48 protein-coding genes (2 of these 48 only partly in view) are annotated in these 57671 nt (G+C 71.6%); 17 read left to right on the top strand and 31 right to left on the bottom strand.

Annotated elements, in window-relative coordinates; all coding sequences use genetic code 11:
- Window positions 1-440, top strand: the 3' portion of a protein-coding gene (locus ACLJQE_RS15740) for a potassium channel family protein (RefSeq protein WP_364716723.1). It extends 217 nt beyond the left edge of the window; the window shows 440 of its 657 coding nt (coding positions 218-657); its start codon lies off the left edge, out of view; the stop codon is at window positions 438-440.
- Between the two features lie 155 nt (window positions 441-595).
- On the opposite strand, the gene ACLJQE_RS15735 is transcribed toward ACLJQE_RS15740, so the two are convergent.
- Window positions 596-1315: a DUF3159 domain-containing protein gene (locus ACLJQE_RS15735; protein WP_410639954.1), complete on the bottom strand. Its 720-nt coding sequence runs from the start codon at window positions 1313-1315 to the stop codon at window positions 596-598.
- A gap of 9 nt (window positions 1316-1324) precedes the next feature.
- On the bottom strand, window positions 1325-1705 hold the full coding sequence (locus ACLJQE_RS15730) for an OB-fold nucleic acid binding domain-containing protein (protein ID WP_410639953.1): 381 nt from the start codon (window positions 1703-1705) through the stop codon (window positions 1325-1327).
- A 106-nt stretch (window positions 1706-1811) separates the two neighbouring features.
- Between ACLJQE_RS15730 and ACLJQE_RS15725 the strand changes: the two genes are divergently transcribed.
- A complete protein-coding gene (locus tag ACLJQE_RS15725; protein WP_410639952.1) occupies window positions 1812-2522 on the top strand; it encodes an alpha/beta fold hydrolase in 711 nt (236 codons plus the stop codon).
- Window positions 2523-2576: 54 nt separating this feature from the next.
- Here ACLJQE_RS15725 and ACLJQE_RS15720 read toward each other — a convergent pair whose 3' ends face one another.
- Window positions 2577-3242: a DUF3710 domain-containing protein gene (locus ACLJQE_RS15720; protein WP_410639951.1), complete on the bottom strand. Its 666-nt coding sequence runs from the start codon at window positions 3240-3242 to the stop codon at window positions 2577-2579.
- Entirely contained in the window at window positions 3242-3745 is a 504-nt protein-coding gene (dut, locus tag ACLJQE_RS15715; RefSeq protein WP_410639950.1) for a dUTP diphosphatase, read from the bottom strand. The genes ACLJQE_RS15720 and dut overlap by 1 nt, the downstream gene beginning before the upstream one ends.
- Window positions 3746-3769: 24 nt before the next feature.
- On the opposite strand from dut, the gene ACLJQE_RS15710 reads away from it, so the two are divergent.
- Window positions 3770-4252 carry a DUF3093 domain-containing protein gene (locus ACLJQE_RS15710; RefSeq protein WP_410639949.1) on the top strand — a complete coding sequence of 161 codons (483 nt, stop codon included), beginning with the start codon at window positions 3770-3772 and terminating at the stop codon, window positions 4250-4252.
- A gap of 164 nt (window positions 4253-4416) precedes the next feature.
- On the opposite strand, the gene ACLJQE_RS15705 is transcribed toward ACLJQE_RS15710, so the two are convergent.
- Window positions 4417-4725 (bottom strand): DUF4193 domain-containing protein, encoded by a 309-nt coding sequence (locus ACLJQE_RS15705; RefSeq protein WP_013224476.1) that lies wholly within the window; start codon window positions 4723-4725, stop codon window positions 4417-4419.
- A gap of 547 nt (window positions 4726-5272) precedes the next feature.
- Between ACLJQE_RS15705 and cei the strand changes: the two genes are divergently transcribed.
- Window positions 5273-5956, top strand: coding sequence for an envelope integrity protein Cei (gene cei / locus ACLJQE_RS15700; protein ID WP_410639948.1), 684 nt, complete (start codon window positions 5273-5275; stop codon window positions 5954-5956).
- A gap of 412 nt (window positions 5957-6368) precedes the next feature.
- Here cei and ACLJQE_RS15695 read toward each other — a convergent pair whose 3' ends face one another.
- Complete coding sequence (locus ACLJQE_RS15695; RefSeq protein WP_410639946.1) at window positions 6369-7187, bottom strand: inositol monophosphatase family protein; 819 nt, start codon at window positions 7185-7187, stop codon at window positions 6369-6371.
- A gap of 64 nt (window positions 7188-7251) precedes the next feature.
- Here ACLJQE_RS15695 and ppgK point away from each other — a divergent pair, with 64 nt between their 5' ends.
- On the top strand, window positions 7252-8019 hold the full coding sequence (gene ppgK, locus ACLJQE_RS15690; RefSeq protein WP_410640307.1) for a polyphosphate--glucose phosphotransferase: 768 nt from the start codon (window positions 7252-7254) through the stop codon (window positions 8017-8019).
- A 172-nt stretch (window positions 8020-8191) separates the two neighbouring features.
- The gene (locus tag ACLJQE_RS15685) at window positions 8192-9592 is read left to right on the top strand and encodes an RNA polymerase sigma factor (RefSeq protein WP_410639944.1); all 1401 of its coding nucleotides are present in this window, start codon (window positions 8192-8194) and stop codon (window positions 9590-9592) included.
- A gap of 55 nt (window positions 9593-9647) precedes the next feature.
- Here the strand turns inward: ACLJQE_RS15685 and ACLJQE_RS15680 are convergent, their stop codons facing one another.
- From ACLJQE_RS15680 to ACLJQE_RS15620, 13 genes are all read right to left on the bottom strand, one after another.
- Window positions 9648-10841 (bottom strand): hypothetical protein, encoded by a 1194-nt coding sequence (locus tag ACLJQE_RS15680; RefSeq protein WP_410639943.1) that lies wholly within the window; start codon window positions 10839-10841, stop codon window positions 9648-9650.
- A 40-nt stretch (window positions 10842-10881) separates the two neighbouring features.
- Window positions 10882-11274, bottom strand: coding sequence for a hypothetical protein (locus ACLJQE_RS15675; RefSeq protein WP_410639942.1), 393 nt, complete (start codon window positions 11272-11274; stop codon window positions 10882-10884).
- Between the two features lie 136 nt (window positions 11275-11410).
- Entirely contained in the window at window positions 11411-13618 is a 2208-nt protein-coding gene (gene glgB, locus ACLJQE_RS15670) for a 1,4-alpha-glucan branching protein GlgB (protein ID WP_410639941.1), read from the bottom strand.
- A complete protein-coding gene (locus ACLJQE_RS15665) occupies window positions 13615-14994 on the bottom strand; it encodes a maltokinase N-terminal cap-like domain-containing protein (RefSeq protein ID WP_410639940.1) in 1380 nt (459 codons plus the stop codon). Before ACLJQE_RS15665 ends, glgB begins: the two co-directional genes overlap by 4 nt.
- Before the next feature lie 5 nt (window positions 14995-14999).
- Window positions 15000-16808, bottom strand: coding sequence for a maltose alpha-D-glucosyltransferase (gene treS / locus ACLJQE_RS15660; protein ID WP_410639939.1), 1809 nt, complete (start codon window positions 16806-16808; stop codon window positions 15000-15002).
- A gap of 41 nt (window positions 16809-16849) precedes the next feature.
- On the bottom strand, window positions 16850-18832 hold the full coding sequence (locus ACLJQE_RS15655) for a maltotransferase domain-containing protein (protein ID WP_410639938.1): 1983 nt from the start codon (window positions 18830-18832) through the stop codon (window positions 16850-16852).
- A 351-nt stretch (window positions 18833-19183) separates the two neighbouring features.
- The gene (gene glgX, locus ACLJQE_RS15650; RefSeq protein ID WP_410639937.1) at window positions 19184-21331 is read right to left on the bottom strand and encodes a glycogen debranching protein GlgX; all 2148 of its coding nucleotides are present in this window, start codon (window positions 21329-21331) and stop codon (window positions 19184-19186) included.
- 71 nt (window positions 21332-21402) lie between these two features.
- Entirely contained in the window at window positions 21403-23115 is a 1713-nt protein-coding gene (treZ, locus tag ACLJQE_RS15645; protein ID WP_410639936.1) for a malto-oligosyltrehalose trehalohydrolase, read from the bottom strand.
- Window positions 23112-25388 (bottom strand): malto-oligosyltrehalose synthase, encoded by a 2277-nt coding sequence (gene treY, locus ACLJQE_RS15640; protein WP_410639935.1) that lies wholly within the window; start codon window positions 25386-25388, stop codon window positions 23112-23114. The genes treZ and treY overlap by 4 nt, the downstream gene beginning before the upstream one ends.
- Complete coding sequence (glgX, locus tag ACLJQE_RS15635; protein ID WP_410639934.1) at window positions 25385-27511, bottom strand: glycogen debranching protein GlgX; 2127 nt, start codon at window positions 27509-27511, stop codon at window positions 25385-25387. The genes treY and glgX (ACLJQE_RS15635) overlap by 4 nt, the downstream gene beginning before the upstream one ends.
- A gap of 80 nt (window positions 27512-27591) precedes the next feature.
- On the bottom strand, window positions 27592-29550 hold the full coding sequence (gene malQ / locus ACLJQE_RS15630) for a 4-alpha-glucanotransferase (RefSeq protein WP_410639933.1): 1959 nt from the start codon (window positions 29548-29550) through the stop codon (window positions 27592-27594).
- A gap of 93 nt (window positions 29551-29643) precedes the next feature.
- On the bottom strand, window positions 29644-29838 hold the full coding sequence (locus ACLJQE_RS15625; protein ID WP_410639932.1) for a hypothetical protein: 195 nt from the start codon (window positions 29836-29838) through the stop codon (window positions 29644-29646).
- Entirely contained in the window at window positions 29835-30374 is a 540-nt protein-coding gene (locus ACLJQE_RS15620; RefSeq protein WP_410639931.1) for a hypothetical protein, read from the bottom strand. Before ACLJQE_RS15620 ends, ACLJQE_RS15625 begins: the two co-directional genes overlap by 4 nt.
- Window positions 30375-30519: 145 nt before the next feature.
- Between ACLJQE_RS15620 and ACLJQE_RS15615 the strand changes: the two genes are divergently transcribed.
- From ACLJQE_RS15615 to ACLJQE_RS15605, 3 genes are all read left to right on the top strand, one after another.
- Complete coding sequence (locus ACLJQE_RS15615) at window positions 30520-31689, top strand: sensor histidine kinase (RefSeq protein WP_410639930.1); 1170 nt, start codon at window positions 30520-30522, stop codon at window positions 31687-31689.
- 64 nt (window positions 31690-31753) lie between these two features.
- A complete protein-coding gene (locus ACLJQE_RS15610) occupies window positions 31754-32422 on the top strand; it encodes a response regulator (protein WP_410639929.1) in 669 nt (222 codons plus the stop codon).
- Between the two features lie 17 nt (window positions 32423-32439).
- Window positions 32440-33903, top strand: a complete 1464-nt coding sequence (locus ACLJQE_RS15605) for an amino acid permease (protein WP_410639928.1) — start codon at window positions 32440-32442, stop codon at window positions 33901-33903.
- Here the strand turns inward: ACLJQE_RS15605 and ACLJQE_RS15600 are convergent.
- From ACLJQE_RS15600 to ACLJQE_RS15590, 3 genes are all read right to left on the bottom strand, one after another.
- Window positions 33881-34663 (bottom strand): DUF6885 family protein, encoded by a 783-nt coding sequence (locus tag ACLJQE_RS15600; RefSeq protein WP_410639927.1) that lies wholly within the window; start codon window positions 34661-34663, stop codon window positions 33881-33883. The genes ACLJQE_RS15605 and ACLJQE_RS15600 overlap by 23 nt on opposite strands.
- A gap of 99 nt (window positions 34664-34762) precedes the next feature.
- The gene (locus ACLJQE_RS15595; protein ID WP_410639926.1) at window positions 34763-36115 is read right to left on the bottom strand and encodes a glutamine synthetase; all 1353 of its coding nucleotides are present in this window, start codon (window positions 36113-36115) and stop codon (window positions 34763-34765) included.
- 729 nt (window positions 36116-36844) lie between these two features.
- Entirely contained in the window at window positions 36845-37636 is a 792-nt protein-coding gene (locus tag ACLJQE_RS15590; RefSeq protein WP_410640306.1) for an EamA family transporter, read from the bottom strand.
- Between the two features lie 341 nt (window positions 37637-37977).
- Between ACLJQE_RS15590 and ACLJQE_RS15585 the strand changes: the two genes are divergently transcribed.
- Window positions 37978-38157 (top strand): hypothetical protein, encoded by a 180-nt coding sequence (locus ACLJQE_RS15585; protein ID WP_086674396.1) that lies wholly within the window; start codon window positions 37978-37980, stop codon window positions 38155-38157.
- A gap of 170 nt (window positions 38158-38327) precedes the next feature.
- Here the strand turns inward: ACLJQE_RS15585 and ACLJQE_RS15580 are convergent, their stop codons facing one another.
- From ACLJQE_RS15580 to ACLJQE_RS15560, 5 genes are all read right to left on the bottom strand, one after another.
- Window positions 38328-39509, bottom strand: a complete 1182-nt coding sequence (locus ACLJQE_RS15580; protein ID WP_410639925.1) for an ROK family protein — start codon at window positions 39507-39509, stop codon at window positions 38328-38330.
- 11 nt (window positions 39510-39520) lie between these two features.
- A complete protein-coding gene (locus ACLJQE_RS15575; RefSeq protein WP_410639924.1) occupies window positions 39521-40987 on the bottom strand; it encodes a sugar ABC transporter permease in 1467 nt (488 codons plus the stop codon).
- Between the two features lie 20 nt (window positions 40988-41007).
- The gene (locus ACLJQE_RS15570) at window positions 41008-41781 is read right to left on the bottom strand and encodes an ATP-binding cassette domain-containing protein (RefSeq protein WP_285989855.1); all 774 of its coding nucleotides are present in this window, start codon (window positions 41779-41781) and stop codon (window positions 41008-41010) included.
- A gap of 88 nt (window positions 41782-41869) precedes the next feature.
- Entirely contained in the window at window positions 41870-43006 is a 1137-nt protein-coding gene (locus ACLJQE_RS15565) for a sugar ABC transporter substrate-binding protein (protein WP_410639923.1), read from the bottom strand.
- Window positions 43007-43547: 541 nt separating this feature from the next.
- Window positions 43548-45284, bottom strand: a complete 1737-nt coding sequence (locus ACLJQE_RS15560; RefSeq protein WP_410639922.1) for a DEAD/DEAH box helicase — start codon at window positions 45282-45284, stop codon at window positions 43548-43550.
- Window positions 45285-45518: 234 nt separating this feature from the next.
- Between ACLJQE_RS15560 and ACLJQE_RS15555 the strand changes: the two genes are divergently transcribed.
- Entirely contained in the window at window positions 45519-46676 is a 1158-nt protein-coding gene (locus tag ACLJQE_RS15555) for a YihY/virulence factor BrkB family protein (RefSeq protein WP_410639921.1), read from the top strand.
- Between the two features lie 88 nt (window positions 46677-46764).
- A complete protein-coding gene (locus tag ACLJQE_RS15550) occupies window positions 46765-49890 on the top strand; it encodes an efflux RND transporter permease subunit (protein WP_410639920.1) in 3126 nt (1041 codons plus the stop codon).
- A 90-nt stretch (window positions 49891-49980) separates the two neighbouring features.
- Here the strand turns inward: ACLJQE_RS15550 and ACLJQE_RS15545 are convergent, their stop codons facing one another.
- Window positions 49981-50817, bottom strand: a complete 837-nt coding sequence (locus ACLJQE_RS15545) for a hypothetical protein (protein WP_410639919.1) — start codon at window positions 50815-50817, stop codon at window positions 49981-49983.
- Window positions 50818-50980: 163 nt separating this feature from the next.
- Complete coding sequence (locus ACLJQE_RS15540; RefSeq protein ID WP_034284335.1) at window positions 50981-51223, bottom strand: DUF3039 domain-containing protein; 243 nt, start codon at window positions 51221-51223, stop codon at window positions 50981-50983.
- A 68-nt stretch (window positions 51224-51291) separates the two neighbouring features.
- Between ACLJQE_RS15540 and ACLJQE_RS15535 the strand changes: the two genes are divergently transcribed.
- From ACLJQE_RS15535 to ACLJQE_RS15520, 4 genes are read left to right on the top strand one after another with little or no spacing between them, the layout of a single operon-like run.
- A complete protein-coding gene (locus tag ACLJQE_RS15535; RefSeq protein ID WP_410639918.1) occupies window positions 51292-52074 on the top strand; it encodes a sporulation protein in 783 nt (260 codons plus the stop codon).
- Window positions 52074-52691, top strand: coding sequence for a hypothetical protein (locus ACLJQE_RS15530; RefSeq protein ID WP_410639917.1), 618 nt, complete (start codon window positions 52074-52076; stop codon window positions 52689-52691). The genes ACLJQE_RS15535 and ACLJQE_RS15530 overlap by 1 nt, the downstream gene beginning before the upstream one ends.
- A 9-nt stretch (window positions 52692-52700) precedes the next feature.
- A complete protein-coding gene (locus ACLJQE_RS15525; RefSeq protein WP_410639916.1) occupies window positions 52701-53606 on the top strand; it encodes a pseudouridine-5'-phosphate glycosidase in 906 nt (301 codons plus the stop codon).
- A complete protein-coding gene (locus ACLJQE_RS15520) occupies window positions 53603-54475 on the top strand; it encodes a carbohydrate kinase family protein (protein ID WP_410639915.1) in 873 nt (290 codons plus the stop codon). The genes ACLJQE_RS15525 and ACLJQE_RS15520 overlap by 4 nt, the downstream gene beginning before the upstream one ends.
- A 75-nt stretch (window positions 54476-54550) precedes the next feature.
- Here ACLJQE_RS15520 and ACLJQE_RS15515 read toward each other — a convergent pair whose 3' ends face one another.
- Window positions 54551-54886, bottom strand: coding sequence for a DUF3099 domain-containing protein (locus tag ACLJQE_RS15515; protein WP_410639914.1), 336 nt, complete (start codon window positions 54884-54886; stop codon window positions 54551-54553).
- A gap of 17 nt (window positions 54887-54903) precedes the next feature.
- Complete coding sequence (locus tag ACLJQE_RS15510) at window positions 54904-56169, bottom strand: amidohydrolase (RefSeq protein ID WP_410639912.1); 1266 nt, start codon at window positions 56167-56169, stop codon at window positions 54904-54906.
- Window positions 56170-56197: 28 nt separating this feature from the next.
- Here ACLJQE_RS15510 and ACLJQE_RS15505 point away from each other — a divergent pair, with 28 nt between their 5' ends.
- Window positions 56198-57671, top strand: partial view of a methyltransferase gene (locus ACLJQE_RS15505; protein ID WP_410639911.1) — the 5' portion only. 29 nt of this gene lie beyond the right edge of the window; only the first 1474 of its 1503 coding nucleotides appear in the window; the start codon lies at window positions 56198-56200; its stop codon lies beyond the right edge, outside the window.

Raw genomic sequence — 57671 nt, 5'->3', positions numbered from 1 at the left:
GCGACGACAAGGCCAACCTGGTGGTGTCCCTGCTGGCCAAGACGGAGTTCGCGGTGCGGCGCGTGGTGGCCAGGGTGAACAACCCGGCCAACGAGTGGCTGTTCACCGACGCCTGGGGCGTCGACGTCGCGGTCTCGACCCCGCGGATGCTGGCGGCGATGGTCGAGGAGGCGGTGAGCGTCGGCGACCTGGTGCGGCTGATGACGTTCCGCCAGAGCAACGCGAACCTGGTCGAGCTGACGCTGCCGGCGGAGACCCCGCTGGCCGGGAAGCCGGTGAGCGAACTGTCCCTGCCGCGCGACGCGGCGCTGGTCACGATCCTGCGGGGTGACCGGGTGATCGTGCCGCAGCCGGAGGACCCGCTGGAGCCGGGGGACGAACTGCTGTTCGTGGCGACCGCGGACGTCGAGCCGGAGATCCGGACGGCGCTCGGGTACTGAGACCGGCGAGAAGGCCCCCGGCGGGTTCGCCGGGGGCTTTTCGTGGCTTTGACCCGGCGGCGGCGCGGCGGGTGACGCGGCAGTGACGCGGCGGCGCGGCAAAAACTGTCGGTGCCTGCCGGTAGAGTGGATAACGGGGGGCGCCCCCGCGCGGGTCAGGCTTCCGGAGCTGCGTACTTCTGGCGCAGCCGGGCTTCGACTTCCGCGTCGGTCTCCGGGGTGGGTTCTTCCTCGGCCATGGCCTTCAGGCGCTTGTCCGACCGCCGGACCGCCCACACGACCACCAGCAGGCCCAGCGCGTACAGCGGGTACCCCATCGCGATCTTCGCGAAGGCCAGCCAGCCGGTGTAGTCCTCCTGGTAGAGCCACCGCTGCACGATGAACCGCGCGGCGAAGATCGCCGCCATGGCCAGCGTCGCGATGTCGTAGCCGTAGCGGGACGGCTTGTCCTTGCGCCACGCCTGGCCGGTGCCGTTGAGCAGGTTCCAGACCACGCCCGCGATCGGACGGCGCACCACCACCGACAGCACGAAGATGCCGCAGTAGATCAAGCTGGCGTAGATCCCGAACAGGAAGAACCCCTTCGCCGACCCCGTCCGGTAGGCGATGAACGCCGCGATCGCGACGCCGAAGAACCCCGAGATCGCCGGCTGCAGGGGCTCCTTGCGGACCAGCCGCAGCACCGTGATGGCCACCGCGCTGCCGATCGACGTCCAGATGGCCGCGGTCAGCCCGAAGAACGAGTTGGCCAGCACGAAGACGATCACCGGCACCGAGGAGTAGATCAGGCCGGACACGCCGCCCATCTGCTCCAGCAGGGTTGGCTGCGGCTCTTCCGAACCGGTCTTCTTCTCGCTCGAGGCGGGTTCAGTCACGATGGGTGATCAACTCACTGGGCTCTGGAGCTCGTAATAGGGGTTGTACAGCACCTTCTGGCCGGCACGCTCGGCCATCCGGCCGCGCACCTTGATCGTCCGGCCCGGCTCGATGCCCGCGATCCGGCGGCGGCCGAGCCAGATTAGCGTCACGCCCTGTGTCCCGTCGAACAGCTCGGCCTCCAGCGTGGCGGCTTCGTTCGTCGGGCAGAGCTCGACACTGCGGAGCCGCCCCATCACGGTGACCTCTTCGCCGGAGCGGCAGTCACAGGCCCGCTGCGCCCCTTCGGCGCCCGACCTCATCGACATTTCGTCGGCGTCGAGATCCTCGACGTCGCTGGTCAGCTTGCGAACCAACCGGCTGAAGTAGCCGCCGTCTTTGGCGGACATAGGTGCTCCTGTGCTCCGGGGCCCCGACGTGGTGGATGCGGCCCGTGCGATTTCCAGCGTAGCTGCGGTCCCCGCCAGGGAAACGCCTTTGCGCAAGGATTGCAACGTGACGTCCGCAATCAGAGTTCCCGTCGCGGTGCTGCTGCCCGGTACCGGCTCGGACGAGGTGTTCGTCCGATCCGTCTTCGCGGGGCCGCTGCGTGCCCTCGGTGTCCCGCTCATCGCGCCACCGCCACCCGCGGGCGCGGCACTCGCCGAGGGCTACCTGGCGACGCTGGACGCGCTGGCCGACGAGCACGGCGAACTCCTCGTGGGCGGCATCTCCTTCGGTGCTCACCTCGCCACCGAGTGGGCGGTGCGCCACCCGGCCCGTTGCGGGGGCCTGCTGGCCGCCCTCCCGGCCTGGAACGGCGTCCCGGGCCCGGCACCCGCCGCGCTGGCCGCGACGCTGACGGCGGATCTGGTGGCCGCTTCCGGCGTCGACGCGGCACTGGCGCAGACCGCGGGCAGCCCGGACTGGCTGCGGGCGGAACTGGACCGGGCGTGGCGCCGTCACGGCGACGGCCTCGCCGCCGGTCTGCGTGCCGCGGCGAGCCGCCCCTCCCCCACCCTCGGCGAGCTCGCGGACCTGGCCGTCCCGGCCGGCATCGGCACCTGCACGGACGACCCGATCCACCCGACGAAAGTCGCATCGGAGTGGGCGGGCGCACTCCCCCGCGCCGTCCTCGGCGAGACGACGCTCACGGCACTGGGCGCGGACCGCGAGTCCCTCGGCCGGGCGACCGTCCTCGCGTTCCTGAAGGCGCTGCGGTCCTGAACGCGCCGAAGGCCGCCACCGGGAGTCCGGTGGCGGCCTTCGGCAGGGAGAACGTCAGCCCTGCTCCTGCTGGGCCGCGATGTGCTCGGCGACCGCCTCGGGCAGCGTGATGGTCAGCGGGGTCCGGACCGGCATCGGTGCGTCGCCGCGGTCGACGATGGTCCGCCGGACGATCTCGCGCAGCACCTCGACGGCGGCCGCGGCCTCCGACTGGGGTCCGGCGATGACGCCGCGCAGCATCCAGCGCGGCCGGTCGACGCCGACGAAGCGCAGGGCGACGTCGCCGATGATGGCCGAGATCTCCAGGCCCCACACGCCGCGGCCGAGGGTGACCTTGGCGCCGTCGGCCCGCAGCTGGTCGGCCAGCTCGGAGCTGACCTCCCGCCACAGCCCGCCCGAGCGCGGCGCGGCGTACGCGCTGACCGTGATCTGGCCCTGCTCGGTGACGACGTGCACGGCCCGCACGCCACCGGCCTCCGGGTCCATTTCGACCTGGACCTGGGAACCGTCGGGCACCGGCACCTTCACCGAGCCGAGGTCGATCCGCGGGATGCCGTCGTCGGAGAAGTCCGCGACGTCGTACGGGCCGTCGGAGACGTCCGACAGCTCCGAGCCGTCCTCGCCGTACCCCTCGTCCTCGAAAGTGTCGTCGGCCTCGGGCGCGGCGTGCCGTCCGGCGGACCCGCCCTCGGTCCGCCGCTTGCGTCCGAAAATCCCCACTACTTCTCCGTTCCTTCCCCCGTGGCGGCGCTCGCGGCGAGCGCCGGTGTTCCCAGTGTGGCGTGTCCACCCGTGGAGCCGTAGCCTCCGTCGCCCCGCTCGGTCGCGTCGAGCCGGTCGACCTCGACGAACTCCGCGTGCTCGACCCGCTGCACGACCAGCTGGGCGATGCGGTCGCCGCGCGTCAGCTCCAGCGGGTGCACCGGGTCGTGGTTGATCAGGCACACCTTGATCTCGCCGCGGTAGCCCGAGTCGATCGTGCCCGGGGTGTTCACCACCGAAAGGCCGGCCCGGGCGGCCAGGCCGGACCGCGGGTGGACGAACCCCGCGTACCCGGGCGGGAGCGCGATCGCGACGCCGGTGCCGACGACGCCGCGTTCCCCGGGTCGCAGCACGATATCCGAGGTGGTGACGAGATCGGCGCCCGCGTCGCCCGGTCGGGCGTAGGCGGGCAGCGGGACATCCGGATCGAGCCGGGAGAGGAGTACCTGAACGCTGGACACGGGCGGCGAGATTACTCTCTACCCGTGGGTGAATCAGCGAAGACGGCCGCGAACGCCACGGTCCGGCACTCGGAGCGGCTCTACGTCCCGTGGTGGGGCTGGCCGCTGCCGGTGCTGGGGGCCGTCCTGCTCGCGGCGGAGATCGACCTCGGGTACCCGGGGATCCGGGCGTGGCTGCCGTACGTGATCGCGCTGCCGGTCGTCGTGGCGCTGCTGCTGTCCCTGGGCCGGTCGAAGGTCCGGATCACCGGCGGTGACGAGCCGGAACTGTGGGTCGGCGACGCGCACCTGCCGCTGCGGTACGCCGGGGAGGTGGAGATCTTCGACAAGGAAGCCAAGCGCAAGGCACTGGGGCGCGACGGCGACCCGGCGGCCTACGTGCTGCACCGCGGCTGGGTCGGCCCGGTCGTGAAGGTCCACCTCACCGACGAGAACGACCCGACGCCGTACTGGCTGTTCAGCACCCGGCACCCCGAGCGCGTCGCCGAGCTGCTCAAGAGCTCCTGACCAGGCGCCGGCCCCCTCAGGACAGGGAAGGGGGCCGGCCTGCCGGCCGGCCCCCTTGTCCCCAGCGCGCTTCGAGCCTCCCCCTCACCGCTTCTCGAGCACTGTCCTCGAGGCTCTCCGTCGCGTCTGTTCGTTCCCCGTGTCCGAGAACCCCTCTGCGTTTCTCAGGCGCAGTCGCGGCAGATCAAGCGTCCGCCGTTGTCCTCGGCCAGCCGGCTGCGGTGGTGCACCAGGAAGCACACGGAGCAGGTGAACTCGTCCGCCTGCTTCGGCACCACCTTCACGGTCATGTCCTCACCGGAAAGCCCGGAGAGGTCGGCACCCGGCAGCTCGAAGTTCTCGGCGGTCGCGTCCTCGTCGACGTCGACGACGCCGGACTGGTTCTCGTTCCGCCGGGCCTTGAGCTCCTCCAACGAGTCTTCGGCCAGCTCGTCGGCTTCGCTGCGGCGCGGAGCGTCGTAGTCGGTAGCCATGTGTCCCTCACCCCTGCGATCAGCTTGTGTAGTCGTTTTCCCGGACTCCCGGATGCGCCCGCGAGTCCGCCGTGCCGCTGGTCAACGTTCCAGGGCCTCTGTTTGTGCCCGACGGCCGAAGTGACCGAGGTCTCTTCTTTTCGCGCCTCTTCCTGCGGCCGGAGCCCGGGAAGGGTAGCTCACCGCTGTCCGGGTTCTGCAACGAGTCAGACATTGCCGGGGATTCGTCACCCGACAGGGGGAACCCGCAGGTAAGACGCGTTGTCGTCTGTTCGGGTTGCGCGCAGGTGGAGAACTTCACGCACGACCCGCGTGTGCTTGCCCCCGTCGGCCCCGGCGTGGTGCGATCGCTGTCACGGGAATCGGCCCGGCAGGGGTGTTCCGGGGGTCCGGGTGGCTCTGGGTAGCGGAGTCCCGGCCGGGGCGAGGCCCCGGGTGTTCCAGGGTGACCCTGGACGCCGCGCGCCGGCCGCAACGCCTAGGCTGATCGGCCTCGACGGTGCCCGGTTCGCACGGTCGGTTTCGGTGTTCGGGAAGGGACGGGCAGGTGGCGTCGGGGAACGGCATCGGGGACCGTGGGACGCGGCCGTATCGCAAGCACAAGCCGCTGCCGGCGCTGATCGTCATCGGCGTGCTCGCCGTCGGCGCGATCGTCGTCTGGGTGAACGCCGCGATCGGCAAGGGCGACATCGACGAGGCCGTCAAGTGCGACCCGCCCGCGAGCCCGCCGCCGGGCGTCACGTTCAGCACCCTGCCCCACAACGCGCTCGACGACCGCGTGCCCATCCCGCCGGACAAAGTCGCCTACCGCGTCCTCAACGCCTCGGGCAGCCGCGGCCAGGGCGGCATCACGACGACGGCACTGCGCGAGCTCGGCTTCAGCGGCGCCGCCGAACCGGCCAACGACCCGGCGTACGAGAACCGCGAGGCCAAGTGCCGCGGCCAGATCCGCTTCGGCGAGAACGGCGTCACCGCGGCCCGGACGCTCAGCCTGGTGGTGCCGTGCGCCGAACTGGTCCAGGACAACCGCAAGGACGCGAGCGTCGACGTGGTGACGGGCACCCTCTTCGGCGACCTGCGGCCCCGCGCCGAAGCCCGCCAGGTCATCACCCAGCTCGCCGACTGGTCCAAGGCCCACCAGGGCGGCGGCGGCAACGAGCAGTCCGCGGGCGCGAAGGCCCCGGTCGTCGACCAGACCCTGCTGGCCTCGGCCCGCGACGCCGCCTGCTGACCCGGCACCGGACACCGCCGACCCCGACGCTGCCCACCGCGCCGCGGGGGCGCCCCCCGTTTTCCACGCTACCGGAGGGCACCGACATTTCCGGCCGCTCCGCCTGAAGAGCCTGCACCGCAAGGGCCTGCTCGCGACCACGAGCGGCGGATTGCGAACCGGAACAGTCGGCTGACGTACCCGGACGGTCGGACCGCGTACCTGAACGGTCGGCTTGCGTACCGGAAGGGTCGGCTGGCGAGTCGGCTCTCCCATCACGCGAGCCGACGCCGCAGTCACGCGAGTCGACCCGCGAATCACGCGAGTCGACCCTCCAGTCACGCGAACCGACGCGTCAAGGACGCGAACCGACGCTCCGGGTACGCCGGCCGACGCTCCGGGTACGTGACTCGTCCCGGTCGCCGGGACCCGCTCACACCTCCGCTGCGCCGCAGTCGGCCAGGACCTTCCGCAGCGGGTCCGCGATCGACGGTGCCGCCGCGTACGTCGCGTCCGCACCCAGCTCCGGGGCCGCGCCGGGGACGAACACCTCCGCGCCCGCCTCGGCCGCGATCAACGCCCCCGCGGCCCAGTCCCAGCGGCTGAGCCCGTGCTCCACGTACGCGTCCAGCCAGCCCGCCGCCACCGCGCACAGGTCCAGCGACGCCGCCCCGTTGCGGCGGATGTCCCGCACCCGGCCCAGCAGCGACGCCGCGAACCGCGACTGCCGCGTCCGCCGCTCCGGCGCGTACGCGAAACCGGTTCCGACCAACGTCACCTCCAACGCGGACGGCGCCGACACCGCCAGCCGCCGTCCGTCCAGGAACGCGCCCTGGCCGCGGGCCGCCGACCAGACGCGGCCGCTCGCCGGCTCCACCACCGCTCCGGCCACCGACACGCCGCCGACCTGGGCGGCCACCGAGACCGCGAACCACGGCAGCCCGTAGAGGAAGTTGACCGTCCCGTCGATCGGGTCGACCACCCACGTGACGCCGTCGCCCGCGGCGCCGCCGCCCTCCTCGCCCAGCACCGGCTCCCCCGGCCGCAGCGAGGCCAGCCGATCCCGCACCAGGCGTTCGGATTCGTGGTCCACCGCGGTCACCACGTCGGTGGCCCCGGACTTGGTGCCCACGGCCACCGCACGGCCCGCCGCCATGCCTTCCCAGGCCTCGCGGACCAGCTCGGCGGCTTCCGTCGCGACCTGCACCGCGACGCTTTTCAGCAACGACTCGTCAGCTCCCACGTCCGACATGTCACCACATCCGGTTAAAGTCTCCGAGGCAGGCTTCTGAATCGTGCGAGAAGGGACCACGTCCGTGGTGGAGGCGACCCGCCGAGGTTTCGGCATCGACATCGGCGGCAGCGGGATCAAGGGCGCCTTGGTCGACCTGGACTCCGGCCAGCTCATCGGCGACCGCATCCGGATCGAGACGCCGAAGCCGTCCACGCCCTCGGCGGTGGCGGACGTCGTACACGACATCGTCACGCAGGCGGGCTGGGACGGCCCGGTCGGCGTGACCCTGCCTGCGGTCGTCAAGAAGGGCGTCGCGCACACCGCGGCCAACATCGACAAGCAGTGGATCGGCACCGACGCCGACGCGCTGTTCGCCAAGCGGCTCGGCCGGAGCGTCGACCAGATCGCGATGCTCAACGACGCCGACGCGGCGGGCATGGCGGAGATCCGCTTCGGCGACCCGGTCGCGCGCAAGGGCGTCACCGCGCTGCTCACCTTCGGCACCGGCATCGGCAGCGCGGTGTTCCAGGACGGCAAGCTCGTCCCCAACACCGAGTTCGGCCACCTCGAGATCGACGGCCACGACGCCGAGAAGCGCGCGGCCGCTTCGGTGAAGGACAACGAGGGGCTCTCCTACCCCGAATGGGCCAAGCGCGTGCACCGTTACCTGACCGTGCTGGAGAACCTCATCTGGCCCGATCTGTTCATCGTCGGCGGCGGGGTCAGCAAGAAGTCCGAGAAATGGGTGCCGCTGCTGGACATCCGCACTCCGGTGCTGGTGGCGAGCCTGCAGAACAACGCCGGCATCGTGGGCGCGGCGGCCGCCGCGGCGGAGGGCATCGAGCACTGAAACGACCCTGAGGGTGATCGCTTCGCACCGCATGCGCGTACCGTCGTTACAATGGAACACGGCCCACGGCTGCGGAGGGCAAAACCGCAGGCCGAGGCGTGATCCCCGAATGTGAGGCAGCAGTGGCCCCAGGCCGTTGCTCGTCGTGATCGACCGCTGCGAAAGGGCGTAAGTGGCAGCCGCAAGAACCGCAACCCGAGGCGGGACGAAGACAGCGACCGCAGCCGGCGAGCCGGCCGAAGAGGCAGCCACCGGGACGGCGAAGCCAGCGGCGCGCAAGACCACCACCGCCAAGAAGGCGCCGGCCAAGAAAGCGCCGGCGAAGAAGGCCGTGACCAAGGGCGCGAAGACCGAAGACGGCGAACCGGACGGCCCCGCCGACCTCGAGGACGTCGAACTCGACACGCCGGACCTGTCGGACCTGGAAGAGGTCGAGGTCGACGTCGTGGACGAAACGGTCACCGACGAGCCGGACGCCGACTCGGCCGACGACGACGATGACGACGAGGAGTCGGACGAGGAGACCCCGGCGCAGCGGCGTCGCGGGGTGGCGGCCGACAAGGCCGCGGCCAAGAGCGACAACCCGGACTTCGTCTGGGACGAGGAGGAGTCCGAAGCGCTGCGCCAGGCGCGCAAGGACGCCGAGCTCACCGCGTCCGCCGACTCCGTGCGCGCCTACCTCAAGCAGATCGGCAAGGTCGCGCTGCTGAACGCCGAGGAGGAGGTGGAGCTGGCCAAGCGGATCGAGGCCGGCCTCTACGCCGCCGAGCGCGTGCGCACCGCCGAGGAGGAGGGCGAGAAGCTCGTCACGCAGATGCGCCGCGATCTCAAGTGGATCGTGCGTGACGGCGAGCGCGCCAAGAACCACCTGCTCGAGGCGAACCTCCGGCTCGTGGTCTCGCTGGCCAAGCGCTACACCGGCCGCGGCATGGCGTTCCTGGACCTGATCCAGGAGGGCAACCTCGGCCTGATCCGCGCGGTGGAGAAGTTCGACTACACCAAGGGCTACAAGTTCTCGACGTACGCCACGTGGTGGATCCGCCAGGCGATCACCCGCGCGATGGCTGACCAGGCGCGCACCATCCGCATCCCGGTGCACATGGTCGAGGTCATCAACAAGCTGGGCCGCATCCAGCGCGAGCTGCTCCAGGACCTCGGCCGCGAGCCGACCCCGGAAGAGCTCGCGAAGGAAATGGACATCTCCCCGGAGAAGGTCCTGGAGATCCAGCAGTACGCGCGGGAGCCGATCTCGCTCGACCAGACGATCGGCGACGAGGGCGACAGCCAGCTCGGCGACTTCATCGAGGACTCCGAAGCGGTCGTCGCGGTCGACGCGGTGTCGTTCACGCTGCTGCAGGACCAGCTCCAGTCGGTGCTGCAGACGCTGTCCGAGCGCGAGGCGGGCGTGGTCCGGCTGCGCTTCGGCCTCACGGACGGCCAGCCGCGCACGCTCGACGAGATCGGCCAGGTGTACGGGGTGACCCGCGAACGCATCCGGCAGATCGAGTCGAAGACGATGTCGAAGCTGCGCCACCCGTCGCGGTCCCAGGTCCTGCGGGACTACCTGGACTGAGTTCGTTCCACGGAAAACCCCGCCACCGGCTGCCGGTGGCGGGGTTTTCCGTTGTTCAGGGCCGTCCGGTGAGCGTGGTCCACGGGACGTGGACGACCACGCGTTCCCGCAGCTGCTCGTTGAGCAGCCACAGCTCGCCCGTGGCCGGCCAGTACGACAGGTTCTGGCTGTTCACCGGGGCCTGCCCGGCCAGCCTCGACGTCGAGGCGCCGCCGACACCGCCGTGCAGGCACGACGGGTGGTCGCCCGCCACTCCCGCGTACTCGGGGCAAACGCCGGTCAGCACGAAGTAGCCGTTCCGCGACACTGCGCCCTGCATCCCCCACACCGGGGACGAGAAGCCCGCCACCGCGTGCACCAGCCCGTCGGCCGACGTCTTGAGCCCGCCGGAGGCCGCGTCGAACGGCCACCGCAGGATCCGGCCGCCCGCCGCCGACGGGACGTGCTCCGCCGTCACGAACGTCGAATCGGTGTGGTCGAACGACAACGTCGACAAGCAGGGGCGCACGTCGGTCGCCGTCGTGCACGCGCCGCCGCCCGGGTACCAGTACGCGCCGATCTGCGGCATCGCGTAGTCGTAGAACGCCGCGTGGTACTTGCCGTCGGGGCCCAGGCCGACCGTTCCCGCGCCGGCGTCGACCTTCCAGAAGTGCGTTGTGTCGAAGACGCGGATCAGGCCGCCGGTGGTCGCCACGAACAGCCGGTTGCCGGCCCACGTCATGCCGTGCCCGTGGCCGGCGACGACCCGGAAATCCGTGCCGGAGGTCGGTTCCACCAGCAGGACGTGCCGGTAGCCGAGGCCGGTTGCGTCCACAAAGGACAAGCGGACCATCGTGTCGCCCGGGGTGTGCCACGACGCCGCGACGACGCGCTTGCCGCCCACCGTTCCGGTCGTCGGGTCCGCGTCGCCGGAGCCGGTGACGCCCTGCGGGATCCAGTCGTTGGTCTTGTCGTCGTTGGCGTCTTCCCAGCAGAAGCCGGCCGGTTTCAGCGCGGTGGCCAGGGAGGTGCCGTGGCAGAGCGGGCGGGTCTTCCGGTTGGTGTCGGCGAGCAGCGAGCCGAGCCCGCGCGGCGGGAGTTTCGCGTCCAGCGCGGCGACCCGGGCACCGTAGGTGGCGAACGTGTCCCCGGCGGTGAGCCGGAAGCCGTCGACGGTCGCCGCGGCCAGCCGGGGGAAGTTCGCCGCCGCCTGGGCCGTCGGGGTGAGGCCGAGCAGGAGCAGCGCCACGAAGCCGATCAGGAGTCGCATGCCGGCAGCGTGCCCGCCGCGCGTACACGGCCGGTACAACTCAGGGCACGGCCAGCCCGTGCTCCCGCAGCGACTGCTCGACGCGCAGGCGTTCGATCTCGCGGTCCATCCCCTCGGGCAGCTCCCCGAGCCGGTGCGGGACGCCGACCTGGCGGCAGGCCACGGCGAGCAGTTCGTCGTACGCCTGCCGGGTGCCGAGCCGACGTGCGGCCGGCGTTCCGGACGGGTAGCCGGCGAGCAGCCGGTGCAGCCGCCGCAGGTCCGCGGCGACGCGTTCGATCGGCGGTCCGTCCGGTTGCGGCTTCGCGCGCTTCTCCCGGATCCAGCCGACCAGCTTGGGGATGCGCAGCGCGCACCAGAACAACGCCGCGGGCGCGAGACACACCACGGCGAAGAGGATCAGGTTCGCCAGGACGCCACCGTCGCCGTCCACCCCCCGATGGTAAGCCCGCACCACCCACCCGGCGGAGACAATTTTCGGCGTATCTCGCGTGACTGGAGCCGGAACTCGCGTGATCAGAGCCGGAACTCGCGAGTTCCGGCTTCAATCACGCGAGTTCCGGCTGTGATCACGGGAGTTCGGGGGTCTCCGGGGTTTCTTCGATCAGCCAGAGGACTCCGGCCGGGGGGAGCTGGAGGACGGCGGAGGCCGGCTGGCCGTGCCACGGCTCCTCCGTCGCCTCCACCAGGCCCAGGTTGCCGACCCCGGACCCGCCGTACGCCTCGGCGTCGGTGTTGACGACTTCCCGCCAGCGGCCCGCCGAAGGCAGGCCGACCCGGTAGTCGTGGTGCGGGACGCCGGCGAAGTTCGCGACGCAGGCCAGCCGCGAGCCGTCGGCGCCGATGCGCAGGAAGCTCAGCACGTTGCCGCTCGAGTCGTTCGCGTCGATCCAGCGGAAGCCGTCCGGTGAGGTGTCCTGGCTGTAGAGCGCCGGGCACGTCCGGTAGACCGTGTTCAGCGACCGCAGCAGCTCCCACACCCCGAGGTGCAGCGGCTCGTCCAGCAGGTGCCAGTCCAGCGACTTCGACTCCGACCACTCCCCCGGCTGGCCGAACTCGCCGCCCATGAACAGCAGCTGCTTGCCCGGGTGCGCCCACATGAACGCCAGCAGCGAACGCAACCCGGCCGCCTTGTTCCAGGCGTCGCCCGGCATCCGGCCCCACAGGGATCCCTTGCCGTGCACCACTTCGTCGTGCGACAGCGGCAGCACGAAGTTCTCGCTCCACGCGTACACGAGCGAGAACGTCATCTCGTTGTGGTGGTAGGCCCGGTGGATCGGCTCGTGGGAGAGGTACCGGAGCGTGTCGTGCATCCAGCCCATGTTCCACTTGAAGCCGAACCCGAGCCCGCCGAGGTGCGTCGGGCGCGTGACGCCCGGCCACGCCGTCGATTCCTCCGCCACCATCACGACACCGGGGTGTCGCTTGTAGACGGTCGCGTTCAGCTCCTGCAGGAACCGCACGGCGTCGAGGTTTTCCCGCCCGCCGTACTGGTTGGGCAGCCACTCCCCTTCCTTGCGGGAGTAGTCCAGGTACAGCATCGACGCGACGGCGTCCACGCGCAGGCCGTCGAGGTGGAACTCGTCGAGCCAGAACAGCGCGTTGGCGACCAGGAAGTTGCGGACCTCGTTGCGGCCGAAGTCGAACACGAGCGTGCCCCAGTCGGGCTGCTCGCCGCGGCGCGGGTCCGCGTGCTCGTACAGCGGCGTCCCGTCGAAGCGGGCCAGCGCCCAGCTGTCCCGCGGGAAGTGCGCGGGCACCCAGTCCACGAGCACGCCGATCCCCCGCTGGTGCAGGCGGTCGACGAAGTAGCGGAAGTCGTCGGGCGAGCCGAAGCGGGACGTCGGCGCGTAGTACGACGTCACCTGGTAGCCCCACGAGCCGCCGAACGGGTGCTCCGACACCGGCAGCAGCTCGACGTGCGTGAACCCGGTTTCGACGAGGTAGTCGCCGAGCTGGTCGGCCAGTTCCCGGTAGTCGAGGCCGGGCCGCCACGAGGCGAGGTGCACCTCGTAGACGCTCATCGGCGCCGCGGCCCACTCGGTCGCCTCGCGCTGGGCGACCCAGTCGTCGTCCTCCCACAGGTACGCCGAGCGGGTGACGACCGACGCGGTCGCGGGCGGCTGCTCGGTGGCGAACGCCATCGGGTCGGCCTTCTCGTACCAGTTGCCGTCGGCGCCGAGGATCCGGAACTTGTAGCAGGTGCCCGCGCCGACCCCGGGCACGAACAGCTCCCAGACCCCGGACGAGCCGAGCGAGCGCATCGAGTGCCCGCGCCCGTCCCAGCCGTTGAAGTCGCCGATCACGCGGATGCCGCGGGCGTTCGGTGCCCAGACCGCGAACGACGTCCCCTCGACGACCCCGTTCGGCGTCTCGTACGACCGGACGTGCGCGCCGAGCGCCTCCCAGAGCCGCTCGTGCCTGCCCTCGCCGATCAGGTGCAGGTCCAGCTCGCCCACCGTGGGCAGCCAGCGGTACGGGTCGTCGGCGGTGGTGGTGTGCCCGTCGTACTCGATCTCCAGCCGGTAGTCGCCGGGGTGCTCGGGCACGGCGACGGCGAACAGCGCGTCGATCACCGGTTCCATCGGGTGCTTCCGCCCGCCCGCGCAGAGCGTGACGCCTTTCGCGCCGGGCAGCAGCGCCCGGGCCGCGAAGCCCTTGCCCACCGCGTGCACGCCCAGCACCGAGTGCGGGTCGTGGTGGGACCCGGCGAGCAGCCGGTCGATGTCCGCGGCCGGCGGGGCCGCGGCCGGGAGGCCTTCGGGAGCCGCGTTCACGGTGTCGTCCCTCCGTTGGTGATCCGGGCGATCGAGGCGAGCGGCACGCCCAGCCAGTCCGGCCGGTTCGCGTGCTCGTAGCCCACCTCGTAGACCGCCTTGTCCAGTTCGAAGGCGCGCAGCAGTTCACCCTGCTCGCGCGGGTCGGCCGCGATCGCGGCGTAGCCCTCGCAGAACGCCGCCCGGTTGCGCTCCGACCATTCGTGGGCGCGCTCGGCCAGCGCCGGCTCGTCCGGCTGCCCGACCAGCATCTGCTGGGCCGCGTAGTCGAACGACCTCAGCATGCCCGCGACGTCGCGCAACGGCGACCTGAGCGCGTGGCGTTCTTCGACCGGGGCCGCGGGCTCGCCCTCGAAGTCGATCAGCAGCCAGCCGCCGACCGTCCGCAGCACCTGGCCGAGGTGCAGGTCGCCGTGGATGTACTGCATGGTCACCGAGCCGGTGGGCTGCGTGCGCAGCGTTTCGAACGCCGCCCGCAGCTTCGGGGCGTACGCGGCCAGCTCCGGCACCCGCCCGGCGATCGTGTCGAGCCGGTCGAGCATCGCCTTCGCCGAGCGCTCGAGCTCGTCGGCGTCGACCGGCTCGGTGCCGAGCGCCTCGGCGAGGTCGGCGTGCACCTCGGCGACGGCCCGCCCGAGCCGCTCGGCCTCGCCGGCGAAGTCGCCGCCGACCTCTTCGGGGTGCAGTTCGGGCGCGGCCATCAGGTCGCGGACGCTGGTGGTGGCCATCGCCCAGCCGTCGACCGCGTCCGGCAGGAACTGCTGGAGCATGCCGACCGTGGTCGGCTCGCCGTCCAGGTCGCCGGTGATCGACCCGAGCACCGGCGCGATGTGCTTGCTGCCGACGCCCTGCAGCGCGCGGTGCAGCAGCAGGTCCTTGTTCTTGCCCGGGCTCAGCTTCCGGAACAGCTTGAGGATGTACTGCCCGCCGTAGACCAGGGACGTGTTGCTCTGCTCCGACGTGATCGGCCGGGCCCGCAGGCCGGTCTCCAGCTCCACACCGGGCTCGTGCTCGAAGACCAGCGACCCGACCTGCTCCTCGCGGGCCATCAGGTCCAGCAGCACGCCGGTGACGTCCAGGTCGCCGGACGCCTCGTAGGCGTTGAGGTCGCCGACGGCGCCGATCCAGCTGGTCGACGCGATCTCCGGCGGGTGCGTCCGCCGGCCCACCAGCAGCTGGTAGGGCTCGCGCCGATCGTCTTGGGCGACCTCGATGACGACGTGCAGCAGCTGCGGATCACCGGAAACCAGTTCGGTCACGCCGAGTGGCCGGACGCCGGTCACCGTCCGGTCCTTGCCGGCGAACCAGCGCTGCTCGGGCAGCCAGCGCTTCAGGTCCTCGGTCAGGTCGACGACCAGCTCACGCGGGTCGGACAAGGAACTCACCTCGCTTCGCCTTCGTCTCCCGGGCTCGTCAGCTGGAACCAGTAGAAGCCGTGGCCCGGCAGCGTCAGCAGGTACGACAGGTCCCCGATGCTGGGGAACCGCACGCCGCCGGTGAGCTCCACCGGCGTGCACCCGCGGTGCGCGGACAGATCCAGCTCCACCGGCTGCGGGAACCGGGAGAGGTTGTTCACGCACAGCACGACGTCTTCGCCACCGTCCGGGCGCCGCCACTGGCGCTTGTAGGCCAGCACGCTCGGGTTGGACCCGCCGAGGTCGATGAACTCGCCTTCGGCGAAGGCGTGGTGCTGCTTGCGCACCTCGATCATCCGCCGGGTCCAGTTGAGCAGGGACGACGCGTTGTTCGACTGCGCCTCGACGTTCAGGCCCTGGTAGCCGTACACCGGGTCCATGATCACCGGCAGGTAGATCCGGCCCGGGTCGCAGGAGGAGAACCCGGCGTTGCGGTCCGGGGTCCACTGCATGGGGGTGCGCACCGCGTCGCGGTCGCCGAGCCAGATGTTGTCTCCCATACCGATCTCGTCACCGTAGTACAGAACGGGCGAACCGGGGAGGGACAGCAGCATCGCCGTGAACAATTCCTGCTGGTTGCGGTCGTTGTCCAGCAGCGGGGCCAGCCGGCGGCGGATGCCGATGTTGGCCTTCATGCGCGGGTCCTTGGCGTACTCCGCGTACATGTAGTCGCGCTCGTCGTCGGTGACCATCTCGAGGGTCAGCTCGTCGTGGTTGCGCAGGAAGATGCCCCACTGGGCCCCGCTGGGGATGGTCGGGGTCTGGGTGAGGATCTCCGAGATCGGGAACCGCGACTCGCGCCGCACGGCCATGAAGATCCGCGGCATCAGCGGGAAGTGGAACGCCATGTGGCACTCGTCGCCGCCGACCGCCGGGTCGCCGAAGTACTCGACGACGTCCGAGGGCCACTGGTTGGCCTCGGCCAGCAGGATCCGGCCCGGGTACTCGTCGTCGACGACCTTGCGGCAGCGCTTGAGGAACTCGTGCGTGCGCGGCAGGTTCTCGCAGTTGGTGCCCTCCTGCTCGAACAGGTACGGCACGGCGTCCAGGCGGAAGCCGTCGATGCCCAGGTCCAGCCAGAACCGCAGGGTGTCGATCATCGCGTTCTGGACGTCGACGTTCTCGAAGTTCAGGTCGGGCTGGTGGGAGAAGAACCGGTGCCAGTAGAACTGGCCGCGCACCGGGTCGTAGGTCCAGTTCGACGTCTCGGTGTCGACGAAGATGATCCGGGCGTCGGCGTAGCGGGAGTCGTCGTCGCTCCACACGTAGTAGTCGCCGTACGGGCCGTCGGGGTCGCTGCGGGACTGCTGGAACCACGGGTGCGCGTCCGAGGTGTGGTTGAGCACCAGGTCGGTGATCACGCGGATGCCGCGCCGGTGCGCCTCGTTGAGCAGGAAGACGAAGTCCTCGACGCTGCCGAACTCCGGTAGCACCGCGCGGAAGTCGCTGATGTCGTACCCGCCGTCGCGCAGCGGCGAGGCGTAGAACGGCGGCAGCCACAGGCAGTCGATGCCCAGCCAGGCCAGGTAGTCGAGCCGGCCCGCCAGGCCGCGCAGGTCCCCGGTGCCGTCGCCGTTCGAGTCGGCGAACGCACGCACCAGGACCTCGTAGAACACCGCGCCCTTGAACCACTCGGGGTTGCTCGGCGCCTGCTGCGCCGACCGGAAGTCCCCGGCCTGCGGTTCCACGAGCATGCCGTCGGCGGTCATCGCCTCGCCGGTGTGCGGCACACCGTCCAGCCCCAACGCCGCGTCGGGCCGGGCCTCATCCGCCATCTGTTCCACCTCGGTTTCTCGGATTCCCTGTCCTTCCGTCCTCAGCCGGCCAGCCGTCGTCTCACCGACACGACGTGCGCCACCGCCCGCCAGGGTTCGAGCCGGACGAAGTTCGCCGGGCCCCAGTCCCACGTGTCGCCGGTGACCTCGTCGTGGGCGATGAGCCGTTCGTGCGCCTCGAAACCGAGCGCGCCGGTGTCGAGCCAGAGCGTGCCCTCCTGGGGCCCGTACGGGTCGAGGGTGACGACCGTGACCACGGTGTCGCCGGTGGCCGGGTCCTGTTTGGAGTAGGCCAGCAGCGCGTCGTTGTCGACGTGGTGGAAGTGCAGGGTGCGCATCTGCTGCAGCGCCGGGTGCGCGCGGCGGACGGCGTTCAGCTTGGCCAGCCACGGCTCCAGCGAGCGCCCTTCGGCGAGCGCGCGCTCGAAGTCGCGCGGGCGCAGCTGGTACTTCTCGGAGTCGAGGTACTCCTCGCTGCCCTCGCGGACCGGGAGGTGCTCGAACAGCTCGTAGCCCGAGTAGACGCCCCACGTCGGCGAGATCGTCGCCGCCAGTGCGGCGCGCAGGGCGAACATGCCCGGACCGCCGCGCTGCAGCGACTCGTGGAGGATGTCCGGGGTGTTGACGAACAGGTTCGGCCGGCCTTCGTTCCAGTGTTCGCGCAGGTCGATGGCGAAGTCGATCAGTTCCTGCTTGCCGGTGCGCCAGGTGAAGTACGTGTAGCTCTGGGTGAAGCCGAGCCGGGCCAGGCCCCACAGGCGGGCCGGGCGGGTGAACGCCTCGGCGAGGAACAGGACGTCCGGGTGGGCGTCCTTGACCGACTGGATCAGCCAGGCCCAGAAGTCCGGCGGCTTGGTGTGCGGGTTGTCGACCCGGAAGATCTTCACCCCGTGGTCGATCCAGACGGTGATGACCCGCAGCATCTCTTCGTAGACGGCCTTGGGGTCGTTGTCGAAGTTGATCGGGTAGATGTCCTGGTACTTCTTCGGCGGGTTCTCCGCGTACGCGATCGAGCCGTCCGGGCGCGTGGTGAAGAACTCGGGGTGCTTGAGCACCCACGGGTGGTCGGGCGCGGCCTGGAGCGCGAAGTCGAGCGCCACCTCCATGCCGAGTTCCTCCGCCCGTGCGACGAAGTTGTCGAAGTCGTCGAAGGTGCCGAGGTCGGGGTGGATGGCGTCGTGGCCGCCTTCGTCGGCGCCGATGGCCCACGGCGAACCGACGTCTTCCGGCTTGGCGTCGAGGGTGTTGTTGGGTCCCTTGCGGTTCACCCGACCGATCGGGTGAACCGGCGGGAGGTAGACGACGTCGAAGCCCATCTTCGCGACGCGGTCGAGCGCGGTCGCGGCGGTGGCGAAGGTGCCGTGCACCGGCTTGCCCTCGGCGTCGAGCCCGCCGGTGGAGCGGGGGAACAGCTCGTACCAGGAGCCGTACGCGGCGCGGCGGCGGTCGACCCACACCTTGCGCGGCTTGCCCTTGGTGACCAGCTCCCGCACCGGGAACTCGTGCATGAGCTGGCGGACCTCGGGCGAGAGGGCGGGCCCGATGCGCTCGGCGAGGCTGCGCTCCTCGTCGCGCAGGGCCTTCACCGCGCCGGTCAGCAGCGCCTTTTCCGCCCGGCGGTCGGGACGGCGGGAGACGCGCTCGATCAGCCGGGCGCCGTTCTCGAGGTCGTTGGCGAGGTCCCCGGGGCCCTGCCCGGCGGCGACCTTCACCTCGACGGCGTGCTCCCACGTCGCCCAGGGATCGCCCCACGCGTCGATCCGGAACGTCCACAGGCCGGTGGTGTCGGGCGCGATCACCGCGGCGAACTCGTCCGGGTGGTCGGGGCCGCGCGGCACCATCCGCGTCTGGCGGGTCAGCCGGTCTTCCGGTCCTCGCCACGCGACGGTCGCCGCGACGGCGTCGTGGCCCTCGCGCCAGACGGTCGCGAAGACCGGGATGTGTTCCCCCACAACGGCTTTGGCCGGATACCGGCCGCAGCTCACGCTGGGGGAGACGTCGTCGATGCCGAGCCGGCCGGTCATGGGCAACGCCCTTCGCTATATCAGTTGGACGCAGACGGCGACAGTCTGCCTGACTCGATCAAGCGCCCACGAGGCAGGGTTCTTTATCCCTGTACCCAAACTGGATCAAATGAAACGCTTCCGGCGCAACGAGTTCCGGGCGCGTGTCCGGCAGGTTACGACCGGGCGAGCACCCGCCGCGCGTCCCGCCCCGGCCAACACGCGAACCCGAACGGCCAAAACCCGTACCCCAACGGACGGTTCGCGTACCGGGGGAGTCGGCCGGCGTACCTGGAGGGTCGGTTCACCGTCCGACCCTCCAGGTACGCGAACCGACTCCCCCGGTACGCGAGCCGACCCGCCGGGTACGCGTCAGTAGGGTTCGGGCTGGGGTTCGGCGGCCAGGCGGGGGGCGCGCAGCAGGAGCAGGGAGCGGGACTGCAGCGTCACGCGGCTCTTGGCTTCGAGGGTGCCCGGGTTGGCCGGGCTGCCGTCCGCGGTGCTCGTGTCGAGGGTCGGCTTGAACGTCTCGCCGTACTCGCGTCCCGGCAGGACGACTTCGGCCGGGCCGTCGCCGGCGTGCAGCCACAGCAGCCACGAGTGGTCGGACACCAGCTCGCCTTCGCGGTTGCGCGCCTGGCTGTTCGAGCCGTCGATCCACATCCCGAGCGTGTGGCGGTCCTCGAACCAGTCGCTTTCGCCGAACTCCTCCCCGTCCGGGCGGAACCAGACCAGGTCCGGCTTGCCGGTCGGCGTCGTCCGGCCTTCGAAGAACTCCGGCTGCCGCAGCGCCGGGCTGCTCGCGCGCAGCCGCACGACCCGGCGGGCGAAGGCCAGCATGGTCTCGGCCTCGGGGTCCTCCGGTGTCCAGTCGAACCACGACGTCTCGTCGTCGAGGCAGTACGCGTTGTTGTTGCCGTGCTGGGTCCGCCAGAACTCGTCGCCCATGGTGAGCATCGGCGTGCCGGTGGACAGCAGCAGCGTCGCGAACATGTTCCGGACCTGCCGGGCCCGCAGCTCCCGGATCCCCGGATCGGCCGCGTCGCCCTCGGCGCCGTGGTTCCACGAGCGGTTGTCGTTGCCGCCGTCGCGGTTGTCCTCGCCGTTGGCCTCGTTGTGCTTTTCGTTGTAGGACACCAGGTCCCGCAGCGTGAAGCCGTCGTGCGCGGTGACGAAGTTGATCGACTGCCACGGCCGCCGCAGGTTGTGGTCGTACAGGTCCGACGAACCGGACAGCCGGTAGGCGAGGTCGCGGACGCCGGTCGCGCCGCGCCAGAAGTCGCGCACGGTGTCGCGGTAGCGGCCGTTCCACTCCGCCCACTGGGCGCCGAAGCCGCCGACGCGGTAGCCCTCGCCGGTGGCGTCCCAGGGCTCGGCGATCAGCTTGCAGCGCGAGAGGACCGGATCGGTGGTGATCGCGGTGAGCAGCGTCGACGCCGGGTCGAACGCGCCGCCGCGCGGCCGCCCGAGGGTGCTGGCGAGGTCGAACCGGAAGCCGTCGACGCCCATCTCCTGCGTCCAGTACCGCAGCGAGTCGGTCACCAGCCGCACCACCGTCGGCGAGCCGGCTTCCAGGGTGTTGCCGCAGCCGGTGATGTCGGCCATGTGGCCGCGGTCGGTGTGCAGGTAGTACACCGGCGCGTTCAGCCCGCGGAAGCTCAGCGTCGGCCCGTCCGGCCCGCCCTCGCAGGTGTGGTTGAACACGACGTCGAGGATCACCTCGATGCCGGCCGCGTGCAGGGCGGCCACCATGAGCCGGAACTCCTCGACCTCGTGACCCGGTTCGCTGGCGTAGGCGGCGTGCGGGGCGAAGAAGCCGAGCGGCGAGTAACCCCAGTAGTTGTGCCGTCCGGCCCTGATCAGCGACGGCTCGTCGAGGAAGGAGTGCACCGGCAGCAGCTCGACCGAGGTGACGCCGAGGCGGGTCAGGTACTCGATCGACACCGGGTGGGCCAGGCCGAGGTAGGTGCCCCGCAGCGCCTCCGGGATGAACGGGTGCCGCTGGGTGAAGCCCTTGACGTGCAGTTCGTAGACCACCGCCTCCTCGAACGGCACCTCCGGCTTGATCCCGGTGTCCGGCCCGCCCGGCGAGGTGACCACCGACAGCGGCACGCTGCCCAGGGAGTCCACAGTGGACATGGGGCCGCGTTCCGGGTCGCCGGTGAAGCCCTGGGCGGCCCGCAGGTCGGTGAGCCCGCCGGTGATCTGCCGGGCGTAGGGGTCGAGCAGCAGCTTGTGCGGGTTGCACCGGAGGCCGCGGGCCGGGTCGTACGGGCCGTGGATCCGGTAGCCGTACCGCTGCCCCGGCGTCACGCCGGGGACCAGGCCGTGCCAGACGCCGAAGGTGCGCTCGGTCAGCGCGATCCGGCGTTCCGATCCGTCGGCGTCGACCAGGCACAGGTCGACGGCGTCCGCGACGGCGGACGTGATCGCGAACCGCACCCCGCCGGCCTCCGGGTGGGCTCCGAGCGGAAAGGGGCGGCCGGCGAGGACGTGATCGGCGGAGGGTCGTGTGGCCATTCCTGAATCGTCCCAGACAAGCGGTGGTCCGTGCGCGCCATGACAGAGGAGTTACCCGGAGGCAACCGCCGTCAGGGTGTTGTCTCGGCCAGGACGAACGTGTCCGGCGGCAGGTGGGCGGCCCCACCGTCCACGGTGGCCTCTCCCCAGGTGAGCAGCGACACGGTCGCCCCGAGCGGCAGCGTCACCGGGCCGACACCGAAGTTGACGGCCAGCCGCAGCCCGCCGCGGTGCAGCACGAGCCACGACCCGTCCGGCGCGGAGTCGACGCGCAGGTCCGCGACCCACGGGCCGGCCAGCTCGGGCCGCTGCCGGCGCAGCCGGATCAACGCACGGTAGAGCTCCAGCACCTCCCGGTGACCGGGCCGTTCCGGCTCGGCCCAATCGAGCCGTGAACGCTCGACCGTGGCCGGGTCCATCGGGTCGGGCACGTCCGATTCGCCCCAGCCGTGCCGGGAGAACTCGCGACGGCGGCCCGTGCGGACGGCCTCGGCCAGCTCCGGGTCCGGGAACGACGCGAAGAACTGCCACGGCGTGCTCGCCGCCCACTCCTCCCCCATGAACACCATCGGCGTGTACGGCGAGCAGAACAGGATCGCCGCGCCGCACGCCAGCCGGCCCGGGGAGACCGTCGCGGACAGCCGGTCGCCGGTCGCGCGGTTGCCGATCTGGTCGTGGTTCTGCAGGTAGCCGAGGAAGCGGTGGCCGGGCACGGTCCGCGTGTCGACCGGGCGGCCGTGGGTCCGCTCCCGGAACGACGACCAGGTGCCCGCGTGGAAGAACACCTCGCGCAGCACCCGCTCGAGCGCGTCCGGCGCCGCGAAGTCGGTGTAGTACCCCGTCGTCTCGCCGGTGAGCTTGACGTGCAGGGCGTGGTGCAGGTCGTCCGACCACTGGGCGTGCAGGCCGTAGCCGCCCCGCTCACGGGGCGTGACCAGCCGCGGGTCGTTGAGGTCGGATTCGGCGATCAGGCTCAGCGGCCGGTTGAGGGCCGCCGACAGCGCGTCGACCTCGGTGGCGAGCTGTTCGAGCAGGTGGACGGCCCGCCGGTCGAGCAGCGCGTGCACCGCGTCCAGGCGCAGCCCGTCGAGGTGGAAGTCGCGCAGCCAGCTCAGCGCGTTGTCGATCACGTACCGGCGGACCTCGTCGGAGCCGGGTCCGTCGAGGTTGAGGCCCGGCCCCCAGTCGTTCTGGCCGGCGAAGTACGGCCCGAACTTGTCCAGGTAGGCGCCCGACGGGCCGAGGTGGTTGTAGACGACGTCGAGCACGACGGCCAGGCCGCGGGCGTGGGCGGCGTCGACGAACCGCTTGAGCCCGTCCGGCCCGCCGTAGGGCTCGTGGACCGCGCCCCAGAGGACGCCGTCGTAGCCCCAGCCCGCGGTCCCGTCGAAGGCGTTGACCGGCAGCAGCTCGACGTGCGTGATGCCGAGGTCGACGAGGTGGCCGAGCCGCTCGATCGCCGCGTCGAAGGTGCCGCCCTCGGTGAAGGTGCCGACGTGGAGTTCGTAGAGGACGGCGCCGGGCAGCTGGCGCCCGGTCCAGGCGTCGTCGGTCCAGGCGAACTCGCCGTGGTCGTAGACGCGCGACTCCGCGTGGACGCCGTGCGGCTGCCACCGGGACCGCGGGTCGGGCAGCGGCTTCTCGTCGTCCAGGAGGAAGGCGTAGTTGATGCCGTCGGCGTCGGCGTGCCACCAGCCGCCGTCGCCCTCGGTCATTTCGTGCACGCCTTCGTCGACGCTCACCCGGACCCGGCGGGCCGCCGGGGCCCACACGCTGAACTTCATGCGTCTCCTCGCACCAGCAACGCGACGGGGTAACGGTCGAACAGGGTGGCCAGGCCCGAACTCGCGTCCCGGCCGGTCAGGACGTCGGTCCAGACGCCGCCGGGCAGCGGGAGGACCGTGTCGCGCCAGCCGCCGCCGGCTTCGAGACCGAGGGGCAGCCGGGTCACCGCCACGGCGAGGTCCGGGCTCCGGGTGTAGGCCAGGACGTGCTCGGCGGCCGGGCCCTCGGCCCGCAGCGGCCGGTAGCCGCGGAACAGCGCCGGGTGCTCCCGCCGCAGCCGCAGGGCCTTGTGCACGACCAGCAGCTTCGCCGCACCCGACGCGTCGATCCCCGGCTGCTCGCCTTCGGTGATCCGGGCCAGGATTTCGCGCCGGACGGCGTAGTCGACCGGGCGGCGGTTGTCCGGGTCGACCAGCGAGAAGTCCCACAGCTCGGTGCCCTGGTAGACGTCCGGGACGCCGGGCGCGGTCAGCTGGACGAGCTTCTGGCCGAGCGAGTTCGCGTAGCCGGGCCCCTCGATGCGCCGGACGAACGCCTCGACGTCCGCGGCCAGCTCGGTGTCGTTCAGGACGTCCTCGGGCCAGGCGGCGACGTCGGCTTCGAAGGCCTCGTCGTGGTCGGTCCAGCTGGTCCGGAGCTTGGCTTCCTTGGCCGCCTTGTCGAGGTAGTCCCGCAGCCGCGACGGCTCGATCGGCCAGGTCGCCACCAGCGTCTGCCAGGCCAGCAGGTTCAGCGACGGCTCGTCGATCCCGCGCCGGGCGGTCCACCGCCGGACGGCACCGGCGAACTCGCCGGGCACCTCGGCCAGCACCGCCATCCGGGCGCGGGTGTCCTCCGAACGCTTGGTGTCGTGCGTGGTCAGCGTCGTCATCGCCGCGGGGTGGCCGGCCTCGCGCGCGGCGGCCAGGCGGTGGAACTCCTCGACGTCCAGGCCGAACCGGTCCGGGTTGCCGCCGACCTCGTTGAGCGCGGCGAAGCGGGTGTAGCGGTAGAACGTCGTGTCCTCGGTACCCTTCGCGACGACCATGCCGGACGTCTGCTGGAGCCGGGTGGCCGGCTCGCTCTCGGGGTTCTTGCGCACGGAGGCGTCGAGGACGATCAACGCGTCGGCGAGGTCGGGCCGCGCTCGGCGGGCCCCGTCGATCGCCGCCGCCCAGTGCGCGCCGCCCTCGGGAAGGTAGGAGCGGTACACCGGGAAGGCGATCATGGTCTCGGCCACCGCCTGCCGGGCCTGGTCGGGGTCGATGCCGGGCAGCAGCGCGGCGATCCGCCGCACCTCGGCGACCAGGATGCGGTCGGTGACCAGGCGCCGGGCCTCGGCCTCGACGCGGTGGTAGCCGGTCTTCACGCCCAGCTCGTTCGCCAGCGCGGTGAAGCCGGGTTCGCCCGCCGGGTCGACGAAGACGCCGGCGATCTCGCGCAGGGCGTCGTAGCCGGTGGTGCCGTCGACCGGCCAGCTCTGCGGCAGCGGCTCGCCCGGGTGCAGGATCTTCTCGGCCACGATCCACGCGTCCGGCGCGTTCTCCCGCAGCCGCCGGAAGTAGCCGCCCGGGTCGGCCAGGCCGTCCGGGTGGTCGACGCGCAGGCCGGTGACGTCGCCGTCGGCGACCCAGCGCAGCACCTCGCCGTGCGTCGCGGCGAACACCGTGGGGTCTTCGACGCGGACCGCGGCCAGGTTCGTGATGTCGAAGAAGCGGCGGTAGTTCAGTTCGGCGTTGCCGCGGCGCCAGTCGGCCAGGCGGTAGTGCTGGCGCTCGTGGACCTCTTGCGCCGTCCCGGTTTCCGTGCCGGGCGCGAGCGGGAAGCGGTGGTCGTGGTAGACGAGCTCGTCCCCCTCGACCGACAGCTCGGCGACGGCTTCATCGTCGCCGAGGACCGGCAGCAGGAGCGGGCCGCGGTCCCAGTCGACGTCGAAGAAGGACGCGTACTCGGAGTCGCGGCCGTGCTTCAGCACGTCCCACCACCAGGGGTTCGCCTTCGGCACCTCGACCGACATGTGGTTCGGCACGATGTCGACCACCAGGCCCAGCCCGAGCTCCTTGAGCAGCGCGGAGAGCTCCTGGCGCGCCGCCTCCCCGCCGAGCGCGGGCCGCGCGCGCGTCGGGTCGACGACGTCGTAGCCGTGGGTCGAGCCGGGTGTCGCGTCCAGCACCGGCGACGCGTACAGCGCGCCGATGCCGAGGTCGCGCAGGTAGCCGGCGATGCCGGCCGCGTCGGCGAAGGTGAACTCCGGGCGCAGCTGCACCCGGTAGGTCGACTCCGGGACCGTCATGCGGATTCCGTCTCCGTCCGTTGCAGCACGATCAGGGACCGGGCGGGAAGGGTGAGCCGGCCCCCGCCTTCGACCGGCTTCGCGTCGGCGGGTTCCACCTCCCCGGTCGCGGTGTCGACCACGACGGTCCAGCTCTCCCCGTAGCCGTTGCCCGGGAGCGTGGCGTCGATGTCCTCGTAGTGGGCGTTGAAGGCGAGCAGGAACGAGTCGTCCTCGACCTTCATGCCGCGCTGGTCGAGGTCGGGGATCGCCTTGCCGTTGAGGAAGACGACGACCGCCTTGCCGAAGCCGTCGTCCCAGTTCTGCTCGGTCATCTCCTCGCCGGCCGGGGTGAACCAGGCGATGTCGCCGAGCTTGTCGCCCTTGCCGACCGGACCGCCCTGGAAGAAGCGGCGGCGGCGGAACACCGGGTGCCGGTGCCGGAGCGCGCCCAGGCCGCCGGTGAACTTGACCAGGTCGGCGTTCTCCTTGGCGAGTTCCCAGTCCATCCAGGACAGTTCCGAGTCCTGGCAGTAGACGTTGTTGTTGCCCTGCTGGGTGCGGCCGAACTCGTCGCCGTGCAGGATCATCGGGACGCCCTGGGACAGCATCAGCGTGGCCAGCATGTTGCGCTGCTGCCGGACGCGCAGTTCGAGGACCTCGGGGTCGTCGGTCTCGCCTTCGACGCCGCAGTTCCACGACCGGTTGTCGTCGGCGCCGTCGCGGCCGTCCTCGCCGTTGGCTTCGTTGTGCTTTTCGTTGTAGGACACCAGGTCCCGCAGCGTGAAGCCGTCGTGCGCGGTGACGAAGTTGATCGACGCGAACGGGCGGCGGCCGTCGTCCTGGTAGAGGTCCGACGAACCGGTGATCCGCGAGGCGAACTCCCCGAGCGTCGAGGGCTCGCCGCGCCAGAAGTCCCGGACGGTGTCGCGGTACTGCCCGTTCCACTCCGTCCACAGCGGCGGGAAGTTGCCGACCTGGTAGCCACCGGGGCCGACGTCCCACGGCTCGGCGATCAGCTTCACCTGGCTGACGATCGGGTCCTGCTGCACCAGGTCGAAGAACGTCGACAGCCGGTCGACGTCGTAGAACTCCCGGGCCAGCGCCGAAGCGAGGTCGAACCGGAAGCCGTCGACGTGCATCTCCGTCACCCAGTACCGCAGCGAATCCATGATCAGCTGCAGGGTGTGCGGGTTGCGCACGTTCAGCGAGTTCCCGGTGCCGGTGTAGTCCATGTAGTACTCGGGCTCCCCCTCGACCAGGCGGTAGTAGGCCTCGTTGTCGATGCCGCGCATCGACAGGGTCGGCCCGAGGTGGTTGCCCTCGGCGGTGTGGTTGTAAACCACGTCGAGGATGACTTCGATCCCGGCCTCGTGGAAGGCCTTGACCATGCCCTTGAACTCCTGGACCTGCCCGCCCTCGCCGGGCATCGCCGAGTAGGAGTCGTGGGGCGCGAAGTACCCGATCGTGTTGTAGCCCCAGTAGTTCGTCAGGCCTTTCCCGTCCAGGCCGTGGTCGGTGACGAACTGGTGCACCGGCAGCAGCTCCACCGCGGTCACGCCGAGCTTCTGCAGGTGCTCGACGACGGCGGGGTGCGCGAGCCCGGCGTACGTGCCCCGCAGTGCTTCAGGCACGAACGGGTGATGCACGGTCATGCCCTTGACGTGGGCCTCGTAGATGACCGTCTCGCTGTACGGCCGCTTCGGCTGCCGGTCGTTGCCCCAGTCGAAGAACGGGTTCGCCACCAGCGAATACGGCACGCGGCCGGCGGAATCGTCGTCGTTGCGCTCGTCCGGGTTGCCGAACTGGTAGCCGAACAGGGATTCGTCCCACTTCACGCCGTGTGAGACGGCCTTCGCGTACGGGTCGATGAGCAGCTTGTTCGGGTTGCAGCGCAGGCCGCGCTTCGGGTCGTACGGGCCGTGCACGCGGTACCCGTAGCGCTGCCCGGGCCCGACGTTGAGCAGGTAGCCGTGGTGGACGAAGCCGTCGACCTCTTCGAGCGCGTAGCGCGTCTCCTTGCCCTCGGCGTCGAACAGGCACAGTTCGACGCGCTCGGCCACCTCGGAGAACAGGGCGAAGTTCGTCCCGACTCCGTCGTAGGTGGCGCCGAGCGGGTAGGGCGTTCCGGGCCAGGGCCGCACTGGGTTTCTCCTCGAGCTTGGGTCGTGCCGGTGGCGTCCGCGGACGCGTACCACCGGGGTCGTGCTCCGCGAAGTGGTCGTTACCGGGGCAGCGGCCGGGCCGCCGCCAGCGGTGCGACCGCGGCGCGGACCCCCTTCGCGGTGAAGAAGCCGTCTACGCTGACGGGAAGGCGAATCCGCCAGTTAGGGTACTGGTCGACGGTTCCGGGCAGATTCGGCTGCCGCACCTGGCCCGCGACGTCGGCCGGCGAGGTCAGCACCAGCCGCGAGGCGGCCGACGCCAGCAGCGTGTGCAGCGCGACGACCGGGTCGTCGTCCGGGATCCCTTCGCGCGCAACGAGTTCCAGCAGCGCCTTGCGCTCCTCGGCGGCCGCTTCTTCCTCCGCCTCGACCCCGCGGTCCAGCAGGCCGAGCTCGGCCCGGACCCGGACGTGCTCGCTCTTCAGCCAGCCTGCGACCGTCGGCAGGTCGTGCGTGGAGATGCTGGCCATCGCGTCGGGATCCCAGCTGCCCGGCCGCGTGAACGGCTGGCCGGGCGCGTCCCAGTCGCGTTCGAACCACAGCACGGCCGAGCTGAGCATCCCCCGTTCGTGCATGGTGTCGGTGACGACCTCCTCGACGGTGCCGAGGTCCTCCCCCACCACGACGGCGCCGGCGCGGTGCGCTTCGAGCGCGAGCACGCCGACCATCGCCTCGGCGTCGTAGTGGACGTACGTCCCGCGGTGCGCGGGCTCGCCCGGCGGGATCCACCACAGCCGCCACAGGCCGGCGATGTGGTCGACGCGGATGCCGTCGGCGTAGCGGAGGACACCCCGGATGACGTCCCGGAACGGCGCGTACCCGGCCTCGGCCAGCTTGTCCGGCCGCCACGGCGGCAGGTTCCAGTCCTGCCCTTGCTGGTTGAACGCGTCCGGCGGCGCACCGACCCGCACGTCGGCGGCGAAGACGTCACGGACGGCCCAGGTGTCGGCCCCGCCCGGGTGCACGCCGACCGGCAGGTCGTGCACGATCCCGACGGTCATCCCGGCCTCGCGCGCGGCTTGCCGCGCCGCTTCCAGCTGGACCCGGCAGAGGTGCTGGAGCCACGCGTGGAACGCGACGCGCTCCTGGAGCTCGTCGCGTGCCTTCGCGGTGGCCGGCCCGGCCGGGTCGCGCAGGGGCTCCGGCCAGTCCCGCCAGTCCCCGCCGTGCTTCTCGGCGAGTGCGCAGAACAGCGCGAAGGCCGGCAGATCGCCGTCCTCGGGCACCGGTTCGACCCGGTGCGGCCACAGCAGCTCGAGGGCGGCGCGCTTGGCCGTCCAGACGGCGTCGTAGTCGATCAGCTCCCCTTCGCGGTCCGGGGCCAGTGACTCGACGGCCGCCCGGGTGGCGGCGTCGGCCCGCTCGAACGTCTCGGTGGCGGTGACGCGCAGGTAGCCGGGGTTGGCGAACCGGCGGCTGGCGGGCGAGTACGGCGACCGTTCGATCGGGTGGGCGGGGCTGATCGCCTGCACCGGGTTCACCAGCAGGACACCGGCGTCCAGTTCGGCGGCCGACCGGGCGGCGAAGGTGGCGAGGTCGGCGTAGTCGCCGATGCCCCACGAGCCGGCCGAGTGCAGGGAGTAGAGCTGCAGCATCCACCCCCAGGCGGGCCGGACCTGCGGCAGTTTCGCCGGTACCACGGCCAGCACGGCCTCCTGGTCGCCCGCGACCACCCGGTGCCACCCGAGCGGCAGGTCCGCGGGCAGGTCGCCCCCGACCTGCCGCCGCGTCCCGTCCTCGAGGACGACTTCGGCATCGACCCCCAGTGCCCGCCGGGTGCCTTCCCGCACGACGATGGTCGGCGGCAGCGCGGCAGGAGCTTCTTGCGCCGCGCGCAGAGCGGCGGCGATGGCCTGGTCACTGGTGGCATCGACCCCGAACTGCCCGAGAACGGCGACGACGACCTCGTCGTCCACGTCGACCCAGACCCGATCGGCGTTCTGGTAGCGGGTGGCCACACCGTGCAGGTCGGCAAGCTCGTGCAGGGCGGCGGCGCGGGCGGGGATCTCATCGGGCACGGCACCAGCATTCCGGTGCCCGGCCGTTCCCGCCATCTGCGCGGCCGACGTCACCCCGGCGGCGGGAGCGACCCCCAGCCGCTCCCGCCGCCCTCACCCCCGGCGCTTCCGGGTCCCGGCCAGCACCGCCGCCCCGGCGAGCACCATCACCACGCTGGCCACGACGTGCAGCGAAGGCGGCAGCACGTGCAGCTGGACGAACCAGCTCGGCGAGTGCGCCCCGAGCAGGCGGTTGAGCAACCCGCCCCCGCCCTGCACCACCAGCAGGATCCCGAGCAGCTCGATCACGGCCGCACCTCCTCCTTCGTGCCGAACAGCTCCTGCCACACCGGCCCGGTGAACAGCCAGATCGTCGAGACCGTGCCCAGCCGCGAGAACCACTCCCACAGCGGCGCGACCCGCTCCGGCTCGCCGATCGCGAAGATCGCCGCCAGCAGGGCCACCGCCGCGAGCCCGCAGGCCAGCAGGCACTTGCCCCACTCCCGCCACTCGTACCGCGCCCTCTCCCGCCCCTGCCGCTTCGGCGGTGGCGGCGGCCCGCCGGCGAACCGGTGCGCAAACCGCTCGTCGGCCCACCGGACCATGCTCGGCCCGAACACCACGCTGAAGCCGAGGTAGACGGCGGCGAGGCCGTGCGTGAACCCCGGCTTGCCCCCGGCGGACAGGTCGAGCACGGTCGCCACCAGCACCACGACGTCGACCAGCGGCACCATGGCCAGCAGCACCGCCGACGCCCGCCGGGCACGCAGCACGTACCGCACCGCGAGCCCGGCCGCGATGAACACCCAGAACCCGATCTCGCCCGCTGCGATGACGGCGGCCATCGGGTTCTCCGCGAGAAACTTCCCGATCTCTTCCACCCCGCCACGCTCGCGTGCCGGCGCGCCCGGCCGCGTCGGCGAAGGGGCGGACCCGGCGTCATCACTTCGTCGGACGCGGGCCCGGCGCGCGGTGTGCTGGGATGACCGGGTGCCCCTGCCCCGCCTGCGCTCGCTCCCGGTGTGGCAGCAGGACGGCCTGATCGCGCTGGCCACCTGGCTGCTCGGGTTCCTCGTCTACACGACCGGCGCCCACCGGCTCGTGACCGGTTACGACCACGCGCCGCTGGGGGTCCGGCTGCTGGAGCTGGCCGCGTTGTGCGGGCTCGAACTGCTCCGCCGCCGGGTGCCGGTCGCGCTCGTCCTGGCCACGGCGGTGCTCGCGGTGGACGTCTGGCTCAGCCCGTCACTGCCGGTCATGATCATCTACACCGACTTCCTGTACGCGGCGACGCTCTACGGCTCCCGCCGCTCCAGCCGGGTGATGATCGGGCTCGCCGCGTTCTCGGCGGTGGGCGTGCTCGCCGCGGTGCTGGTCGTCGCGCAGGAGTGGCGGACGGCGGTGCTGGCCGCGGTGGGCGTGCTGCCGTTCGTCATCACGCCGGTGTGGTGGGCGGCGAACGTCCGCCAGCAACGCGACGTCGCCGAGGCCGAGCGCGCCAACGCCGGGCAGCTGGCGAAGATCGCGGAACTGGACCGGCGGGCGGCGATCGCCGCCGAACGCGGGCGGATGGCCCGCGACCTGCACGACGTGATCGCCGGGCACCTTTCGGCCATCGCCATCCAGTCGGAGGCGGCGCTGTCGCTGGCGGACCCGAAACTGGCGAAGGCGGTGCTGGAGTCGGTGCGCGAGAACAGTGTCGGTGCCCTGGAGGAGATGCGCGCGATGATCGGGCTGCTCAAGGCCGACGGCGGGGACGCGGAGACGACCGCGCCCGCCCGGCTCGCGGACCTGGCCAAGCTGGTGGAGTCGGCCAGGGCCGGCGGGCTGGAGGTGCACGTCGATTCCACAGTGGACTTCCGGGTGCCGCTGCCGGCGGCGATCGACCTGACCGCGTACCGGATCGCGCAGGAGGCCCTGACCAACGCCGTCAAGCACGCCCCGGGCGGGCGGGTGGACATCGCCGTCCACTGCCTCGGCGGCGTCCTCGCGGTGGAGGTCCGCAACGACACCCGCGGCCCGCATCCCGCGACCGGCGGCGGAACGGGCCTGCTGAACATGCGCGAACGCGCCGGCGCGGTGGGCGGCGAGCTCACCGCGGGCCCGGCCGGCGACGGCTGGCTGGTCCGCGCGGAACTCCCGATCGGCGGGCCGCTGTGACTGTGACAACCGGGCCTTCGCCCCGGGCCGGGGGCTCCGCCACCCGGAACCCCCGGAGGCCGCTGTGACGGTCCGCGTCCTGGTCGCCGACGACCACAGCGCCATCCGGTTCGGCCTCACGACCATCCTCGGGCACGCCGACGGCATCGAAGTCGTCGGCGAGGCCGCCGACGGTGCCGCCGCCGTCCGGCAGGCGCGAGCGCTGCGGCCGGACGTCACCCTGATGGACGTCCGGATGCCGGGCACCGACGGCATCGCCGCCACCCGGGAACTGGTGGCCGCGGGGCTCACGCAGGTGCTCGTGCTGACCACGTTCGACCTCGACGAGTACGTGCACGGCGCGCTGCGGGCCGGAGCCGCCGGATTCCTGCTCAAATCGGTCGAAGCGCCCCGGCTGATCGAAGCCGTGAAACTCGTCGCGGCCGGTGACGGCGTGCTCGCCCCGCAGGTCACGCGGCGGCTGATCACCGCGTTCGCCGCGGCCGCACCGGAGCAGGCCCCCCTCCCGCACGGCCTCGGCGACCTCACCGACCGCGAACGCGAGGTGCTCGGCTGCCTCGGCGCCGGCCTGTCCAACGCCCAGATCGGTGCCCGGCTGTACATCGGCGAGGCGACGGTGAAGACCCACGTCTCGCGCGTGCTGGCCAAGCTCGGCCTGCGCTCCCGCGTGCAGGCCGCGATCCTCGCCCAGGAGAACGGCCTGACCGCGGCCGATCTGCGCGAGGGGCCGTGACCTTTTAACTTCTCCTCATGGGTGAGCGGCGAACGCTGAACGTGGACGAGGTCCTGGACCGCCAGGACTCCGGGGAGCTCAAACGGCGGCTGCGCGGGCGCGACCTGGTCGGGTTCGGCGTGGGGATCATCATCGGCACCGGCATCTTCACCTTGGCGGGTGTCGAGGCGAAGACGCACGCGGGGCCCGCCGTGACGCTGTCGTTCGTGCTCGGCGCGGTCGTCGCCGGGCTCGCGGCGCTGTGTTACGCCGAACTCGCCTCCAGCATCCCGACGGCGGGAAGCGCTTACACCTACGCCTTCGCGACCCTCGGCGAGGTGTTCGCCTGGATCATCGGCTGGGACCTGCTGCTGGAGTTCGCGCTCGGCGCCGCCGTGGTGTCGCGCGGCTGGTCGGGGTACCTGGCGAACCTGCTCGGGCTGTCACCTGATTGGTTCGGCGAAGACGCGAAGGTCAACATCGGCGCGGTGCTCGTCATCGCCGTGCTGACCGTCGTCGCCGTGCTGGGCATCAAGGAATCCGCCCGGCTGACCAACCTGCTGGTGTGCGTGAAGGTCGCGGTGTGCGTACTGGTGCTCGCGGTCGGGCTGTTCTTCGTCAAGGGCGCGAACCTGACGCCGTTCATCCCGCCGGCGCGGGCGCCCGAAGCCGGCGCGACGGTGCTGGAGCAACCGGTGGTCCAGGCGGCGCTGGGGCTGGAACAGTCCGTCTACGGCCTCGCCGGGATGATCACCGCGGCCGCCGTGGTGTTCTTCGCCTACACCGGCTTCGAAGCGCTCGCGAACCTCGGCGAGGAGACGCTGAACCCGCGCAAGGACCTGCGTGTCGGCATCCTCGGCGCGCTGGGTGTGTGCGCGCTGCTCTACATCGGCGTCTCGATCGTGCTGACCGGCATGGTCCCGTTCACCGACATCGACACGGGCGCCCCGCTGGCCGACGCGTTCGACCGGGTCGGCCAGCACTGGGTGGGCGCGCTGATCTCCCTCGGCGCGGTCACCGGGCTGACGTCGGTGATGATGGTCGAGCTGGTCACGATCGGGCGGATCGGGTTCGCGATGGGCCGCGACGGGCTGCTGCCGAAGGCGCTCGGGACCGCGCACCCGCGCTGGGGCACCCCGCACCGGATGACCATCGGCGGCGCCGCCCTGATCGCCGTGCTGGCCGCGTTCGTCCCGATTTCGGAGCTGGCCGACATGGTGAGCATCGGCGCGCTGTCGGCGATGATCATCGTGGCCGTGGCGGTCCCGGTGCTGCGCCGCCGCCGTCCCGGCCTCGACCGGCCGTTCAAGGTGCCGTTCTCCCCGGCGGTCCCGGTCGTGGCCGCGCTGGCGTGCCTGTACCTGATGCTGAACCTGAACGTGCTGACGTGGATCCGGTTCGCCGCGTGGCTGGCGATCGGCCTGGTGATCTACTTCGCCTACGGCCGCCGTCACTCCCGCTTCGCGGCCAGGACGCCGGTCAGTCCCAAAAGGACGGAGTGAGACCGGCGGTGTGGGCCGCCCCGCGCACCACGCCGGCTTGGCCGGCGTCGACGACCACGAGAACACCGAGCCCGGCCAGCGCCGCCGTCACCCATTCGACCGGCTGGTCGTGGCGGCCGTTGTCGCCGAGGGACGGATAAGTGTCCACAACGGACAACAGGGTGCCCTCGGCGCCGATGCGGATGCCCGCCACGAGCACGAAGTGGCCGCCGGGCGGGCGCCAGCGGGACGTCCACAGTGGTGGGATGCCGGTGTCGAGGTAGTCGAGCAGCGCGCGTTCCGGGGTGTCGTGCGCGCCGAGCTCGGCACCGTCGATCCGGGCGAGCACCGCGACGCGCGGGACGTCCCACAGCCCGACGAGCAGGTCGAACAGCGGCCCGGTGGTCCACTCCCCCGTCACCGGCACCGCCGCGAGGGCACCCCGCGACAGCGATCCGACGGCCGCCGCCAGCCCGGAAACCCGCGTGCCGGCCGCGGCCGGGTCGTCGACGACCGGCAGCGGCAGCCGGAAGCCGCGGCGGCCCGGCTCCCCCGGCGGCCGCACGACCGGCCCCCGTACCGTGCCCGCGGCCGCCGCGACGGCGTCCTGATCGGCCACGTCGAGCCCGGCTGCCCGCAGCGCGGCGAGCCCGCAGAACGCCGCGGCCAGGCCGTCCTTCTGGGGCAGCTCCGCCTGGGCCACCGCGGCCAGCCGGGCGCCGCCCGGCAGCCACCGCACCCCGGACAGGTCGAGCTGTCCGCCGTCGATCCCGGAAGTCATCGGTCCCCTCAGAACCTTGTTCGGCCGTCGGCCGGCGCGAGTGTCACCGCAGGCGGGCGGCCTGCGGTCCGTAGCGCCGTCCTGACCAGAATAAGGCGCTCAGTAGCGCCAAAGGTGGGCGGCGACGATCTCGTCGGCCGTGCGGTCGGCCGCCCACGCCGCGTCGGCGGCCCGCACGGCACGGAAGGCGCCCAGCAGCTCATCACCGAGCACACCGGCGATCCGCGGCGACGCCACGAGCGCGGCGTCCTGTTCGGCGGGGCTCGCCGGCAGCCGGCGTACCTCGCGGGTCTCGCGTTCTTCGTCCGTCCAGCCGCCCGGGTCTTCGCCGATCGGCTCGGGCAGCGCGGGCGCGTCCTCGATACCGGCCATCCCGGCGGCGAGCACCGCGGCCAGCGCGAGGTACGGGTTGGCCGAGGCGTCGGACGTCTTGAGCTCGACGTTCGCGTGGTCGGCGCCCAGCAGCGCCGAACCGGGGACGTACCGCAGCGGCGCCTCCCGGTTCTCGACGCCCCAGAACGCGTACGCGCCGGCGAAGTAGCCGGGCCGCAGCCGCAGCGTCGAGGGGACGCTCGGCGCGGTGATCGCGGTCAGGGCCGGCAGGTCGCGCAGCAGCCCGGCGAGGTAGCCGGCCCCGTCGCCGTCCGGCCGGCCGGTCCCGTCGAGCAGGTTGCGCCCCCTGCGGCGGACCGAGGTGTGCAGGTGCCACCCGTTGCCGGCGGCGCCGAGGCCGACGAGCGGGGCGAAGCTGACGGCGAGACCGTGCACGCGCGCGGCGGCGTGGATGGTCTGCCGGGCGAGCAGCTGGTCGTCGGCGGCGGAGACCGGATCGGTCGCGGCCAGCGACAGTTCGAGCTGCGCGACGCCGTACTCGGCGTGGAGCTGGCCGATCTGCAGGCCGTTGGCCGCGAAGTCGTGCAGGAGGGCGGCGATGAAGCCGTCGAGCCCGACGAGGGCGTGCGGGCTGTAGGCGGGCCCGGGGTGCCCGGGAGCGGTCAGGACGTCGACGCTGCCGGCGGGAGCGACGGCGAACTCCAGCTCGTAGCCGGCCCGGAAGTCGAGCCCGCGCCGAGCCCCTTCGGCAACCTGCGCTTCGAGGACGGCGCGCTGGCAGTAGGGCCAGGGATCGCCGTCCCGGGTGAGCTGCCGCACGGGCGCCCAGGCCAGCGCGGGCTGCCCGGCAAGCCGCCGCAGCCGCTCGACGACGGGCACGAGCCGGACGTCACCGGAGGGCGTGCCGAGGCCGGGGTGCGCGAAGGTGATGCCATCGTGGGTGTCGAAGACGGCGAAGAGCGAGGTCGCCCCGACCCCACGCACGGCGGCATCGGCAAGCCCGGCCACGGGCACGATCCGCGAGCGCGGAATGCCGTTGTTGTCCGCCCAGGCAAGGTGAACCCCACCCACTCCGGCCGCGGCGAAGTCCTTCGCCGCAGCCGACGCCGCCTTGGTCATGGCCACCCGCTTCCTGCCGCCCGGGGTAAGTATCCCGGGCAGGCGCGGCGCAGGCCACCACGATCCGACCCTGACACCCGGCCAGGGGGCCGGTCGGGTGTGGCTGGCTTGGCGTGGATGGTCGGGGCGGCCCGGCACGGCCTGGGCAGCTCGGCTCAGACGGGTTGGCGAGGTCGAGCCGGCCCGGCACAGCTCAGCCCCGGATGGGTCGGACTGGGCGGCCAGCCGGCACAGCGCGTCCCACGTGGGTCGGCGAAGTCGGCTCGGCACCGCACGGCTTGGCCCCGGAGGGTCGGCTTGAGCGGGTCGGCGAGGTCGAGGCGACCCAGACCGGTCGGCTCGAGCGGGTCGGCGAGATCGGGAACATCGGCGAAAGGGGCCGGTACGAGGCTGCCTGAGGCCGACCTCACCCGGCTGGGGCGGCCGCCGACCTGCTCGCCACTCGCCCAGCGCAGGGGCCCACCCTCCCGGGGGATCCGCCCCGCTTCAGCGTATCGGGGGCGACCGACGGAAACTGCCCCGAAGTGCTCCTCGGAGGCCGGTTGTCCACAGCCCGGCCGACTTGTGGGCAACTCACCGCGAGCCGCCGCACCCGGGGCCTCTGGGCGCCAGCACGGCGCCACCAGAGCCACCGGAAGCACCAGAGTCACCAGGAGCGCCAGAAGCTCAGAAGCTCAGAAGCTCAGAAGCCACCTAAGGGCACTCAAGCCCCCAATCCAGCCCTCCAGCTCACCCCGGCGGCTCCACCGCCCCCTCACGACTCCGCAACGCCACCCCCGCCACCACGGCCAGCGTCCCCACCGCCTCCGGAACGCTCGGCACCTGCCCCAGCAGCGCGAATCCCATCACGCCCGCCGTCACCGGGAGCAACGCCAGCAACGTGGCGAACCGGGCCTGGCCCAGCCGGCGCAGCACCACCTGGTCCAGGGCGTACGGCACCACCGTCGACAGCACCCCCACCCCGACCCCCAGCAGCAGCAACTTCGGCGAAGACCACACCTCGCCCGTTCCCAGCGCCAACGGCGCCAGCAAGAGCGTCCCGGCCGCGAAACCGATGGCCAGGCTGTCGATGCCGTCGCCGTCCGTGGCGACCCTCTTGCCGAGGAGGATGTACCCCGCCCAGGCCAAAGCCGCACCCGACGCGAACACCACTCCCCAGAAACTTCCGCCGAGGCGGACGTCCGCGATCGCCACCACGCCCGCCGCCACCAGGAGCAAGGCCAGGACGTCGCGGACCGTGCGGGAGCCCAGGGCCGCCACCACCACCGGGCCCGCGAACTCCATCGCCACCGCCGTGCCCAGGGGCAGGCGGGCGATCGCCTCGTAGAACAGCACGTTCATGCCCGCCGTCACCACGCCGAACACGATCGCCAGCCACAGCCGGCGGCCGCGCCAGGCCGCGCGGCCCGGGCGGCGCCAGGCCAGCAGGACCACCGCCGCGCCCAGGCAGCGGAGCCAGGCCACGCCCGCCGGGGTCGCGTGGCCGAAAAGCTCGACCGCCACCGCCGCTCCGGCGTACATCGAAATTCCGCTGAGAACGAACAAGAGCGGAGCGGGCACCGCGGAAAGCCGTCGCGGGGAAGTCACCGTACTCACCGGCCCATGGTGCCTGACCACCGAAAACGTAACTCTCCGGGTAATCGTCTCCTGGAATGCGGGACTTCGTTACGGCATCCGGGGTAAATCGGCGTGACTCAGGTCCCACCGGCGCGGGAACACTTGCGAGCCGCGAAACGTCTGGAACAGTGGAAGCACGAACACGCGGAGCCGGAGGCGATCGCCGCCACCGGCATCAGTCCCGAAGTGGGCGTAGCTGGATCGATGGCACCGGGCGACCGGTGCCGGGACGGAGGGAGACCCCCATGACATCGCCGACGCTCACCCGCCCCGAACTGACCGCCGCCGACCGCTGTGACCGGTGCGGAGCAGCAGCTCAGGTACGAGCCATCCTCTCCGGGGGTGGCGAACTGCTCTTCTGCGGGCACCACGCCCGCGAGCACGAGGCCAAGCTCAAGGAACTGTCCGCCGACATCCAGCGGTAACCCTCCAGACGCGAAAGGCGGCCGGTGTGCACAGGCACCGGCCGCCTTTCTGCATCTTGCAGAGCGAAAATCAGCCGCCCCGGCCGGAGCCGAATAACGGTTACGGCGTGGCGGAAATCACGGTTCGGCCGCGAAAAGCGGCGATTTCGGACACGGAACCGGACAGAAAATCAGACAGAGTCCAGCACGACTTCGAACGCCACCTCGGCGGCGCCGAGCAGCTTCCCGTCGGCCCCCAGCGCCGAGCTGACGATCCGCGTGCCCCCGACCGCCCGGCTCACCAGGCTGCGCCGGCGCACCTCGGTGCCGACGTGCCGCAGCACCGCCTCCGGCAGCACCGTCAGCAGGTCACCGAGGATCACCAGCTGCGGTCCGAGCAGGTTGACGACGTTGATCAGCCCCAGGGTCAGCCACTCGGCGAACTCCTCGAGCCGGGTCAGCGCGGCCTCCGGGTCGCGGCCCAGCTCGCGCAGCTCGAACAGGATCGCCCCGCGCGGGGTGTCCTCGGCCAGCCCGAGCGCCCGGCACAGCGCCGCCTCGCCGACTTCGGTCTCCCAGCAGCCGCTGCTGCCGCAGTAGCAGGGACGCCCGTCCGGGCGGATGACCATGTGCCCGATCTCGCCGACGTAGCCCGAGCCGCCGCGCAGCGCCGAGCCTTGGGCGATGACGCCGCCGCCGACCCCGACGTCCGCCGAGATGTACACCACGTCGGACGCGCCGCGAGCCGCCCCGCGCAGGTGCTCGGCGACCGCGCCGAACTCGGCGTCGTTGCCGACCAGGATCGGGATCTGCAGCACCCCGCCGAGCCGTTCGCCGAGCGCGACGTCGGTCCAGCGCAGGTTCGGCGCCTCGTGCACGTGCCCGTCGGCCCGCCGGACGACGCCGGGCACCGACACCCCGGCCGCCACCGGGGTCACGTCCAGGTCGCCGGCCAGGATGGCCGTCGACTCGATGATGTGGGTGATGACCTCTTCGGGCTGCCCCATCCGGCCGCGCAGGTTCCAGCTGTTGCGGCCCAGGATCTGCCCGCCGAGCCCGACCAGCGCGATCGCGACGTGCTCGACCTGCAGGTCGACCGCGAGCACGACCGCCGCGTGCGGCTGGGGCAGGACCAGGAGCGAGGGGCGGCCCGCCCCTCGTCCCGGCCTCGGCACCTTTTCCTCGACGACGCCGGCTTCGGCGAGCCCGTCGACGAGGGTCTTGATCGTGCTCCGGTTGAGCCCCAGCTGGGTGGCCAGGGTCGCCCGGGTGCTCGGCCCGCCGACGTGCAGCAGGCGGAGCAGGGTCGTGCGGTTGTGCCGGCGCACCTCGTCCGGTCGAGCAACGGGTGTGCTGGTCACGGGCTTTATCATTCCATGCTGGTTCAGCGCGCCGACGCAGCCGCGCGGCGCCGGGACAGCGCGTCGACCGTGGCGGCGAGCAGCAGGACCAGGCCGGTGATGATGTTGACCACCGCGGCCGGCTGCTTGAGCAGGCCGAGGCCGTTGATCACGACGGCGATCACGAGCCCGCCGACCACGGCGTCGGACACCCGGCCCTTGCCGCCGAACAGCGACGTACCGCCGATGACGGCCGAACCGACCGCGAACAGCAGCGTGTTGAGGCCACCGGACTGCGGGCTGACCGAGCCGACCTTCGACGCGGCGACGATGCCGCCGATGGCCGCGACCGCCGAGCCGATGACGAACACGCTCGCCCGGATCTTCGGCACGTCGATACCGGCGCGGCGGGCGGCTTCCTTGTTGCCGCCGACCGCGTAGACGTACCGGCCGTACTTGGTCCGGTTGAGCACGTAGGTCCCGGCCACGAGCAGCACCAGGATGATCGGGATGACGTACGGGACGCCCTCGATCGTGACGACCGCCTTGTTCGGCGAGCGGTTGATCGTCAGCAGCCAGGTGCCCACCGCCGACAGCACGACGAGCAAGCCGACCTTGACCACCACCAGCGCCGTCGGCTGGACGACCAGGCCGCGCTGGAGCCGCTTGAAGTGGCTGGTCAGCGTGATCACCGCGAACCCGCCGGCGGCGACGAGGAAGAAGATCCAGCTGCCCAGGATGTTCAGGTTGCCGTTGGCGATCTTGTACAGGATGTCCGAGTTGCTGATGCCGATCGTGCCGCCCTCACCGATGAACTGCAGCAGGACGCCCTGCCACACGATGAACAGCGCCAGCGTCACGACGAAGGACGGCATGCCGATCTTCGACACGAGGAAGCCGGTGATGCAGCCGATCGCGGTGCCGACGCAGATGGCCAGCAGGATCTCGAGCCAGGCGTTGGCCGGGACGCCGATCGCGACGATCAGCAGGCCGAGCAGCGAAAGCCCGGCACCCGCCCAGATCCGCTGGTAGGCCGACAGCAGCATGGCCACGGCGAGGACGCCGATGAACGTGATGAACACGCCGGTTCCCAGGCTGCCCAGCAGGTTCCCGGTGTGCACGTAGTGCAGGGCCATCACGGACGCGGCGACACCGGAGGCCACACCCGCGGCGAGGTCGATCTCGCCGAGCAGCAGCACGAAGACGATGCCCATCGCGATGATGATGACGCCCGCGCCCTGCGGGAACACGTTGGCGACGTTGGCCAGCGTGAAGAAGTTGTCCGACAGCGCGCTGAACAGGATGACGAGCACGAGCAGGCCGAACAGCGACGGCAGCGCGCCGAGTTCACCGGCGCGCAGGCGGGCGAAGTAGTCGCGGATCGCTTCGCCGGTTGACATCGATGTCGTGTCGATGCCGAAGTCGGAGATCGCCCCGGTGGGGTTCTGGGTCTGCGCGAGAGCTTCCGCGGCCGGGGTGTCGACCTCGTGCTTGGCAGGGGTTTCAGTCATTTCCGGTTCTTTCTTCCCGCTCACAGGACCACGGCTTCGGGCCGGGCCAGGCCGAGGTCACCGGAGCGACCCGCGGTGATCAGCTCCACGACCTGGCCGTGGGAGACGTCCTTCGTGTGCACCTCGGCGACGAGCCGGCCGAGGTAGAGCACCGCGATGCGGTCGGCGACCTCGAACACGTCGGCCATGTTGTGGCTGATCAGCACGACCCCGAGGCCCTGCTCGGCGAGCCGGCGGACCAGGTCGAGCACCTGCCGGGTCTGCGCGACACCGAGGGCGGCGGTCGGCTCGTCGAGCACGACGACCTTGCTGTTCCACAGCACCGACTTCGCGATGGCGACGGTCTGCCGCTGGCCACCGGACAGCGAGGAGACCGGCGTGCGGACGGACTTCACGGTCCGGACCGACAGGGAGGCCAGCGTCTCGCGGGCGGCCTTCTCCATGCTGGCTTCGTCGAGCTTCCACGAGCTGCCGCGCTCGCGGCCGAGGAACATGTTCTGGACGATGTCCAGGTTGTCGGCGAGCGCGAGGTCCTGGTAGACGACCTCGATGCCGAGGTCCGCGGCGTCGCGCGGGCCGCGGATGTGGGTGTCCTCGCCGTTGAACCGCACGGCCCCCGAGTCGTACGGGTGAATGCCGGCGATGCACTTGACGAGCGTCGACTTGCCGGCGCCGTTGTCGCCGACCAGGGCGGTCACTTCGCCCGCACGCACGTCGAAGTCCACGTCGTGGAGGACGTGGACCGGCCCGAAGCTCTTGTTCAGGCCCTTGATCTCGAGAATGGGCTCACTCATGACTGACATCTCCTGGGTGGGGACCGGGCCGGGACGCGCCGTCGGGGTGCGCGTCCCGGCCCGGCTGTTCATGGGGTGGTGCGGGGGCTCAGGAGATGCCGAGCGAGCTGCACTTGGCGGCGAGGTCGCCACCGCAGATCTCGGTCGCCTTCACGTAGCCCTGGGTCACGACCGTCTTGACGTCCTTCTCCAGGACCGTCGTCGGGGTCAGCAGCACGGACTTGATGTCCCGGTTGTTCTTCGGGTCGTGCAGCTTGCCGGTCGCGATGGCGTCGGCCGCGGCCTTGTCGCCCTTGGCCAGCGCGGCAGCCAGCTTCGCGGTCGCCTCGGCCTCTTCCTTGATCGGCTTGAAGACGGTCATGTACTGCTCGCCGCGCATGACGGCCATCAGGCCGTCGGCGGTGGCGTCCTGGCCGGTGACCGGGATCTTGCCGTTGAGGCCGTTCTTCTTGAGGATGGTGATGACCGCACCGGCCAGGCCGTCGTTCGCCGCGACGACGCCGTCGACCTTGCCGCCGTTGGCGGTGAAGATCTGCTCGAACGTCGTGCCGCCGAGCTGGTTGTCCCAGTCGTTGATCGGCTGCTTCTGGATGCGCTTCAGCGTGCCGTTCGAGAACAGCGGGTCGAGGACGGAGTCCTGGCCCTTGGTGAACAGCGTCGCGTTGTTGTCGGTCGGTGCGCCCTCGATCTGGACGACGCCCGCACCCGGCTTGCTCTTCAGCGCGTCCGCCATGGCCTGGCCCTGGAGCTGGCCGACCTTCTCGTTGTCGAACGAGACGTAGTACTCGGCGCTGCCGCCGAGGCTCGGGCGGTCGTAGTTGATGACCGGGATGCCCGCGGTCTTCGCCTTGGCCTCGACCGCGGCACCGACGGCCGGGTCGGCCGGGGCGATGATCAGGACCTTGACGCCGGAGCTGATGAAGCCGTCGGCCAGGGTGGCGAACTTCTGGGCGTCGCCCTGGGCGTTCTGGACGTCGGCTTCGAAGCCCTGCGCCGTGAGAGCGGCCTGCAGCATCGGCTTGTCGAAGGCCTCCCAGCGGGCCGAGCTGGCGGTCTCCGGCAGGATGACGCCGACCTTGCCGCTGGCGCCGCCCCCGGCCGGGGCGGACGAGGAGGCGGAGTTGCTCCCCGTGCCTCCGCTGTTCGAACTGTTGGTACCGCAGGCGGTGAGCACCAGGCCGGCGCTCACCGTCGCGGCGAGGAGGGTAAGGGTTCTGCTGCGCATCCTCGTTCCTTCCGGATCCAAGCATTGGTGACGAGTGGCCGTCGGCGTGCGCTTCGGGCCAGCGAGGCGGCGATCCGGGCAGGCCCGGCGCACCGTCGCGCATATGTTGTGGGCGACAACATATGCCGCTGAGCGGCTGCGGGGAAGATAGCTGGATCGATTAAATGACACCAATTGGACACGGTTCGGCAACACGGGCTGAACCTCGCCCGGAAAGAGTAGATCCGCTGACGATGTGATCGCCAGTACTCACGGTAAGTTACATCGAGGTTTCATCAAGGCGTGATGTTAGGCCGGTCGTGTGTACCGAGCGCAACCCGTGGCGAATCCACGGCTTTGCCTCGTGATCGGTCGCCGACTTGCGAAGTTCGGGCGATGAGGTGCCCCAAAGGCCACTCGGCGGGAGCCGCGGGGGCAGCCTGCCGGTGACAGAGCGATACGCAGCGTCACAAGCCTGGCGGTGCGGTGAACGCGCTCTCCCGGGGACGGACGGTGATCACCCGAACTTCAGCCTCCCGGGCGACAGCGCCCGGAGAACGGCTCACCAGGACCGCAGGGTCACGATCCGCTCTTCCAGCTGCTCGACGGTCGCCATGGCGGTCACCGGCCCGCCGCACACCCGCCGCAGCTCGTTGTGGATCGCGCCGTGCGGCTTCTTGGTCCGGTGGTGGTACATCCCCACCAGCGCGTTCAGCTCCTTGCGCAGCGCACCCAGCCGCTCGCTCACCGACTGCGGGCGGGCCGTCGGCGGCGGTGCTTCCTCTTTCGCCGGCTTGCGGCGCTTCTCGTCCGCGACCTGCTCTTCCTGCCGCTTCCGCAGCAGCGCGCGGACCTGGTCCGGCTCCAGCAACCCGGGCAAGCCGAGGTACTCCTGCTCCTCGTCCGAGCCCGAGAACACCGCGGTGCCGAACGAGTTGCCGTCGTAGATGACCTGGTCGAGCTCGGCCGAGGCGCCCAGCGAGGTGAACGCCTTCTCCTCCTCGCCCGGTTCGTCCTCGGTGCGGTTGGCCTGGGCCAGGAGCTCGTCCTCCCAGCCCTCCTTCTCGCGGTGCGGCTTGCCGAGCACGTGGTCGCGCTGGGCCTCCAGCTCGCTGGCCAGCTCCAGCAGCACCGGCACCGACGGCAGGAACACGCTCGCCGTCTCGCCCTTCTTGCGGGCCCGCACGTACCGGCCGATCGCCTGGGCGAAGAACAGCGGCGTCGACGCGCTCGTCGCGTACACGCCCACGGCCAGCCTCGGGACGTCGACGCCCTCCGAGACCATCCGGACCGCCACGATCCAGCGCTCGTTCGTCTCGGAGAACTCCTTGATCCGCCCCGAGGCCTTCGGGTCGTCCGAAAGCACCAGCGTCGGCATCTCGCCGGAGATGCGCTCCAGGATCTTCGCGTACGCCCGCGCCGACTCCTGGTCCGTCGCGATCACCAGGCCACCCGCGTCCGGCACGCTCTGGCGGACCTGCGACAGCCGCGTGTCGGCGGCCTGCAGCACCGCCGGGATCCACTCGCCCGCCGGGTCGAGCGCCGTGCGCCACGCCCGGGCGTTCTGCTCCGCCGTCAGCGGCTCGCCGAGCCGGGCGGTGAACTCCTCGCCCGCACTCGTGCGCCAGGACGCCTCGCCCGAGTACGCCAGGAAGACGACCGGCCGGACCACGCCGTCGGCCAGCGCGTCCGCGTAGCCGTACGAATGGTCGGCCTTGCTGCGCTGGAAGCCGCCCGCGTCCGGCTCGTAGGTGACGAACGGGATGGCCGAGTCGTCGGACCGGAACGGCGTCCCGGTCAGCGACAGGCGCCGCACGGCCGGGGTGAAGGCCTCGCGGATCGCGTCACCCCAGCTCTTCGCGTCGCCGCCGTGGTGGATCTCGTCGAGGATCACCAGCGTCTTGCGGTTCTCCGTGCGCACCCGGTGCAGCGTCGGGTGCGCCGCGACCTGCGCGTACGTCAGCGCGACGCCGTTGTAGTCGGACGAGGTGACGCCGGTGGTGTTGCGGAAGTTCGAGTCGATGGCGATGCCGGCCGCCGCGGCCGAGGCCGCCCACTGGTGCTTGAGGTGCTCGGTCGGGGTGACGATGGTGACCGCCTCGATCGTGCGGTCGCTCAGCAGCTCCGCGGCGATCCGCAGGCCGAACACCGTCTTGCCGGCGCCCGGCGTCGCCACCGCGAGGAAGTCCTTGGGCTTCTGCGTCAGGTACTTGGTGAGCGCCCGCCGCTGCCACGCCCGCAGCGGGCGCGCGGTCGAGTCCTTCTCCGCGGGAGGCGCCCCGAGCTGCGTCTCCGTCATGCCGGTCCTCCCCCTCGCTCATACCGCTCATACCGTTGACGTGCGAAAACCCTCACTGTGGTACCGACTGCTGCTGCATTGAGCGGCCGGCGACTTGCGGTGAGGGCACTGGAGCGAGTCTACCGGCCGGGTCCGACAGTTCCGGGCACCGGCACGGGTGAGGTTCGCCGACACGCCCGGCCGCAGGGGGCGTGACGAGCCAAATCAGCACGGATGGACCATGCTGGACACGTCATGGGTGAGGTGCAGCCGTCCGGAGCGACGAAGGTGGCCCGCAAGGGGCCGTGGCGCCTGCTGACGCGCACGCTCGGCAAGGCGTGGGACGGCAACATCTTCTCCGAGGCCGCCGAAGCGGCCTTCTGGCAGACGCTGTCGCTGCCCCCGCTACTGCTCGGCCTGCTCGGCAGCCTGGGCTTCGTCGGCGACTGGTTCGGCGCCGGCGTCGTCACGGCGGTGCACGACCGCATCATCGGCTTCTGCCGGACCGTGTTCAGCACCGACGCCGTCCAGGACATCATCGAACCGACCGTGAACAGCATCCTCACCGTCGGCAAGGGCGAGATCGTCTCGATCGGCTTCCTCATCTCGCTGTGGGCGGGTTCGTCGGCGATGTCGTCGTTCGTGGACGCGATCACCGTCGCGCACGACCAGTACGGCGTCCGCAACGACGTCTGGCAGCGGATCTTCGCACTCCTGCTGTACCTGTGCGGCCTGGTCATCCTGGTGGTCGGGCTGCCGCTGCTGGCGATCGGCCCCGACCTGCTGCCGGAGTTCTTCCCGGCGGCCTGGCGCCCGACCGTGACGTCGTGGGTGAGCACGCTGTACTTCCCCGCGCTCGGCGCGATGATCACCCTCGCGCTGACCACGTTGTACAAGCTCGCGCTGCCGCGGAAGCTGCCGTGGCACCGCGGGCTGCCCGGCGCGGTGCTCGCCATGGTCGTGTTCCTGCTGTCCTCGGTCGGCCTGCGCGTCTACCTGAACTGGATCACCAAGACCGGCTACACCTACGGCGCGCTGGCCGCGCCGATCGCGTTCCTGCTGCTGATGTTCTTCATCGGGCTGGCCGTGGTCGGCGGCGCGTACTTCAACAGCGCGATCCAGGAGCTGTGGCCGGCGAAGGCGACGCGGCGGCAGCGGCGCAAGTGGCGGCGGCTGGAGATGGAACGCGCGTCGGAGCGGCTGCGCTCGGAAGAAGGCCGCAAGCTCTGGGACCGCTCGACCACGCCGCTGCGGCGCCCACGCGCCGAAGACGCCGAAGACGCCGTCGCCGCCGACGGGGCCGAGCCGTCCGAAGAGGACACCTCGTCACCCAGCGCGCCGGAACCGGCACCCAGCGCTGTTCAGGGTCGTGTCTCCTCCCCAGGGACGACCCGGAATCCACCCTCAGACTGAGTCGCTCCTCAGCAGCGGCGTGAAAAGCTCTGCGGGCCGTTGACGCGGGCGGGAGTCGCCGCGTCGTTTTCGAGGGGGTTTTCACGTCATGTCCGTGCTGGCCAGACTGAGCCTGCGCAACCGGAGCCTGATCGGCCTGCTCGCGCTGGTCGTCGTCGGCTTCGGCGCCTTTGCGCTGCCGCAGCTCAAGCAGCAGCTGTTCCCGTCCCTGCAGTTCCCGCAGGCGCAGATCGTCACCGCGTACCCGGGAGCGTCGCCGGACGCGGTCGACCGGCAGGTTTCCGAGCCCCTGGAAGGCGGGCTCCAGGGGCTGAAGGGCCTCGAACAGCTCACTTCGACGTCGTCGGACGGCGTTTCCCGGGTCGTCGCGCAGTTCGAGTTCGGCACGGACATCGACACCGCCGTCTCGCAGATCCAGCAGGTGGTGAACCAGCTCCGGCCCCGGCTGCCGCAGAACACCGAGCCCGCCGTGTCCGCGGGCAGCACCGACGACCTGCCGGTGGTGCTGGTCGCGGCGGGCACCACCGGGGACCCGCAGGCACTCGCGCCCGCGCTGACCGACCAGGTGGCGCCGGAGCTGCGGAAGATCGACGGCGTCCGCACGGTCGCCGTCACCGGCGTGCGCCAGCCGCGCGTCACGATCACGCTCGACTACGCGAAGCTGGCCGCCGCGGGCGTCGATCCGGCGTCGATCGCGACCACGCTGCAGACGGCGGGCGCCGCGGTGCCGGCCGGCACGCTGACCGAGAACGGCAAGACGCTGTCGGTGCAGGTCGGCGGGGAACAGACCACTGTGGACAGTCTCCGCAACCTCTACCTGACGCCGGGTGCGGCGGCCCGGGGACGCGGGCCGGTCAAGCTGGGTGACGTCGCCGACGTCCAGGCCGGGTTCGCGCCGCCGACGTCGATCACGCGCACCAACGGCAAGCCGAGCCTCGGCCTCTCGGTCACCATGGTGGACAACGGGAACGCCGTCGCGATCTCGGACGCCGTCCGGGACAAGCTGCCGGACCTGGGGAAGAAGACCGGCGCCGAGATGAGCGTCGTGTTCGACCAGGGCACCCCGGTGAAGGACGCGATCAGCGGCCTGACCACCGAAGGCCTGCTGGGGCTGGCGTTCGCCGTCGTCGTCATCCTGCTGTTCCTGCTTTCGGTGCGCTCGACGCTGGTGACCGCGGTGTCGATCCCGCTGTCGGTGGTCGTCGCGCTGCTGGCGCTGTGGACCGGCGACCTGTCGCTCAACCTGCTCACCCTCGGCGCGCTGACCATCGCGATCGGCCGGGTGGTCGACGACTCGATCGTCGTGCTGGAGAACGTCAAACGACATCTGGCCTACGGCGAGGAGAAGGACCGCGCGGTGCTCGACGGCGTCCGCGAGGTGGCCGGCGCGGTCACCTCGTCCACACTGACGACCGTCGCGGTGTTCCTGCCGATCGCGTTCGTCGGCGGGTTCGTCGGCGAGCTGTTCTCGCCCTTCGCGATCACCGTGACGGTGGCGCTGCTGGCGTCGCTGCTCGTCTCGCTGACCGTGGTTCCCGTGCTGGCGTACTGGTTCCTGAAGCGGCCCGCGGTCCCGGCGGACGCGATCGAGGCCGAGCGGGCACGCGAAGCGGCCGTCGAGAAGGAACGCCGCAGCCTCCTGCAGCGCGCCTACCTGCCGGTGATCCGGTTCGCGACCCGGCGGCGGCTCACCGTCGTGCTGCTGGCCCTGCTGATCTTCGCCGGCACGGTCGGGCTCGCGACGCAGCTGAAGACGAACTTCCTCGACCAGTCCGGCGGCACCACGCTGAACATGACGCAGAAGCTGCCCGCCGGCACCAGCGTCGAGGCGAAGGAGCAGGCGGCCACGGCCGTCGAGCAGGCCCTCGCGGCGGAGCCCGCGGTGCAGACCTACCAGGTCAGCATCGGCGGCGGCGGGGCGTTCGGCTTCGGCGGCGGCACCTCGACGAGCATCTCGGTCACCGTCGTCAAGGACACCGACCTCGACGCGCTGTCGGACCGCCTGCGCGCGAAGCTGACGTCGCGGCCCGAGCTGGGCGAGATCAAGATCGGCGCGGACGCGTCCGGGTTCAACTCCGACCAGGTGTCGGTGACGGTGACCGCGCCGTCGGAGGCCGCGCTGAAGCCGGCGTCCGACCAGGTGGTGCAGGCGCTGCGCGGGGTGTCCGGGCTGACCGAGGTTTCGAGCGACCTGAGCGTCGGCTCGCCGCGGGTGCAGGTCGAGGTGGACGCCGCCGCGGCCGCCGCGCGCGGGCTGTCGGCGAGCACCATCGGGCAGATCGCCAACCAGGCGATCGCCGGGCGCACGGTGACGCAGCTGCCGGTCGGCGGGCAGCGCACGGACATCGTGCTGCGCACCGGAACGGCTCCGGTCACGGTCGACCAGGTGAAGGGCCTGCCGATCCCGGGCCCGGGCGGCGTCGTCCGGCTCGACGAGGTGGCCAAGGTGTCCACTGTGGATGGCCCGGCGTCGGTGCACCGCACCGGCGGCGACCTGAGCACCACGGTGACCGCGAAGAACACCGGTGCCGACCTGAGCAAGACCACCGCGGACATTCAGTCCAAACTAGACGGACTGACGTTCGCCGGTGGTGCGGCGTACTCGCTCGGCGGGGTCAGCCAGGACCAGCAGGAGGCCTTCTCGAACCTGTTCCTGGCGCTGCTGGCGGCCATCGCGATCGTGTTCCTCATCATGGTGGCGACGTTCCGGAGCCTGATCCAGCCGCTGATCCTGCTGGTGTCGATCCCGTTCGCGGCGACCGGCGCGATCGGGCTGCTGCTGGCCACCGGCACCGCGCTCGGCCTGCCGGCGCTGATCGGCATGCTGATGCTGGTCGGCATCGTCGTCACCAACGCGATCGTGCTGATCGACCTGGTCAACCAGTACCGCGCCGAGGGGATGAGCGTCTCCGACGCCGTCACCGAAGGCGGCCGGCGCCGGCTGCGGCCGATCCTGATGACCGCGGCGGCGACGATCTTCGCGCTGGTCCCGATGGCGCTGGGCATCACCGGCCAGGGCGGGTTCATCGGCCAGCCCCTCGCGATCGTGGTGATCGGCGGCCTGGTCAGCTCCACGCTGCTGACCCTGGTGCTGGTCCCGACCCTCTACACGATGGTCGAGACCCGCAAGGAACGCCGCCGAGCCCGCCGCGAAGCCCGCCGAACCCCCGCACAGGCCCCGGACTCGGAGTCCCTCAACCCGGAACTCGCGTGATTTAAGCCGGATCTCGTGTGATTGGGGCCGTAACTCGCGAGTTACGGCCCCAATCACGCGAGTGACGGGCCTGATCACGCGAGTTCCGGGTTACTGGCGGAAGCGGTAGGTCTTGCTGTCGAAGAGGATGCAGATGCTCGGGGACAGCACGATCACGCGGAGGGTGGCGTCCCGCTCGTCGAAGTCGATGCCCTCGACCTCGAACGAGCCCGAGCAGCCGCTGCGGAGCGGGAGCTGGCCGAGCGAAGTGACGTGGCCGGCGACGTCCGCGCCGGACAGCGGGCCGGACAGGTCGATCTGCAGCAGCGGCTTCGTCGTGCCGAAGAGGCTGCCGTCCGGATCGTCGGACGCGCAGAGCAGGCGGGTCGCGGTCTGGAAGTCGCAGCCCTGGACGTCGCGGACCCGGTGGTCGAGCCGGATCGCCGCCGCGTACGGCAGGTTCTGCGCCGGGTTCGTGGCCACCACGCCCGGCATCGGGTGCACCAGCAGCCGGTCCATGGTGCCCCACTCCCCCGCCACCAGCCAGCGCGCGTCGGGCGAGACCGCGGCGAAGGAGTTGTTGTTCGCTTCCCACGGCTCGAGGGCGTGCTTGTGGTTCGCCCACGAGCCGTTCGGGGCCTGGACGCGGAAGAGCTTCGCGCCGCGGTCGTCACGCTGGTAGGGCTCGACGTACCAGCCCTGGGCCGAGCCCGGGTCGCCGACGTGGTTCCAGCCCTGCGAGTTCAGCTCGGCCGGGATCGTGCCGATCCCGGTGTAGCGGATCGTGGTGCCCGACGGGCGCACGATCGTGGCGAGTCCTTGGCTCTCGTCGAGGGCCCTGGCGTTGTCGGACCCGACCTCCGTCCAGCCCGTGACGGCCTGGGCCAGCGCGGGCGAGACCACGGCGAGCAGGGTGACGAGGGCGAGCACGATCCCGGTTCTGCGCATGTGCGACTCCGGCGGGTGAGGAAACCTGGCAGGGAGGATCTACCAGGACTCCCGCACCCGGCACACCCGCCGAATGAAGGTTTTTCACATTTGTTCGGTGATCTGTCCGATTCCGGACAGCAAGAAGTCCCGGCGGGTCCACCCGCCGGGCTTCAGGCCGGGATCACTTCCCGGGACGGAGACTGTCGTAGATCTCCTTGCAGGCCGGGCAGACCGGCGACCCGGGCTTCGGCGACTTCGTCACCGGGAAGACCTCGCCGCAGAGCGCCACCACGTGAGTTCCCATGACCGCGCTCTCGGCGATCTTGTTCTTCTTCACGTAGTGGAACATCTTCGGCGTGTCGTCGTCGGTGGTGTCCGTGCCCTCGGGCGTGGTTTCCGGCTTCGTCAGCGTCTCGGTGCTCACCCGTCCATTGTGCCCGAGTCCCGCCGAACCCCCCGCGATCGGCCCCTCGGCCTGGCAGGATCGCCGTCATGTTCCAGAAGGTGCTCGCGACGTTCGGCTCGGGCGGGGCGCGGATCGACGCCCGCCTGCTCGACCGGACCGCCGCCCCCGGCCGCCCGCTGCACGGCGAGGTGCTCCTGCTCGGCGGCGAGGTCGACCAGGAGATCAAGGGGCTCGCGGTGGCGCTGCTGGCCCGCGTCCAGGTGCCCGGTGGCAAGGTCGAAGACCTCCCGTTCGGCACCCGGCAGCTGGTGGGCAGCGAGCTCATCCGGGCCGGGCAGCAGGTCCGGGTGCCGTTCGAGGTGCCGCTGCCCTGGGAAACGCCGGTGACCAGCGTCTACGCCAAGCCGCTGACCGGCATGGCGGTCGGCGTCCGGGCCGAGCTCGACCTGGCCGCGGTCAGCGACCCGTTCGACGCCGACGCCGTCGCGATCGAACCCCTCCCGGCGCAGAAGCGGATCCTCGACGCGCTGAGCCGGCTGGGCTTCACCTTCCGCGAGGCGGTCCTCGAACAGGGCCGGGTCGACGGTGCCCGCCAGCAGCTGCCGTTCTTCCAGGAGATCCGCTTCGCGCCTTCGCCGCGCTTCGCCGGCGTCTTCTCCCAGGTCGCGGTCACCTTCCTGACCTCGGCCGAGTGCACCGACGTCGTGCTGGAGGTCACCAAGCGGGTCCGGGTGAGCAAGACCGGCGGGTTCGGCGGCCGCGGCCAGGACTTCCTCGGGATGTTCACCGTGAAGCCGGACGTGCAGTGGGAGCGGCAGCTCGAAGACTGGCTCGACCAGGTGTCGCGGCCGCGCGGGATCTTCGACTGATGCTCCTGCCCGACGCGGTCGCCGCGCTCGGCGGCACGTCCGACGCCTGGCCGCGGCTGGCAGCCCGGTACGCCGAGCCGCACCGTCGCTACCACACGCTCACCCACGCGGCCGCCGTCGCGCGCGACTCCGCCTGGCTGGCCGAAGGCCTCGGCGCCACCGAACGCGCCGTCGTCGCCGTAGCGGCCTGGACGCACGACGTCGTGTACGACGCGAAGCCCGGCGAAGACGAGCGCGCCAGCGCCGCCTGGGCCCGCGAGGCCCTCGAAGGGGTGGCCGATGCCCACGTCGAGCGCGTCGAAGGCCTGATCCTCACCACGATCGAGCACGACGCCCCGCCGGACGACCTCCTGGCCACCGCCCTGCTCGACGCCGACCTCGCCATCCTCGGAGCGTCCGAAGAGCAGTACGCGGCGTACGCCCGCGGAGTGCGCGAGGAGTACGCGAAGTACCCCGACGACGTCTGGTGCGAAGGACGCATCGCCGTCCTCGAGCGCCTGCTGTCGCGGCCGCTCTACCGCAGCGAAACCGCGCGAACACGCTGGGCGAGCGCCGCCGGAAAGAACCTGACCGCCGAGCTGACCCACTGGCGCCGCGCGCGGGGCGATCACCGATGATGGTCCCTCGTGACTACCGCACTCTCGCTGCACGAAGAGGTCGCCTCGGCGCTGCGTGACGGGCACCCCGTCGTCGCGCTGGAGAGCACCATCCTGTCCCACGGCCTGCCGCCGGGCCGCAACCTCGACGTCGCCCGCCGCCTCGAAGGCGTGGTCCGCGACGGTGGCGCCGTCCCGGCCACGATCGCGGTGCTCGACGGGCGGGTCGTCGTCGGCCTCTCCCCCGCCGAGCTCGAACGCGTCTGCGCGCCGGACGCCGGCCTGGACAAGCTGTCGCTGCGCGATCTCGGCCCCGCCGTCGGCCTCGGCCGCTCGGGCGCGACGACCGTGGCGAGCACCTCGGCGCTGGCCGCCGCGGCCGGCATCGGCATGTTCGCCACCGGCGGGCTCGGCGGCGTGCACGTCGGCGCCGCGCAGTCCTGGGACGTTTCGGCGGACCTCGGTGTGCTGGCCAAGGTGCCGACCGTGGTCGTCTGCTCCGGCGTGAAGTCGGTGCTCGACATCCCGGCCACCCTCGAGGTGCTGGAGACGAACTCGGTGCCGGTGCTGGGCTACCGCACCGATGACCTCCCGGCGTTCTACCTGCGCTCGTCGGGGCACCGGGTCGGCTGGCGGGTCGACGACCCGAAGCAGGCCGCCGCCGTCATCGACGCGCACCGCGCGTACGCGAATTCGGGTGTCCTGCTGGCGAACCCGATCCCGGAAGCGTCCGAAATGGACAAAGAGCTGCACGACCGGCTGCTCGCCGAGGGCCTCGCCCTCGTCGAAGCGCGGGGCGTGCACGGCGCCGACGTCACGCCGGTGCTGCTGGAGCACTTCCACACCGCGAGCGGCGGCGTGAGCATCGACGCGAACGAAGCGCTGGTGCTCAACAACGCGAAGCTCGCGACCGAGGTGGCGGTGGCGCTGGCATGACCGGGATCGTGGTGGTCGGCGACGCGGCCCTCGACGTGATCGCCCGGCACGACAAGCCGTTGCCGCACGGCGGCGACGCCCGCGCGAAGATCCGGTTCACCGGCGGCGGCTCGGGCGCCAACACGGCGCTGTGGCTGCGTTCGCTCGGCGTGGAGACGACGCTGCTCGCCCGGATCGGCGACGACCCGGGCGGCCGGCTCATCCGCGCCGAACTGGAGGCGGCGGGCGTGCGGTGCGCGTTCGCCGTCGACCCCGAGGCCCCGACCTGCTGCGTCGTCGTGATGGTCGACGGCTCCGGGCAGCGCAGCATGCTCGCCGACCGCGGCGCGAACCAGCGGTTCGCCCCCGAGGACGTCACCGCCGACGCGCTGGCGGGCGCCCGGCACCTCCACCTGTCCGGTTACGTGCTGCTGGACCCGCCGTCGCGCGCGGCCGGTCTCGCCGCACTGGCGGCCGCTCGCGAGGCGGGGTTGACGACGTCGGTCGACCCGCAGGCGGCCGCGCACATCACCGACCCGGCCGCGTTCATGGCCGACGTCCGCGGAGTCGACCTGCTGCTGCCGAACACCGAAGAGCTGGTCGCGCTGACCGGTTCGGCCGACCCGGCGTCGGCGAAGGAACTGCTCGGCGCGGTCGGCGCGGTGGTCGTCACCGCGGGGCTGAACGGCGCCAGCTGGGTCGACGCGGACGGCGTCACGAGCGTGCCCGCGGTCGAGGCCGACTGCGTCGACTCGACGGGCGCGGGCGACGCCTTCGACGCGGGCGTGCTCACCGGCTGGCTGGCCGGTGAGTCCACTGTGGACGTCCTGCGCCACGGAACCCGCCTGGGCGCACTCGCCGTCGGAAAGGTCGGACCTCAGCCGGCCTAAATCCGCATCTTTCTCGGCGAAAGATGCGCCTCAGGCGCCCCGGAGCACGTCTTTCGTCGGACAGGTGCGCCTCGGTCAGCCGTCGATGACGCGGTGGCTGGTGCTTTCGATCGCCTTCGCCTCGCGCTGGTAGGTCGAGACCTTCTCGGACTTGCGGGGCGGGCGGTCGTTGGCGATCAGCACGGCGATCCACGGCAGCGGCACCGAGATCGCCAGGAACGTCAGCGCCAGCCACCACACGTGGTAGGTGAGCCCGGCCGCGATCAGGCACGGGATGCGGCAGGCCATCATGATGACGTACTTGCGCTTGCGTGCCGCGAACTGCTCTTCGTACGACGGGGCCGCCCCGGTGATCAGCACCGGGTCCGAGTCGTTGGCGGGCATGGTCACTGCACCACCTCCGTCGTCCATCGTCCCACTTGCGCGGTTCATCCGACACCGGGGTGAGCCAACTTGCTCAGGGCCGCCACGACGAGGGTTTCGATGCCCGTGCGCAGGGTCGGGTGCAGCACCGGGGCGAACCGCGGCGAGTGGTTGGACGGGATGTCGCGCTCGAACCGGCCCTCGGTCATCGCGGTGATCACCGTCGGCGGGTCGAAGCCGCCGACCAGCCAGAACACCGACGGCACGCCGGCCGCCCGGCCGAACTCGCTGAAGTCCTCACTGCCGGTGATCAGCGGCGCCGGCAGCACGACGTCGGTGCCGAAGCGGCCGCGGAAGACCTCGGTGAGCGCCTCGTTGGCGGCCTCGTCGTTTTCCGTGACGGGGTAGGAGCCGGACCGTTCGATCACCGGCGGCTTCGGCGCGCCCGCCGTGGCGGCCTCGCCGTTGACGATCCGCTCGACCGCGGCCAGCACCCGCTCCCGCACGGCCTGGTCGAAGGACCGGACGTTGACCTCCAGGACGGCGTCGTCGGCGATGACGTTGCTCGCCGTGCCCACGTGCAGCGAGCCGACGGTGACCACCGCCGAGTCCGTGGCCGCGATCTCGCGCGACACGATCGTCTGCAGCTTGAGGACCACGGACGCGGCCAGCACGGCCGGGTCGACGGTGGTCTCCGGGCGCGAGCCGTGCCCGCCGCGGCCGTGCAGGGTGACGCGCAGCGTGTCGGTGGCGGCCATGATCACGCCGGGCCGGGTGAGCACCCAGCCCGCCGGGCCGGGCACCAGGTGCTGGCCGAACACGACGTCGGGTTTCCCGGCGACGTCGAACAGGCCGTCGCGGACCATCGCCACGGCGCCGCCCGCGCCCTCCTCCCCCGGCTGGAACACCACCAGCAGCGTGCCGGCCCAGGTGTCGCGGCCCTTCGCGAGCAGCGCGGCGGCGCCGGAGAGCCAGGTGGCGTGCATGTCGTGCCCGCAGGCGTGCATGACGGGGACGTCGTTGCCGTGCTCGTCGGTGCCACGGGCGGTGCTGGCGTACGACAGCCCCGTCTTCTCCTCGACCGGCAGCGCGTCGATGTCGGCTCGCAGCAGCACCGTGGGCCCCGCGCCGTTGCGCAGTACGCCCAGCACGCCGGTGCCGGCGATGCCGGTGTGCACCTCGTAGCCGTCGCCCTCGAGCCGCCGGGCCAGCTCCGCCGCCGTCCGGGTCTCGGCGAAGGACAGCTCCGGGTGCCGGTGCAGGTCGATGTACAGCGCTTCGAGTTCGGGCAGCGCCGCGTCGAGCGGGGCGAGGACGCGTTCAAGGGTCACGGGGGCCATCGTGGCAGCATTACCCACCGTGAGCACGCGAACGGGATTGCCCGACCTGTCCGACGACGTCTGCGCGCGGTTGCGCGAGGCCTTCCGGCGCACCTCCTACGACGCCGACGGCGTGGTGGCGGCCCTCGGCGGCGCCGCGCACGCCGCGCTGGGCCGCGGCGAGCCGGTGCCCGCCGAGCGCACGAGCCGGGACGCCGGCGACCTCGGCACGCTGATCCGGCTGTTCCTGCTGGGCGGCACCGAGCCGGAGACCGCCGTCAAGGCCGCGATCGCGCCGCTCGCACCGGAAGACGCCGTGGCCGCCGGGGTCCTCGACGCGGTCGCCGACGGCTACCGGGCCGCCCTGGACATCCGGCCGCACGGCGACGAAGAGGGCTCCTGGTGGGTCGTGTCGGACCTCGACGCCGACCTGCTCGGCCACACCGTCCCGGAGGACCACGTGCTCGGCGTCGGCCACGCGTCGCTGTCGCTGATCCGCGCGACCGGCCGCCGTCCCGTCGGCACCCTGCTCGACCTGGGTACGGGCAATGGCGTGCAGGCGCTGCACGCCACCCGGCACGCGCAGCGCGTCACCGCCACCGACGTCTCCGCGCGGGCCCTCGCGCTGGCCGCGGCGACCTTCCGGCTGAACGAGCTGGACGTCGAACTCGTGCGCGGCGAGTGGTTCGCGCCGGTCGCGCGGCGGAAGTTCGACCAGGTCGTGTGCAATCCGCCGTTCGTGGTCGGCCCGGCGCGGGTCGACTACACCTACCGCGACTCCGGGCTGGCCGGCGACGACGCGAGCGCGCTGGTCGTGCGGCAGCTGCCGGGTTTCCTGACCGACGGCGGCACCGGCCACCTGCTCGCGTCCTGGCTGCACACCGGCAAGGAGGACTGGGCCGATCGGGTGAGCAGGTGGCTGCCTGCCGAGACCGACGCCTGGTTCGTGCAGCGCGATGTCGCCGATCCCGCGCTCTACGTCGGCACGTGGCTGCGGGACGCCGGCCTCGACCCGCGCTCGCCCGAAGGCCGGGCGAAGGCGGCGGCGTGGCTGGATTGGTTCGCCGCCAACGACGTCCGGGGCGTCGGCTTCGGGTTCGTCACGCTGCGGCGGGCGTCCGGGCGGACACCGGCCGTCGTGTGCGAAGACCTGCGGCAGGCCTACGACGACCCGCTGGGGCCGGAAGCGGCGGGCTGGCTGGACCGCGTGGAATGGCTCCGCAATTCGGGCGATTCATTGCTCGATGTCCGCTTTGTGGTGCCGGACACGGTTTTGCTCGAGAGCGTCGAGGAGCCCGGCGACGAAGGCTGGGCGACGACCGTCCGGCGGCTGCACCGCACCGACGGGCCGGGTTGGCAGCACGAGGTCGACGAACTGGTGACGCGGCTGCTGGCGGGCTGCCGCGGCGCGCTCCCGCTGGCCGACCTGATCGAGCTCCTGGCGGCCGCGCAGGGCCTGTCGCCGGAGGAGCTGGCGGCCGCCGCGCTGCCCGTCGTCCGGGAGCTCGTCCGGC

Origin of the sequence: Amycolatopsis sp. lyj-346 (assembly GCF_046548975.1) — a bacterium.
Lineage (GTDB): Bacteria > Actinomycetota > Actinomycetes > Mycobacteriales > Pseudonocardiaceae > Amycolatopsis.
This window is presented reverse-complemented; position numbering and strand designations above follow the sequence as displayed.

What these genes read in the sequence shown, in the direction of transcription:
- ACLJQE_RS15730 (WP_410639953.1), bottom strand. Translation starts at nt 1,705, where the DNA reads ATGTCCGCCAAAGACGGCGGCTACTTCAGCCGGTTGGTTCGCAAGCTG.
- ACLJQE_RS15705 (WP_013224476.1), bottom strand. Translation starts at nt 4,725, where the DNA reads ATGGCTACCGACTACGACGCTCCGCGCCGCAGCGAAGCCGACGAGCTG.
- ACLJQE_RS15695 (WP_410639946.1), bottom strand. Translation starts at nt 7,187, where the DNA reads ATGTCGGACGTGGGAGCTGACGAGTCGTTGCTGAAAAGCGTCGCGGTG.
- ACLJQE_RS15680 (WP_410639943.1), bottom strand. Translation starts at nt 10,841, where the DNA reads ATGCGACTCCTGATCGGCTTCGTGGCGCTGCTCCTGCTCGGCCTCACC.
- treS (WP_410639939.1), bottom strand. Translation starts at nt 16,808, where the DNA reads ATGGCGGATGAGGCCCGGCCCGACGCGGCGTTGGGGCTGGACGGTGTG.
- ACLJQE_RS15655 (WP_410639938.1), bottom strand. Translation starts at nt 18,832, where the DNA reads ATGACCGGCCGGCTCGGCATCGACGACGTCTCCCCCAGCGTGAGCTGC.
- glgX (WP_410639937.1), bottom strand. Translation starts at nt 21,331, where the DNA reads ATGGCCACACGACCCTCCGCCGATCACGTCCTCGCCGGCCGCCCCTTT.
- treZ (WP_410639936.1), bottom strand. Translation starts at nt 23,115, where the DNA reads ATGAAGTTCAGCGTGTGGGCCCCGGCGGCCCGCCGGGTCCGGGTGAGC.
- treY (WP_410639935.1), bottom strand. Translation starts at nt 25,388, where the DNA reads ATGACGGTCCCGGAGTCGACCTACCGGGTGCAGCTGCGCCCGGAGTTC.
- ACLJQE_RS15620 (WP_410639931.1), bottom strand. Translation starts at nt 30,374, where the DNA reads ATGGCCGCCGTCATCGCAGCGGGCGAGATCGGGTTCTGGGTGTTCATC.
- ACLJQE_RS15605 (WP_410639928.1), top strand. Translation starts at nt 32,440, where the DNA reads ATGGGTGAGCGGCGAACGCTGAACGTGGACGAGGTCCTGGACCGCCAG.
- ACLJQE_RS15600 (WP_410639927.1), bottom strand. Translation starts at nt 34,663, where the DNA reads ATGACTTCCGGGATCGACGGCGGACAGCTCGACCTGTCCGGGGTGCGG.
- ACLJQE_RS15595 (WP_410639926.1), bottom strand. Translation starts at nt 36,115, where the DNA reads ATGACCAAGGCGGCGTCGGCTGCGGCGAAGGACTTCGCCGCGGCCGGA.
- ACLJQE_RS15590 (WP_410640306.1), bottom strand. Translation starts at nt 37,636, where the DNA reads ATGTACGCCGGAGCGGCGGTGGCGGTCGAGCTTTTCGGCCACGCGACC.
- ACLJQE_RS15585 (WP_086674396.1), top strand. Translation starts at nt 37,978, where the DNA reads ATGACATCGCCGACGCTCACCCGCCCCGAACTGACCGCCGCCGACCGC.
- ACLJQE_RS15580 (WP_410639925.1), bottom strand. Translation starts at nt 39,509, where the DNA reads ATGATAAAGCCCGTGACCAGCACACCCGTTGCTCGACCGGACGAGGTG.
- ACLJQE_RS15575 (WP_410639924.1), bottom strand. Translation starts at nt 40,987, where the DNA reads ATGACTGAAACCCCTGCCAAGCACGAGGTCGACACCCCGGCCGCGGAA.
- ACLJQE_RS15570 (WP_285989855.1), bottom strand. Translation starts at nt 41,781, where the DNA reads ATGAGTGAGCCCATTCTCGAGATCAAGGGCCTGAACAAGAGCTTCGGG.
- ACLJQE_RS15565 (WP_410639923.1), bottom strand. Translation starts at nt 43,006, where the DNA reads ATGCGCAGCAGAACCCTTACCCTCCTCGCCGCGACGGTGAGCGCCGGC.
- ACLJQE_RS15560 (WP_410639922.1), bottom strand. Translation starts at nt 45,284, where the DNA reads ATGACGGAGACGCAGCTCGGGGCGCCTCCCGCGGAGAAGGACTCGACC.
- ACLJQE_RS15555 (WP_410639921.1), top strand. Translation starts at nt 45,519, where the DNA reads ATGGGTGAGGTGCAGCCGTCCGGAGCGACGAAGGTGGCCCGCAAGGGG.
- ACLJQE_RS15550 (WP_410639920.1), top strand. Translation starts at nt 46,765, where the DNA reads ATGTCCGTGCTGGCCAGACTGAGCCTGCGCAACCGGAGCCTGATCGGC.
- ACLJQE_RS15545 (WP_410639919.1), bottom strand. Translation starts at nt 50,817, where the DNA reads ATGCGCAGAACCGGGATCGTGCTCGCCCTCGTCACCCTGCTCGCCGTG.
- ACLJQE_RS15535 (WP_410639918.1), top strand. Translation starts at nt 51,292, where the DNA reads ATGTTCCAGAAGGTGCTCGCGACGTTCGGCTCGGGCGGGGCGCGGATC.
- ACLJQE_RS15530 (WP_410639917.1), top strand. Translation starts at nt 52,074, where the DNA reads ATGCTCCTGCCCGACGCGGTCGCCGCGCTCGGCGGCACGTCCGACGCC.
- ACLJQE_RS15520 (WP_410639915.1), top strand. Translation starts at nt 53,603, where the DNA reads ATGACCGGGATCGTGGTGGTCGGCGACGCGGCCCTCGACGTGATCGCC.
- ACLJQE_RS15515 (WP_410639914.1), bottom strand. Translation starts at nt 54,886, where the DNA reads ATGGACGACGGAGGTGGTGCAGTGACCATGCCCGCCAACGACTCGGAC.